This is a genomic window from Novosphingobium olei, from assembly GCF_012927405.1.
Taxonomy (GTDB): Bacteria; Pseudomonadota; Alphaproteobacteria; order Sphingomonadales; family Sphingomonadaceae; genus Novosphingobium; species Novosphingobium olei.
The window spans coordinates 1-57671 of record NZ_JABBGM010000014.1 but is presented as its reverse complement, the minus strand read 5'-3'; the positions used below and the strand labels follow the sequence as shown (position 1 = coordinate 57671).

The window sequence follows — 57671 nt, the reverse complement described above, 5'->3', positions numbered from 1 at the left end:
TTGAGGGCGCGCGCGATTTCGAGCTCGAGGAGATGGGTGGTCGCCCCGGAAATCGTATCGGTGCGCAAGAGTGTGTCCGAGATGATATCGTAGCGTTCGACCGCGATCGTCTCGACACCGAGGTCCAGCGTTCCAGCTGCCCTTGCGGCATCGACCCGCGCTTCGACCAGCCCCAGGAATTCGTCAAAGATCGCGTTCTGCAAGGCGATCGGCAGCGCCAGGATGCGGTTGAGCCAGCGCTGGATCGGGGCAAGGTCATCGGCGAGCGATCCATCCGGGTTCTCGATGGCAAGACCGGTCAGTTCCTGGAACCGACCCAGTGACACGGCGTCCAGCTTGCCCTGGAACAGCAGGCCGAACCAGCGATGCAGCGCCTCCTTTGCGTAGGAGCTTTCGAGGTTGTCTGCCGGATCGAACAGGTTCTGACCGCCGGTCTGACGCTGGCCGCGCGTCAGTGCGCCAAGACTGTCGAGACGCCGGGCGATGGTCGAGATGAAACGTCGCTCGCCGCGGACATCGGTCGTGACCGGGCGGAACAAGGGGGCCGATGCCTGATTGGTGCGATTGGTTCGCCCCAACCCCTGGATCGCTGCGTCGGCACGCCAGCCCGGTTCGAGCAGGATGTGCACGCGCCGCGCCTGGTTCTTCGCGGCAAGATCGGCGTGATAACTGCGGCCCGTGCCCCCGGCATCGGAAAAGACCAGGATACGCTTGTCGCCTTCCATGAAAGCCTTCGTCTCGACAAGGTTGGCGCGCGGACTGCGCGACTGGAGCTTTTGCCGCCCGTCTGCGCCGACAATCAGTCGCCTGCTGCGCCCGGTCACTTCGGCGACAGCATCAACGCCGAACCGCTCGATGAGGGCATCGAGCGCCGGCGCGATCGGCGGAAGGGCACAAAGTTGCTCGATCATCCGATCGCGCGCCGCGACCGCTGCCCGGCACAACACGGGGTTGCCCTGTTCATCGATCATCGGCTCGGATCGAGGATTGCCGTTCTCGTCGGTGAACACCGCCATCAGTCGGACCGGGAAGCTCTTCTCAAGATACAGCACAACCGCTTCGCGCGGTGACAGGTCGATCTCGAGCGCCTCGCGCTCGGCATCGGACAGGTCGGCGAGCCGCCGATCGAGCATGGCCTCGGAGGTCGAGACGAGCTGGACGACGACGGCATGGTCTGCACCGAGCGCCGCCTCGATCGCGGGAAGCAGACTGGGCAGCTTCAGGGAGAGGAGCAATTGCGCGAAGAACCGCTGCTTGGTCCCCTCAAAGATCGAGAGCGCGGCGGACTTGGCCCCGCTGTTCAGCGTACCCCCACCGTCGCTGTCGACGATGCGTGTCGCTTCGAGGGCTTCGCGCAGGTTCGCATGGATCACCGCCCAGGCATCAGCGTAGACGTCGTAGATAGCGACCTGATCGGGCGTCAGCGCATGTTCGAGGATCTCATACTCGACGCCTGCGAAGGAAAGGGCGCGCGCGGTGTAGAGACCCAGTGCCTTCAGGTCGCGCGCGACAAGTTCCATGGCCGCGATTCCGCCCTCGCGGATGTCGGCGACGAATGCCTCGCGGTTGGCGAACGCGGTTTCTGGTCCCCACAGACCGAGCCTTGTCGCGTAGGCGAGGTTGTTGACGTCCGAAGCGCCGGTAGCCGAGGCATAGAGCACACGGGCACGCGGCAGGAGATTTTGCAGGCGAACCCCGGCCACGCCCTGTTCCGATCCCTTGACCTTGCCTCGCGAGCCTTCGCCACCCGCCGCGTTGGCCATGGCGTGCGCTTCATCGAAGACCAGCACGCCGGAGAAATGTTCACCCGCCCACGCGAGAATCTGATCAAGTCGCGTCGCATCGTTCCGGCCTGATCGCAGCGTCGGATAGGTGACGAAGAGAATGCCATCGCCCATCGCCACCGGGGCGCCCAGTTTCCAGGTGCCCAGAGGCTGGATGTCGATGGGAAGGCCCCCCAATGCGGTCCAGTCTCGCCGCGCATCCTCGAGCAGTGCCTCGTTCTTCGACACCCAGATGTGCCTGCGCTCGCCCCGCAGCCAGCGGTCGAGGATGACGCTGGCAACCTGCCTCCCCTTCCCCGCACCGGTGCCATCGCCCAGAAAGTAGCCCATGCGGTAGGCCGAACCCTCGGCATCGGATACGAGTGCGCAGCCCTTGTCCTCGGGGCGAAACTTGCCCGGCAGATCGCGCGTATGGGCGCTGGCAGCATAGATCAGGGTTTCGGCCTGTGCTTCGGAAAGCCCTCCATTTTCGATCAGCCCTGCCGGCAGCTGCGGAACCTCGGTCGGAATCGGGGCGGTGATCGAGCCCATCGCCACCGATTCCACCAGAGGCGTCGGATGCTCGACCGCGCCGTCGATCCGGATACGGCTCGGCCTGTAGGGTAGATAATGACCAACCTGCTCCGCGATCGGGGCGGGTTCATTCAAGGCTTCGAATGCGCAGGGCGCTGCCCCCGCCTTCCCGGCGGTGCGGGCCGGTGGTGGGGCAATCGCCGTCCGACCGGCTTTGGGCAAGATCGGCAATTGCAGCGGCGTTCGCGTCGGCATCGTCGGGTCCGGCCCCGCGCTCTCGCGCGGCGCAATCGCCTCGACCAGTTCGGCGAGACGGGCAAGATCGCCGGTCCTGGCGATGACGGGCCTGCCCTTCCCCGCGACCTTGTCGATCACGACAAGGCGCGTTGAAATCGAGGTGCCATGCCGGACAAAGGCGCGATCAACCCCAAGGTCGGCCCGCAATGTCGCGTCCATTCCCAGGCTCGGCATGGAACGGTGAAGGTCGAACCATTCAGGAAGGATCGCGACCAGACGCCCGCCGGAGGCCAGTCGCTTCCATGCAGAGCGAACATGGCGCGCTGCGGTCTGGCCATCGTGCCCGCGCTCGATCCCGTGTGAATAGGGCGGATTCATCAGCACGACCGACGGCAGCAGCGCGGGATCGAGGAGATCATCGATCAGTTCGCCATCGTGCCCGCTGATCGTGGCATCAAGGAAGGCGCTCCCAAGGCACTCGCGCCGAAGCGGCGAGATTTCGTTGAGCACAAGGCGCGCACCCGCCTTTGCGGCCCAGACCGCCAACATGCCCGTGCCCGCCGAAGGTTCGAGCACGCAGTCCGTCTGCTTCAGCCCCGCAGCCCTCGTGGCAAGCCAGGCGAGGCGTGGCGGTGTTGCAAACTGCTGGAGCTCGATCTGCTCCTCACTGCGCACCGTCTGGTTCGGCACCAGGCCCGCGGCGATCTCAAGCTGGCCTTCGACGACCATCGGGAGCGACGCGACATCAAGGCGGGGATTGTCCCGCAGCCACAGCACCTGCCCCAGTTCGAGCGCGACATGGGCATCGCGCACCGACCAGCGCCCTTCGGCATCGCTGCCGCCAAACGCCGTCGCCATGATCGCATTGAGGACACCGCTATCAACCCGCTGGATCGCGGTGAGACGTGCGGCAACCGCGCGGGCGGCAACCAGCACCAGCGGTTCGGCACGAACATCGAAAGCAAGCGCAAGACTGGAACCGGACATGGGACCTCCTGACGAGGCCCCTGAACCTGCGAGGCCTCAGCCTCCCCTTCCCCCCTCCCCTCCCGAAGGCTTGGACGCATCATCGGTTGCTGCCGCCATCAGGACATCGTTCCAGTCCTGGCCGCCAATCGGCGGGCAATGGGTGAATATCGTCCTTCTGCTCCTGCCATGCGCAGCGCGTGCCCGAGTTTCCGCAAGCCGTCCGCCCTTATCGGCATCGGTGAACAGGTGAAGTTCGGTGACGCTGTCGGGGATCGCAACCTTGCCGAAACGTTCGTTGCCGAGCGTGGCCCAGCACGGAATGCCGAATATCTGAGTGGCGGACAGAGCCGTCTCGATGCCTTCCGCCAGTCCCAGCTTGCCATCGAAGGACCAGCCCAATCGCACGGCACCTGTACCAAGTCTGCCCAACGCCCGTTTTGGTCCGTCAACTGATGCAACTGTCGCAGTTGCCGGGTCGATGAAGGTGCGGTGGACAGCGATAATCCCGGCGTCGCTCCGCACCGCGACAAGCATCGCCGGCAGGAACTGGACCGAGCCCTTGGGGCCCAGCGGGGTACGGGGGTGAAAGCGGATCTCCGGAGTGGGCGTGGCAATGCCACGAAGTTGGAGATACTGGTCCGCAGTCGATCCTGACAGTGGATAGGCTTCCTGCCATAAGCGAACGGCATTGCGGCTCGGCGTAATTGTTGGCTCGACAGGTGGTCCATGCACTCGGGACGGGCCGTCGAACAGTTGTGTAATGCGGATACCCTGATCCGAGAGCGCGCGTAGGATTGCCTGATTGGTGCAACCTGCAAAGCAATGGAACAGTAGTGCTCGCGTGCCAAGTGTGACGCTGAGCGATGGCGTCCGATCATCGTGGGCTGGACATCGGCACATGCCTTGAGTGCCGTGCCACTTCCCTTGGAAGCGACGGACGATTGCTTGACCGATCTGCGTGAGATGGAAATTTGAAGGTTTTGGCATGCTTCCTCGCTTGCTCAGTATCCCCCGATGCTGTGACGGTGCTGCAGGTCTGTACTTTTACAGGGCCCCTCGCCCTGTCTCCTTCTCTCTTTAAAAATCTATGCAAACAGCGCCGCTGCTTGCAGCGGAGGATTCTCAGATTCTAAGGATTCAGATTCTGCTCTACGAAAGTCACGCAAATCCAATGACCTGTGATGTCTATCCTGACCAAGTGGGGGATTTTCCCTGACTAAACGGGGGCTCGACCCTGACCGTTCGGGGGGCATAACCTGACCCATCGGGGAAACCCTGACCTTGTGGGGGGGGGGCGTTGCCGCAGCGATGTTGGCGATGGCCCCCAACTGTCAGATGAATCCTCTATAGCGAAAAAGCGTTGCCTCCGCCCATTTCCAGGTAGGGTCATTGCGACTCGGCGGATTTCCTTCCCTAGTTTGCAAATCGCAAGGCGTTTGATCCTGACCTCTTGGGGGAAGTGACCATAACGCACCCTCTATCCTGACCTGACTTGACGAAAGGGGTCAGGTCAGGCAGCACCATCACGCACGATACTCTCACAGAATCGCAGTTTGGCATGGAAAATGAGCCTGACCCAATAGGGCCGTCTGGCGAGGTGGCAGCGGCGGAAGAAAAGCCGGGTCGCGCTATGCGGGTGGCTGCCGCTTTAAAGGCCAAGGGTGGTGAGGAATTCGCTAAGCCCGGAAGCATCATCGAGGTAAAGTTCGTCAAAGGTGAATCGCTCAGTCTGACCGCATCGCGACTCTTAGCGCTGATGATCCTCACTGCTGGTGGGGATGCTTGGGAAGACCGACCACATAGGATGCGAAAGGCGGATATCCGACGGGGTCATAAGGGCAACGAGCGGATCACCGACATGCTCCAAGAGCTTCACAGAACTCTGTTTGCCATCGATGATCGGTCTTGGCGCGGTAAAAAGGCTACGACGCTCTTTTCGTTGATCTCCCGCTCGCGGGAAGAAACAGAAGAAGACGGTGGAGAAGCTGGGTGGATTGAATGGGAGTTCACACCTGACGCACGGCGATTGATACAGGCATCTGAGACTTATGCAGTTCTCAACCGACAAGCCGTTCTTGGCTTTCGTTCGAATTACGCGCTTAAGCTCTACGAGCTCGGAGCGTTGCGGCTCCATCGCCGGCAAGCGACATGGCGGGGTGATATGGCAGCCTTACGTGCAGCGCTCGGCATCCCACCCGAGGTCTACACGGATTTTGCGCAGCTGCGTCGCAAGGTGCTAGAGAAGGCTAAGGCTGAAATTGATCAGCTCGCCCACTTCCGTGTGGAATGGAAGGAGACGCGCCAAGGCCGAGCAGTGACTGAAATCGAATTTCGGTTCGAGCCAAAGGGCGCGCCAGAGGTCCTTGATACGGTAGACGAATTGGATCGTCATTCGGCAGGGCGGAAGGAACGACGTGCCGGAACTGTCGAGACTGTCGTTGCAGATTCTGTCATCTCTACACCGCCGAGCAACAGGCTGGCTGACGCGCGGTTGTCGGAAGGGACTTTCCCAAGCGGGTCCCTTCGATATGGGCACGACGACCTTTTGGCCATTGGGCGCCAATACGGGGGCGGTTGGGATGTCGACATGATCGCAAACGGCTTTCGGGAGCACTTGGGAGCTCGTCTCGGTAAGCTTCGGGGCGCAAAGCTCACCGCAGCCTGGAAGGGTTTCTGCGAAGGCTGGTTCAACCGACGGGGGCGTCCATGACGTGAAAATTGCACGCGTGCAATTTAAGTCCCCCACCGAGTCAGGATAGGGCGCGTAATGGCGCCCGAAGAACCAAAATTGAGCTCTCACTTTCGAAAATTGCGATTTTATTTTTCCAAAAGCGCAAGTTGGTGTACCTCCCGCTGAATTGCGAAAGGTGGGCCTGTGTCAAACGGACTTGAGATTGAGGAAGCTGCTCGGGCGATATCCGTGGCGGCACTCGCAAATCGTGCGTCTTCAGTTCTGGAGAGGTTGCGGGATTCCGCCCGAAATGCACGTGCAAATGAGCGCCGCGAGCCCACTTTCACGATCGGCAAAGCTGCGGAGCTGGTAGGACGGACACCGGCAGCAATTCGTGACGCCGAGAAGGACGGACGGTTACCGGAACCGGCGCGAACCGATAACAATCGGCGTGAGCGTTACACACTGGCGCAGCTGAACGACATGAGGGGTGTTTTCGGAACCAGGCCGTATCGTGCGCCTGAGGACCCGTGCTGCGTCGTAGCTGTTCAGAATTTCAAAGGCGGAGTGGGTAAATCCACCATCGCTGTTCATTTGGCGCAGTACCTTGCGATAAGAGGATATCGTGTGGCGCTCGTTGATTGCGATAGCCAAGCGTCTGCCACGACGCTCTTTGGCTATGTCCCCGACCTCGATCTTGACGAAGATGACACGCTCTACCCGTTTTTGCGGGAAGGGGAGCGATCTTCCCTGGACTACGCTTTACGCAAGACGCACTTTGACGGTCTTGAGCTGATTCCTGCAAACTTGAGGCTCTTCAACTCGGAATACGAGCTAGCCGCGCGGATGGCTCGGGGGAACGATACGCTCCTTGATCGTCTCAAGGAGGGGATCGAGAGCATTGCAGATCGCTTCGATGTGATTGTGATGGACCCTCCACCTGCCCTTGGAGCAATTTCGCTTTCAGTTCTGCGGGCAGCAAACGCGCTGGTTGTTCCTGTGCCGCCCACCGTTATGGACTTTTCTTCGACAGCCGCATTTCTATCGATGCTGGATGAGACAATCGAACAGCTTGCTGAGCGAGGCCTCGCTCCAGAACTCGAGTTTTTGCGTTTCGTGGGGTCGAAGGTCGATGAGAACAAGTCCATGCAGAAGGAGCTTCTGCAATTGATGCGGACGCTTTTCGGGCACGCAATGGTTTGGACACCGCTCAAGGATTCAGCAGAAATCGACAATGCAACCGCTCGTCTGATGACCGTGTATGAACTTGATGGTCCAGCCACTAGCTCGGCTGTCCGCAACCGTTGCCTTGGTTATCTTGACGGGGTGAATTCGGAGATTGAGGTCGACATTCGATCAATGTGGCCCAGCCATCAGGCGCGACTGCGCAAGGCAGCTTTGGCATGAAAAGGCAGAACTGCACGCGTGAAGTTCGCGGACACATCACGAAATTGCACGCGTGCAATTCTGCAATGGGGAGGCTCGCATGAGCAGAAAGAACAGCGAGTTTGCGGCCGATTTGGTCGCCGGCATTGACCTTTCCAATGAAGCGGTTCCGCTTCGCCGCTCCAGCATTGCTTCGAATGTCTTGACGGGGCGTTCTAACCGACTGGCAGACCTTGCTGCAGGAGCCATCGTCACCCGGACGCACGAGTTGGTCGATCCTGCCCGTTGCAAGATGTGGGCGGGCCATAATCGCGATTACGCGCTACTGAACGAAGAACGCTGTGCCGATTTGATTGACAGCATCAAGGCGCAGGGGCGCCAGGAAATTCCTGCAATTGTCCGGCGGGTCTCTGGTGACCCCCAGTTCGATTTCGAAGTTATATGTGGTGCGCGCCGGCATTGGACGATTAGCTGGTTGCGGGCGCATAACTACCCTGACTTCAAGTTTCTGGTCGATGTCCGCGAAATCGGGGACGAGGAGGCCTTCCGACTCGCTGACATAGAGAACCGCGCCAGGGACGACCTGACGGATTTGGAGCGAGCGAGGGATTATCTGCGTGCGCTCGATCTGTACTATGAAGGTCGTCAAAAGACGATGGCTGAGCGGCTAAAGGTATCCGAGAGCTGGCTAACCAGATACCTTGATTTGGCTCGGATCCCATCTGAACTGATGATCGCATTTCGGGAGCCCCAGGATTTGGGCATCCGCAATGGCATTGCGCTGAAGGCATTGCTGAAGCCCGAAGAGCGAAAAGCGAGAGCGTTCCAAGAAGCGAAGCGCCTGCACGCCGAGCAGGAATTGAATGGCTCGGCAATTCCAGTGCTTGACGTGATAAAAGCCCTCACACTCGCAGCAGATGCCCCCAAGAAGTCAGGATCCCCCAAGAAGTCAGGAAAGCCACTGACGGTCGCCAATGAAGGAGGGAGGCCGGTGCTTCGCATAGAGGGTGCCGACCGCAAGGGAGTCCGGATCACTCTGTTGAACAGGGGAGGAGCCTCGCGCGCGGACGTTGAGAACGCGCTGAAGGCAGTACTTGATGAACATTGGGGTTAAGGCCGCAATGAGCACGTGATGCCACGGTAAACCGATTGGGCGTTCGTTGGCCTGATGTGATGATGGGAGCCGCAATGGCTTGATGGAGCCGAGCGATCGGCCTTTGAAGGGGTTCTTCGCGGGCCAAAGATCGGTCTGCATGGAATTTTGCCCTCAGAAGCCCCCTGAGCGCACTGGCTGCCTCTCCGCACCTCACCCCTATCGAGGGTGTCTTTCGGCGCTCTGAGGGGCGTTTCCGGCGACGTCAATTTTCCGTCAGTAAATCAATATCTTCCGAATTTGGACCTTCCGACCTCACGCCAAGCCGCGCCAAGCGCGCATTGAGCGCCGCCATCTCGGCGTCAAAAGCGGCAAGGACGGGTGTAAGAGCAAGGGAGGGGGGCGCAAGGATCGTCGGGCGGCCGAGCGACGGAGCGATCAGCCCCAGCGTCAGCGCGACGTCGCGCGCAAGGTAGCTACGCCAGGTGGCGCGGCCCGAGGTCTCGACCAGCACGCCGAGACGGGTGGCCCGCTCGAGCAGCTTGCCCACGCCCGAAATGGTGAGCCCAAGTAAAGGGGCGAGCGTGCGCGCGGCAAGGCAAGGCTGGGTCAGGGTGAGCCGGCCGAGATCGGCAAGCAGGCCGGGCCGCCGTTCGCGCGCGATCGCGGCGGCGGTGCGCCGGGCGTGATCCTCGAGCCGGTCAAGCCGAACGAGGCCATCCTCGGCGACGCGGCGCAGTTGTTTCAACAGGCGTTTGAGCAGCGCGGGGCGCGGGCCAATCGCAAACCGCTGCCCGGGATCGCCGAGCACGAGGCAGGGCAGGGGGCGGGCGGTGAGCCCCATGCGCGCGAGCACAATCGGGAAGGCGAGCCAGGGCGCGATGGTCTTGTCGCTGCGGACCCAGGTGTCGAGCAGCGCCAGCGCGCGGACGAGGGCAGGGGCCTCGGCCCAACCTTGGGGCGGATCGAAGGTGAAGGGCAGGTCCTCGCGCCAGTGGCGACCGTGGGGTTCGGCGAGGCGTGCCTCCCACGGGGCTAAGGCGGCAAAAGGATCGGCTGCCGTTTCAAGGCGGGGCCGTCCGGCCAGCTGGAGACCGCATGCGTGAGCAATACTATCGATTTCGTCGACCGCGAAGGCCTGCAGCCGCAGCGCGGCGGCGTAGCCCGCCCAGCTGGCCCGCAGGCGCCACGCCGGGGCCCAGGAACTCGCGCAAATCCGCGCATCGAGCCGCGCAACGGCGGCGGACGCCTCGGCCAGCGCCCCCGCCAGATCGGGGCTCCATGCGAGCGCGCAGAGGGGCAGGGGAGGGGGGCTCATGAGACAATTGTAGACCAGAGAAACCATTACCGTCCACGTACTTAATGCCATAGTGGTGATAATGGCTGCTTATCGTGTCTCTATACATCAAAGAGGGGGTGAGTTATCCTTGCCCCGATGCCGAAAAAGCCCGCCTCGATCGCGATTGTCCGCCTGAGTACCGCGCCCGAGGACCTGGTCGCGGACGTGCGCCGCATGGTCGGTGCGGGTGTTCGCATCGACGAGGCCTTGCTCGACGCGGCGATGCGCGGGTGGTCGGCCAATACGCGCCGCGCCTTCCGCTCCGACCTCGGCCTGTGGGGGCAGTGGTGCCAGGCGCGCCGTGTCCAGCCCGGTTCGGCCACCCCCGCCGTCGTGGCCGCGTGGATCCGCGCGCTCGCCGGGATTGACGCATCGGACCAGAAAATCCGCGCGATGGCGACGATCGAGCGCTACGTTGTCCATGTGGGCTGGGCCTACCGCATGGCGGGGCGGACCGATCCGACCGCCGACCCGCTGGTGAAGTTCGAGCGCAAGGCGGCGCGCAACCACCTGGGCGTGCGCCAGCGGCAGGCGCGCGCGATCCGCTTCAAGGGCGACATCGCCGATCTCGACAGCCCCGCCTCGGGGGTGTGCCTCGCGCACCTGCTCAAGGTATGCCGGCCGGATGCGCTGGGCTTGCGCGATGCGGCGCTGTTGCGGATTGCCTATGATACCGCGGCGCGGCGCTCCGAGTTGGTGGCGATCGAGGTCGCGCATGTCGAGGGACCCGACGCGGAAGGGGCGGGCGTGCTGCACATCCCGTCGAGCAAAACCGACCGCAAGCAGGCGGGCGCCGAGGCCTATCTCAGCCCGGCGACGATGACGGCCATCGCGCGCTGGCGCAAAGCGGCCGACATTACCCGTGGGCCGTTGCTGCGGCGGGTCATCACGCATTTTGACGGGTCGATCGACCGCATTGGGGGCGATCGGCTGCATCCCAACAGCATCACCCCGATTATCCAGCGGCTGATCCGACGGGCGTGGGAGAAGGGCCTGCTTGGGGCGATGGGCGAAGCCGAACTGGAGCGGTGGTTGAAGGCGGTGTCCTCGCATTCCATCCGCGTCGGCGTGGCGCAGGACAACTTCGCGGCGGGCGAGGGGCTGCCCGCGATCATGCAGGCCTATCGCTGGCGTGATGCGCGCACCGTGCTGCGCTATGGCGCGAAGCTCGCCGCCAAAAGCGGCGCCAGCGCACGATTGGCGAAACGGTTTGCGGAGGAGAGTTAGGGTCCGTTGGCATGGGCGAGAGATGAAGCAATTGCGCCTTCACCTCGGCCAAGGCATTCGGCCTGATGGGCGGTCTTGTCCTGCTGCTCAAAGAAATGGCACGTTCGCTGGTCGGCGGCTGATCGCGTGCGATCGGCTGCCCGAGATTTTCAGTCCCAGATAGATTCCTCTTCCCAGCTTGGCAGGAAACCGCCCTGCGCCGCGCTGGCGAACGGCATGGCCGGGAAGGCAAGCCAGTGCTCTTTCATTCGCCTGCACCATGAGGTGCCCGGGTTGATCCGCTTGATGAGATGGCTTGCGGCCGCCGCGGTGCCATAGACACGACTTCGCTGGGCGAAGTTCGCGCCAATATGGACGACCTGCGCCGCTTCCCATTGTTTAGGAACCTTGGGCTGATTGACGATGCCAGCGTTCCAGAGGCGGGCATGGTGCGCGCAGATGTTGCGGACGAAGGCAAGCGCTCTGATCCAGCTTACCAGCGTGTCGGGCAGCAAGCCGTATCGCTTGGCGATCGCAGCACGGTCATTGGGGTGCGCCATCTCAAGCAGCCAGGAGAGCGTTCCGAAGTCCCATGCCTCTACCGCCATCCAGATTGGTATCGGGGAGCTGTAGGTCGCCAGAAACTCCCGCACCCAATCCTCTTTGGACCGGGTGATGGACTGGTCGGCCTTGGTTAGCCAGCTCGAGTGGCGCGTGCTGCCCTGCATGGGCTGGTTTGCGCGCTGCGCGTCGAGGTGGGCCGGATCACGGTGCGCCCATGCGTTGCGCTTGCCCAGCGCGTGCGCGAGATCCACGCGCAGCGCGACCTCGATCCTTTCCAGGGCGTCGAGGAAAAGGAGCCGCAACTGCTTGTCGAACAGATAGAGATCGACCGCATGACGAAACTCTGCGCCGGCTTCAAACTGCTCGATGCGCAAGGTCTTCGGAGGATTGTTCGGATCAAGCACGCGCCGCTGGAGCGGCTGCCAGTACAGAGTGAGACGACCGTACCCTATACGCTGCAAATGCTCGATAGCCTTGGGCGCATCAGTGACTGCCAGGCCGCGTTGCATGAGAAGCGCAAGCTGGTCGGCAAAACTGCGGTGAGCTTTGGTGTAGGGCGGCAACATGGCCCAGATATGAAGAAGGCCGCCCCTTGATGCCAGAGGCAACAGCGGGGACGGCCATGTTGCGAACGATATACGCCGCGAAAGCTAACATTTCAAGAACAAGTTGAAATGGCTGCCAGCCTCAGAAGCCCATATAACGCCGCCCACCCGCTTGCGGGAGAGTTGACGCGCAAAATCCCGCCCCAAGCCTTGCACGCTACATGTGGGCAGTCCCGGGCCTTGGTCGGGCCGGGACCATTCCTAACGGTCAGCCGGCCACCTCCAGTGCTGCTGCGTGTTCTGCGCCGATGTGGCTCAGCATCCAGTCCGCTTCGTCCTGCGCTTTGCGCCCGGCCCTAAAGATGCGTCGCTTGTCATTTCGCAACGCCTGCAGCCAGCTCGACGGCATGGTCTTAGCGATCATGCAATTTGATTCCGGACACGCCGGGAAAGCCATGTTGCTACCACTATGCCAAAAAGCTTTGATGATCGTTTGTAAACATCAACGTTCTTTGATGTAGGCAGAAGCCCGTTTCGCGATCATCAAATGGTGTCGCTGTCGATAGACGATCATCAAAAACGGCAGTTGAGCCGCGCTCACATGTCGAATATCGCCAGACGGAGATGCCATTGCCTGTTGCCGATTACGAAGAACGATTTCTACCCGCCACACTCGACTTGGGCGCGCTGTTCCCGCTGGTCGGGCCAGAAAATGCCGCGATCGCGCGCCTGGCGAAGCGGTTCGCGTAAGAAGGGTAGTCGGTGCGAACGGGGCACGACGAAGGAATTGCGCCACCCGGCGGCGTTTTGCATAAGGGTCACATGAAAAAGAATATCGCTCTTGCGAGGCTCAGACCTTTTGAGCACCGCTTGCGCGAGCGCGGTATCATCGCGTTGTACCTGTTCGGCTCGACCGCGCGCGATGAAGCCGGGGATGCGTCTGATCTCGATTTGCTGTTCGAATACGATCAGAGCCGACCGTTCAGTCTCTTCGACCAGGCGGGTGCCATGCTGGAACTGTCCGACGAACTCGGCGCAAGGGTCGACCTGGTGTCGAGGATCGGGTTGCGTCCCCCCGTTCGGGCGCGCGTCGAGGGCGAGATGGTGCGCGTCTTCTGATAGCTGACCTGGGCGATACCGTGGATGATTTGGTGCTGTTCATCCAACGCGTCGAGTAGTCGGTGCGGGACCGCAGCCTCGGCGAGTTGGTCGTGAACGGCGAGGTTTATGGCGCGCTCGCCAGCCTTACTCTAGCATGCTTAGCCGGACTTGCGTGGCCGCCCGCCTTTGGCGCCATTAGCGCGCGCTGCTGCGGCCTTGGCAACCGAACGCGCTTGTCCAGCGCGGCGCGCCATGTAGGTACTCGTGCCGAAAAGACCCGCGAGAAGACCCGGGATCGAAAGGTCTACATCGAGCCCCTCCCAGTGGAGGCCATAGCCATTGCCCAGCACTTCGAAGGCGGCGAGTTCGTCGTCGCTTGCCTCCTCCAGTCCTTGGGCGAGATGCGGTGGGAAGGTGAAGGAGCAGCCATTGGTCAGGGAGACAACCATCCGACCTCGGCGGCGATCGTAGCGCGCGCTGGCAGCCCTGGGTTCAATCTGCGCAGCGATGCGCCCGCGCTCTTCGGCAGCGGCTAGTTGTGCTTCGCTCAGGTCAGCCGTGCGAGGTTCAACCATGGATCTCACTCCAACGCGCGAGCAGACCCTTCTGCTCTTCCATTACAACCTGCATGGCGCGGCGGACATCGCCGCGCTTCATGCCTTCAATGGTCACGATCTCCGGCCTGCCGTCGGCTCCCAACAGGTTGATCTTGGCGTGTCCGTCGCCGAAAACGTGGACATGGGCCGGCGCATGGTCATCGACGAAGATGATAAAGCGCAAGCCATGCGCGCGGTGGACAGTGACCATCAGGCAATATAACCCATCATGATAGGTTATGCAACGTACACAGCTCTGCGTTCGTAAGAGGCTTGGAAAGGCGCTAGCGTCGCTTCGGGAGTAACTCTCGTTTCAACCTGCGGCATCCAACGCGCCACCTCAAATGAGTGGCATAAGTAATGCGCCGACGGAACACTCACTGGGGATGCACATCGTGATGGAACGTGGACCAGCGTGGCCTTGTCGCCAATCAACACTCGTGCAACTTCTGCGAGTGTGACGAACCGAATACGTGCACTAGCTGCGAAATGAGGTTCAGCGCGCGGTTGGCAGACTGCGTTCATGAAGGAAATGCCGGTGTATTGCTGGCCATCAGAGACAGTGAGCTCGACGAAGCGGTGATTTCATGTGTGTTGCAGGAGATTGATCATGACAAAAACGCAGAGCGTTCTGACTGCGGTGCTGCTCGAGACGGCCGAGGATCTGAACGGTGCCGATCTGATCAGCGACGGCACTTTCGAGAAGATCACGTTGCGTCACCTCGGACCGGAGAATCCGCCGACCGCAGTGCCTTTCGATGCGGAGGAATTCCACAGCGTCCGGGATAGGGCGGATTGGAGCTAGGCCGCACCCGCAAGGTATCTGGACCTGACGACCGGCTGTTTTCGCAACTGGAGCGAGACACCAGGCAGGCAAGGGGGCCGCTTGGCGGTTCGGGCTAGACATGGCTAGATTTCCCTAGACGCCTCATCCTGCTCTCAGTCGGCAGCATCCAAACGTGTCTTGCCGGGCAGATTTTTTAGATCGGCCACAAGATCGGCCATAAATTGCTGTCAGCGTGAGGCTGGTGCTCTCGGAAAACCCGAAAATTAGCGGCGAATGCCCGTTTGGAAAGCGATCCGAAGATCGGCCAAACACGTGGCGTATCATGCGCCGATCGAGCACTGCCCGAGAATGGGCGCCGTTATAGTGGTCGAGCGGGCGTGGGCTTGTCGCCAAACAACGAACGTGCGACGCTTGGCAGTGCGATGAACCGATCCCGTACCCTGGCTGCGAAGGGTGCGAAGCCATGCTCAGAATATTCCCGGTTGGCGCAGGTTTGGCGCTTGGACTGCTGGCATTCCACGCCAATGCCCGCGAAGTCAGCCTCGAGACCTTCCCGATCGCGGTGAACCCCGATTTCGTGATACGTGGGGGTCGATCGCCGAACGTTCGCGAACCCACTCAAGTCGTAATAACGCCGAGCATCCGGGCTTCCGGAAACGAACCAATAGGCCTGGCTGGCGCGCCACCGATCGCCCCTCACAATCTGTGCCAAACAACACTAATGTCCCCGCAACCGGGCCTGTCGACCCTAGCCCAAATACGCCGGACAGTGCTCTATCCCGTCATCGCGCTGGCGGCCTGCGCAGAAGGCGTGCCGCCAGCGCTTCTCGACGCGCTGATCGCGCGCGAAAGCCGCTACAACCCGGCGGCGATCAGCCCCAAGGGCGCGATCGGGCTGACTCAGTTATTGCCCGCCACGGCATCTGCTCTCGGCACGGGCAATCCCTGGTCCACCTATGCAAACCTCAAGGGCGGCGCGCGCTACCTGCGCCAACAGCTCGATGCGTTTGGCCGCTACGATCTTGCCCTGGCGGCGTACAATGCAGGTCCCGGCAATGTCCGGCGCCACAAGGGCGTACCGCCTTTTGCGGAAACGCGCGGCTATGTCGATGATGTGCTGGCCACTCTGCTGCGGGGCCGACCTTTGGCGATGCCTATGCCCAAAAGTTCGGGCAGGGCGGGGGGCAGGTCGGTTTTCCTCGCCGTCTATCCTGCGTCAGTACCGCTCCCGCGCATGACCGCGCCGTGAGCGTGCATGCCGGTCAGAGCGAGGCGGACCGCGCTTCCTCGATCCGCGCATGGTGGATCGCGAGCGCCTGACAGATGCGATCGGCGACGGAAGCACACAGGGCAGGGCGCATCGGTTCGAACGCACAGTCGAGCGCATCGCCGTGTCGGCGCACCGCGCCTTCCAGTGCCCGGCAGACATTGGCCAGATTGAGACAGAGCACGTCAAAATAGAAATCGGGATCGCGGAAAACCTCGACCGCGATTGCGACACGCACGGTGTCGATTTGCAGGTGACGGACGAGCGCCTCGACTTCGGAGGACACCAGTAGCGCGGCCTCGAGCCTCGCCAGAAAGCCCTGCCGCCTCCGGATCACGCCGGCTTCGACGAGGCGCCGTGTGCTCAGGCCCTGCCGGCTGATTTCTGCGGCAATCACGGCGCAAAGGCCCTCGGAGAGACCGATCCGGCCGGTCGCGTCCGTGGAATCGCTGTCGTTGCTGGCGCGCATGGCCGTCCCCCTTGTTGCCCCGTCGACCCTGAGCGAACCGGGACGACGGCCCAAACGTGCCCGCGCGGCATCCGTCCGGCAATTTCCGGAAAAGGGGTATTGGCGCTGGCGCCACCGTCGCCCCCACGCGCTGGTCGCCGCCGAGCGATGATCCGCCGAGTCGCGCCCGGACCGGTCCACGCTGGATCGATCCGCGCGCACCATGGTGCGGGATTCGGACCAGTCTGGTCGTCCTTGTGAACCGGGCGGGGGCCGCAGCGCTCCGCCCCGGTTACGGGGCCGACCCGGCATGGAGCGAGCCGGGATCCAACGCTCATGCTGCGCAGCATTTTGCCGCTTGGCGCGACCGTCATCCCTGTCGTTCGGCGCATGACTGCGGCCTTCTGGGGATGCGGATCAACCGCGATCACGTCCGAGGGGTTTCGCCCATGACCATTCTGAAAAAGCTGCGCGGCCGCGTGCCGCACTCTGCCCAAAGCCTGGCGCTCGCTTGCGGCATTGCCGCGGCGGCCAGCGTGCTCGGCGCCGATGCGGCGTTTGCCGGCACCGACGCCACGTTCAACACCGCGTTGACCAAGTTCACCAATTTCCTGCAAGGCTCGGGCGGGAAGATAATCACCGTGCTCAGCCTGGCCGGCGGTATCGTCGGCCTTGCCTCGGGGCGCTTCAGCCTCGGCCAGGTCGCCATCCCCGTCGGCGTGGGCGTCGGCGCCGGCACCGGCATCCCGATCGTCACATCGACCGTCACAGCCACGATCTGAGACGGCAACCAACGGGCCGCGCCCTCCATCCCCCTGCGGCCCGTCAACTGACGGTGGGCAACCATGGACCGCTTCACGATCCCGAGGCATCTCGACGATCCCGAGCTGATCGGATTTTGGACGCTCGACGAGTTCCTCGTCATGTTCATTCCGTTCTTCTGGGGCGTCCTGACGCAGCACGTTGTCATTGGCCTGGTAGGTGCGGTCGGAACGTGGTTCGGTTATCGCAAGGCAAGAGCCGGAAGATCGATGTCGTGGATTCTCCACGCGGGCTACTGGCATCTCCCGGGCGCGTTTTTCGGTCTCAGGGTCTGCCCACCGTCCCACTTGCGCGTGATGGCGGGCTGAGATGGACAGCGAACTCGCCCATCTCTCCGCGCAGCGTGTGCTGCGCCAGCGCAATGCCCTCGCGCTCGCCACGCTGACGCTTGCTGTCCTTGCGCTGGGCAGCGTGTCACTGGCTTTCACCCGCGACCGCGAAGTGATCCTCGAGCCGGTCGCGCGCTCGCCGCTCGTCGTCAGCAGCGCCGGCGTTTCGAAGGAATATCTCGAAATGGTCACCCGCGATGTCGCACAGCTCGTGCTCAACCGCTCTCCGGAAACGCTCGACTACTGGATGAACGGCATCCTCGCGCTCACCGACGAGGAGGCGCGTGGCCCCTTGAAGCGCGACCTGATGAAGGTCGTGAGCGAGCAGCAGGGTTCGCAGATCACCCAGTTCTTCACGATCGACTGGCTGCGCACCGATCCCGAGGCGTTGACCAGCGAAGTCGGCGGCGTGCTGCATACCGTGGCGGGCTCCAAGGACGTCAGCGCCGAGCATCGCGTGTTCCGCTTCACCTGGCGCTACAATGGCCTGTCGCTGCGCCTCGCCGGCTTCGGCATGGTCGAGAAGGCCGCGCCCGAGACAGAAGCGAGCGCATCATGATCGGCGCCGCGCTCACGATCGGCGCAGGCTCGGTGCTGGCCGTCCCCACCCGCTGCCATGCGCAGCGTTGGGCGGGCATCGGTCTTCTCGGCGCCGTGCTGCTGGCCGTGCCGCGCCCGGCCTTGGCCGACCAGTCCCTGCTCGTTGCCGACAATGGTCTCGTCCAGTGTGAGGCTTCGCTCCGGGATCTCACGCGCATTTCTCTGAAGGACGACCAGTTCGCGTCCGTTTCCAAGATCGCCACCGGCATTCCGGCCGAGGACTTCACGGTCGTCAACGAACCGGTGCGCGGCGACATCTACCTGTCGGTGCCCGATGGCTTCGCGAAGCGGACGATCTCGTTCTTCGGGACGACCCGGCGGGGCTATGTCTACAAGTTCGCCTGTACGCTCGTCGGCGACGAGGCGCGGCAGGTGTTCATCGCCAATGCGGACATCGAACATCCGGCTGCTGCTGCCGAGGCGGTACCGGCGAACCTCTCCCAACAGGACGCCGCCACGCGGCTCGTGCGCGCCATGGCCGAACAACTGCCGGTCGACGGCTTCGACGTCGCCTGGAAGCCGTTGGTGCCGGTCACGGCGGGAACGCTGCGCGTCCAGGCGCTCGGCGAATACCGCGGCGTCACGCTCGTCGGCAAAGTCGTGCGTCTCGAGAACCGCGGGACCAAGGCCGTCACGCTGCGCGAGGATGCGGTGGCGCCCGTCGCTGCGATCGCAGTCAGCATCGCCAAGCCCGAGCTCGCGCCGGGACAAGTGACCACGGCTTATATCGTCGAGGCTGCGGGAAGTCCGGGAGGTCGACCATGATCCGCAATCCCTTCCGGCGCGGCGAGGCGCCGTCCGAGGCATCCGAAGCCGACGCACAGGATCTGCATCGCAATGTGGCGGCGGAGCGGCGACAGAAGCTGCTGTTCTACGGCGTGGGCGGCGCGCTCGCGGTGGGGGCGATGGCGTGGATCCTCCAGCCCTCGACCGATCCGACTGGCGCTGGCGACAAGGCTGGCAAGGACGGCGAGGTCAAGGTTTCGACCGACGACATGGTCAACCGTAACATGTCCGAGCGCGAATGGATGGCGCTCTCCGAAGGACAGATGGAGCAGTACGGCAACCAGATCAAAGGTCTGGAAGGCAACTCGCAGCGGATCGAACAGCTCGAGCAGCAGATCCAGTCGCTACAGGGCGAGAAGTCGGCGATGGCCGAGGACGGCACGCGCGTGCTGTCGGCTTACGAGGCCGAGAACCAGCAGTTGCGCGCGCAAGTCGCCAGCGCGCAGCAGACGCCCCGTCCCGTCGCCAGCGGACCGACCGCGCTTTATGGGGCGGGATCGCCTGGCACTTATCAGCCGGTGGGAAGTGCGGCGGGGCAAGGTCAGGCCGGCGGCGGGGCGATGATCGACGCTGGAGCGGCGCCCGGCCGCGAGATCAAGCTGGTCGCTTTCACCGGCGCCAGCGCTGGCACGGCCGAGCGGATCGTGCCCGGCAAGACGACGAGTTTCACCGACAGCGCCAACTACCTGCCACCCAACTCGATCGCGCGGGCGCGCGTGGTGGTCGGCGTCGATGCGACGACCAGCGTGCGCAGCCAGGGTGACCCGCTGCCGGTGGTCTTGCGGATCACCGGGCCGGCGCGTTCGGTCTACGCCGAAGGCCGGCTGCTGCGGACGCAGATCGAGGGCTGCATGGTCAACGGCGCGGCGAGCGGGGATCTCTCGTCCGAGAAAGTCTACGTTCGCCTCCAGCGCATGACCTGTCCGCAGCCCGGCGGCCGGTTCGCGGTGAGCGAGGTCAAGGGCTTCATAGCCTTTGGCGGCAAGACCGGGGTGCGCGGACGCGTAGTGAGCCGCGAGGGCGGGTTGGTCGGCCAGGCGTTCCTGGCAGGGCTCGCCGGCGGGTTCGGCCGCGGCTTCTCGTTCAACACCGAATCCGCGCTCAACGGCTCGAACGTCAGCGTCAATGGCGAGCGGCAGAAGCTCTCGCTCGGCGAGATCGCGCAAGGCGGGGTGGGCTCGGGCGTCGCGGGCTCGGCCGACCAGGTCTCCAAGTATCTGATCGAGCGGGCCGAGCAGTACCAGCCCGTGATCGAGATGCCGACCGGCATCGATGTGGAAATCGTCTTTCTTGACGGGGTGTTCATCCGAAACTGAAGGGGTCTTGCGCCATGGACAAACGGTTCGCTCTGACAGTCATGATCGCGTTGGGCGTTGCGGGCGGCAGCGCGATGGCGGCGGCCCTGGCGGCAACGCCATCGGCTGAGGAGCGCGTGGGCCAAGTGCTCAAGGCCCGCCTGCCACGCACGGCGCCGACCCATATCGACTGCGCAGTTGTTGCAGGGCTCTGCGAAGTCCAGGCGGGGGCCAATCTCTTCTACACCGACACCAGCGGGCGCTACCTCGTGGTCGGGCGCATCTACGACATGGAAACGCGCCAGGACCTAACCGCGGCACGACTGCTCGCGATCAACCCCGATCTGCTGGCAGGCACCGGTGCCAGGGCCAGCCAGCTAGCCGACGAGGCCGATGCAGCGCCCGCACCCTCGGCGATGCCTGTGCTACAGCGAGCGTCGGTTCCCGCCCCTAGTGGCAAGGTGTCGCTCACCGCGCTTCCGGCAACAGGTGCGATCGAGTGGGGCAGGGGGCGCGACCGCCTGACCGTCTTCAGCGACTTTCATTGCGGGTATTGCAAGCTGCTCCACCAGCAGTTGCAGATGATGGACGTGCGCGTGACCGAGCGGCCGATTTCGCTGCTCGGCACGCGGATGATTTCTGAGGCGGTGATCTGTGCACCCGACAAGCGCGCGGCACTCGAGCGCGCCTACGAGGGTGCAGCACTGCCCGCGTCGCGCTGCGACATCAGCGGGCTCGATGCCAACGAGCGCTTCGCGCGCGAACACGGGTTCGACGGCACGCCGGTGATCGTGCGCGGCGATGGCGCAGTGCTCCATGGTTACCGCTCCAAGGAGGTGCTGGCGACATGGCTCGCAGGAGGGAAGGTGTCGTGAGCGCAGGCCCACTTCGATCGATCCCCCTTCGATCGATGCCGCTCCGGCCGATCCCGGTCCGCAGAGCAGCGCGCATCGTCGTCCCCCTGGTGGGCGCGGCGCTGCTCTCGGGGTGCGCCATCTTGCATGACAATGTGAAAGGCAGCTTCGCCTGCAAGGCGCCCGAGGGGACCTGTGCCCCGTCATCGGTGATCGATGATGCCGCGATCGCGGCGATCCGCGAAGAACCCGCTGGGGCCGCCGATCCGTCAGACGTGCCGGGGACTGACTCCCGACGCGGCGCCACGGCGAACCATGGTTCCTGGCATCCGCGCCCGCCGATGGCAGCGGCGGAGAGCGGCACCAACACATTGCCCGGCGCTTTGCGACCGGGGACGCGGGTGCTGAGGGTCGTCTTCCCCGCATACGTCGATGGCGAGGGGCAGCTTCACGAAACCGCAGGCGTCCAGCTGACGCTCGATGATGGCCTGCCGGGTGCGCCTACGCCATCGGTCGCGGAGCAGACCGCCGGTGGACAGGCAAGCGCAGATCCTCGCAGGTCTGGCGGTCCCCCGGTCCTGCTCGAGCTTGCGGAACAGGCCCCCGACCTGTCGGCGGCTGCGCCGTCGCCGACGCCCACCGCGGTCCCTGTCCTGCACGCCGAAGCGACCACCACAGCACCGGGCACGGCCAAGCCACCGGCGCCGTCCCCGATCGATGCGATCAAGGCGGACGTCGCTTCGGCTTTGGCGGCACCGCCGCGCAAGGCCGCCAACTTCCCGGCCACGAGCGAATAGGGAGACTCGCCATGCTCGCACGCCTCATCGAACTGGTGACCGGAGATGCTGAGAGGCCCGAGCACAGTTTCACCACAGGAGAAGTGCCGATGCTGGCGAACCTTCTCGGCTATCGCGCCTACAACGCAGCGAATGCGTTGTTCTACCAGACCCGCTCGCGTGGATTCATTCTCGAACTGGCGCCGCTGATCGGCGCCGACGAGCGCACCGCCGACATCATCGACACGGTGTTTTCGGACGTGCTGTTGCCCGGCACGCAGTTCCAGATCGTCAATTATGCCTCCCCGCGCATCGCCGAAAAGATCCAGGAATGGGTGCTGCCGCGCGTGATCGCGGGCGGCGTGTTCGAGCGCCTCGCCGGCTATCGCCTAGACCTGCTCAAATCGGGCGCGTGGACGTCGCTTGCGAGCGACGGTCCCTTTCTGCTGCGCCGCTTCCGTGTGCTGCTGGCGGTGGGCGCGCCCGATTGTTCCGGGATCGCCGTCGAGGATCTCCTGACGATGCGCGATGGAATCGTGGCCGCGTTCGATTCGATCGCGATCCCGAGCCGCGTGCTGGAGCCGGTCGATCTCATCCGCTTCATCGACGACGTGCTGTGCCCCTCGACCGGGGCGGGCGACGATGCCGCGCATTACAGTCCGCTCGATCCCATCAATGCGCAATGCGTGCGCCGCGATCTCGTCACCCGCGTCGAACGCGATCGCATCGTGCTCCACGCGCCCTCGCTGCGCGCGACCGGCGCCACGGTCGGCGATGTCCCCGAGTTCGCCGACTACACCCCCGATCGGTTCGACGTGCGCACGCTATCGGTGCGCCATTTTCCCGAACGCTGGGCGCCGTGGGATACGCAGAAGATCATCGGCGATGTGTTCAATGCCAAACTCTGCCTGCCATGCCCGGTGCTCCAGACGATCTGCGGGATCGTGCCGGCGACCGAGACGTCGGAGACGCGCGCCGGGTTCAAGTTCGCGCGCACGACGCAACTGGCAGACGGCAAGGCCGCGCGGCTCGTGCCCACCCTGAAGCGCCAGTCGCAGGAATGGGAACACGTTCAGGACGAGGTCCGCCACGGCCGGAAGCTGACGCGTGTCTATTATGCCGTGACGATGATCTCGCCCGAGGCCCACGGCGAACGCAACGCGCGCACGATCAAGGCGATCTACAAGGCCGCGGGCTGGGACCTGATCGACGAGACCTACCTGCAGGTCATGGGGCTGCTCGCCTCGTTTCCGCTGATGCTCGCCGACGGGCTGTCGTGCGATCTTCAGCGGATGAAGCGGCTGCGCACGGTGCTCTCGGCGAACGTCGCTTCGATGGCGCCGCTCCAGGGTGAATACACAGGCGGGCACATCCCGCACCTGCTGTTCGTCGGGCGGCGCGGCCAGGCGCAGTTCTGGTCGCCGTTCCAGAACGCGGCGGGCAACCACAATGTCGCGATCGCGGGCAAGTCGGGCTCGGGCAAATCGGTGCTGCTGCAGGACCTGACCGCGAGCCTTGCCGGCGTCGGCGCGCGCACCATCGTCATCGACGACGGCCGCTCGTTCGAGCACATGGCCAAGGCGCTGGGCGGCACGTTCACCGAGTTCCGGCTCTCGTCGGGGCTCTCGCTCAATCCCTTCCGGATGATCGACCCGCTCCTCGCGCAGGAGGACGAGGACTATCGCGTCGATTGCCTCGCGATGCTCAAGGCGATCGTTGCGCAGATGGCGCGATACGAGACCCGGCTCAACGATACCGAGCGCGGGCTGATCGATGCCGCGGTCAATGCGGTGTGGGAGAGTGCGCGCGACGCGGGCACGATCGATGGCGTGATCGCAGCGCTCAAGGCGTCGGGCAACCTTTTTGCCGAGGATCTGGCGACCGCGCTGCTGCCCTATGCCAGCAGCGGCACGTTCGGGCGCTTCTTTACCGGCGCAAACACGCTCGATCTGTCGGCCGACCTGACCGTGTTCGAGCTGTCCGATCTTGCCGCGCGCGAGGAACTGCGCAGCGTGGTCCTGACCTCGATCATGTTCGTTGCCTCGCAGACCATGCGCAAGCTCGACCGCGGCATCCCCAAGGCGCTGATCGTCGATGAAGCCTGGCAGATGCTCAAGGGCGGGGCGATGGCCGATTTCATCGAGACCTACTCGCGCACCTGCCGCAAGTATGGCGCGGCGCTCATCACCGCGACGCAGTCGATCAACGATTACTACAAGTCCGAGGGCTCGCGCGCCGCGCTCGAGAACAGCGACTGGTTCCTCGTGCTCCAGCAGAAGGCCGAAACGATCGCTGATTTCCGCAAATCGGCGCGCTTCGAGATGGACAACCACACCGATGCGCTGCTGCGCTCGTTGAAGCGACACGGCACCGAGTATTCCGATCTGCTGATCCGTGGCCCCGAAACGCAGACGGTGTGCCGTCTCGTGCTCGATCGCTTCTCGGCGACGCTCTATTCCTCGAGCCCGGCGACCTTCGCCGAGATCGAGCAGGCGCTCCACCAGGGAAGCGCGATGGCCGATGCGATCGAGGCGGTGGCTTTCCGAACCAGTGCGCCAGTGACGCAGGCGCGGCGCGCATGACCGGCGCCGGACCTCCTTCCGATCGGGCGGGGCGCTGGGCCGCCAATGGCCTGCGCGTGGCGGGCTGGCTTGCGGTCAACGCGCTGGCCGCGCTGGGCGTGATCGCGAGCCTCGCTGTGGTGCTGGGCAATTTCACTCTCTCGGGCACGCTGCTTCAGCTCGCCAACCTTGCCGCGCACTTCGCGGTGGCATCGCCGCAGCGCCAGACGCAGTTCGCGCATCTGCTGCTGGCGCTTTGGGCGACCGGATTTGTCGGAGTCGGCTTCTTCCGCCGCGCAAGCCTGCTGGACGGCCTCGAATGCGAAAGGGCCAACCAATGAGCCACGCTTCCCCCGACGGTGCGGCACCCGTGCCGCCACCCCCGACATCCGCGCCGTCTGCGCGTCGGTATCGCCGGAGCGGGCCACCGGTACTGGCCCTCATGCTCGTTGTGGCCGGGCTCGCCTGGGGCGCATGGACCACGCGCGCGATCCTCGATCTGCGGCGCGCGCCCGCACCGTTCGTCAAGGTCCAGCTGGGCGGGCTGGTCGCGGACTATGTGCGGGCGCAGGCGCGCTCGGCGACGCCGCCCGATCAGATGGGTGCACAAACGCAAGCCTTCATGAAGCTGCTCGATGCCGCGCTCGCACGCGAAGCGCATGCCGGACGCGTCGTGCTGGTGAGCGAGGCGGTGGCGGGCGGGTCGGTTCCCGACATCACCGAGAGCGTGCGGCGTGAGGTCTATGGACGGATGCCGCCGCCGCGCACTGGCGCTGAGGGTGGTACCGAAGCGCGCATGCGCGCCTGGCTTGCGCAGAACGGAGGCTCCGATGGCGCAGGCCATTGACCCTGCCGCGCCGACGGTAGTGCGATCGCGGTGGGTCCGCCATGCGGGCGGCCTCGCGCTGCTGGCAGGCGCCGGACTGGGCCTCGCTGCGATCGCGCAGTGGCGCGATCATCACGTGCTGATGATCAATGTCTCGCAGTCGCTGCCCGACTGGGCGTTTCTGGTGCGCGAAGGGAGTTTTCCGCGGCGCGGTGACTATGTCGTGTTTGCGCCCGGCCACGCGCTGCTGGTGCGGCGGCATTTTGGCGAACGACCGCAGCCGTTCGTCAAGATCGCCTATGGCGTGCCGGGCGATCGCGTCACGCGCGAGGGCGCCACGGTCGCGGTCAACGGCGCGCCGGTGGCACGGCTCAAGCCGGTAACGCGCCAGGGCGAGCCGTTGCATCCGGGCCCCCTGGGGCAGATCCCCGAGGGCTGCGTTTTTGCGGCCAGTCCCCACAAGGACGGTTTCGACAGCCGCTATGCCGAGATCGGCTTTGTCTGCCGCGACCGACTGATCGGCACCGCGGAGGCGATCCTGTGAGGGCCGTGTCGCGCACCATGGTTGCAGGCGGCTGCGCCATGACGCTTCTGCTGCTGGTCGGTGCCAGCGCACCGGCCGCATCGAGCGCGGCGAGGCACGATCTGGGGCGCTTCGGAGAAACCTGGCCGGTGATCGAACCCGATCTCCTCGCCACGATCGCGGATCGCCTGGAACGGGCACGTGCCAGCGGCGAACTCGACCGCCTCAACCGCCAATTTGCGGCGCGCGCCACGGCGAGGGTCATGAATCCAGTGCCGGTCGCAGGGCTCACCTCGGCGAGTGAAGATCGCAGCTGGCGCTACGATCCCTCGATCGCGCTCGATAGCGACGTGCGCGATGCCAACGGGACGCTGATTGCGGCCCGCGGCACCCGGGTCAATCCGCTCGACCTCGTGCAATTGCCGCGCACGTTGGTCTTCGTCGATGGCGACAGGCCTGAGGAAATGGCCTGGGCGCTTCGCCAGGGTGACGACGCCCATGCGTTGATCATCCTCGTGGCGGGTTCGCCGTTCGAACGGATGCGCGCGCTTCACCGCCGCATCTGGTTCGACCAGGGCGGCGTGCTCACCGCCCGTTTTGGGATTGCGCATACCCCGGCCTGGGTGCGTCAGCAGGGCAAGGTGCTGCTGGTCGGCGAAGTCGCATTGCCGCGTGTCGAGAACGCCACATGAGCGCCTGGCCTGCACGCCTTGCCCGACGGATCGCCGCACTGGTCCCGGCTCCGCTCGCCGCGCCCGAGAGCAGGGCGCTCTGGCGCCAGCGTCGAGGCGTGCTGGTGGCGCTCCTGCTCCTCGCCGGTGTTTCGCTGGCCTGGCAGGGACTTGCGATCACGTTCGGCATCTTTGCGAGTGCACTGTTCACGGGTCTGCTGACCTACCTCGGCGTGCTGGTCCCGCTGTGGCTCTATGCCAAGTGGCGTGCGGACGAGGAGTGGCTGGAAGAACAGCTCGGGCGTTCAGAAGAGATCGGGCTTGTCGATGGGCCCCAGTTACCGGAGCAGGACGATGCCTAGGCGGCTCGCGCTCTTCCTCGCGCTGATCGGCCTTATTTTCGCGGGCCCGGCCACCGCGCAAGTGCCCTCGCGCTGTACCGGCAGCTTCATCAATCCCGTCACCGACGTGTGCTGGGGCTGCCTGTTTCCATTGTCGGTCGGGTCGATGAAGATCTGGGGATCTTCGCGGGCTGACACCGACAACCCGGATTTTCCGCTTTGTGCCTGTGGTTCGCCCATCCCGCGGATCGGCGTGGCGATGGGCTTCTGGGAGCCGGTGCGGCTGATCGATGTGACGACCAAGCCATTCTGTTTTCCGAACCTTGGCGGGATCAAGCTCAATCCCGGTTTCGCTGTCGGCAACGGCTATGTGAGCCAGGGCTCGCAGATCGGCGGGCGCGGGCAGAACACCGCCAAGTACCACGTCCACTACTATGTCTATCCGCTGCTCACCTGGCTCGAGCTCCTCACCGATTTTCTGTGCTTTGAAAAGTCGAGCTTCGACATCGCCTATGTCACCGAACTCGATCCGACCTGGCAGGACGATGCGCTGACGACGATCCTCAACCCCGAGGCGGCGCTGTTTTCGAGCCCGATCGCGCAAGCGGCCTGCGCGGCCGATTGCGTCGCGGCGACCACGCGCCTGCCGCTCGACCAGCTGTTCTGGTGCGCGGGCTGCAACGGCTCGATGTATCCGATGAACGGCAACATCGGCGCCAATGTCGGGATGGAGCAGTCGGGCCGGCTCGCGGCCGAGCACATGCTCTACAAGATGCACCGCGAAGCCCTGGCCTGGGGCACGATGGGCTCGAAGGGCCTGTGCGGCAAGTACCTGATGCCGGTGCTCAAGAAGCAGCAGTACCGGCTGCAGATGGTCAATCCCGCGCCGATGGTCTCGGGTCGCGAGGCCTGTTCGCCGGTGGGTGCGAGCACGATCCTGCCCCATTCGGGCAGGGTCTATCCCGTGGTCGGCGAGGACATGGGCTTCCTTGTCTGGCGCAAGCGCAACTGCTGCGTGATGTGATGAGAGACGCGCGCATGAACCGGCATCTCATCGTCGCGCTTGGCCTGCTCACGATTGGTGGCGTGACTGCGGGTCTTGCGCAAACGGCCCCGGGCGGGATCGATCTCGACCGGATCGAGGCGCAGCGCAAAGCGGCGGAAGACAGCGCCGAGGTCCTGGTTGCAGGCGCACTCGCGCGATCGACCACCGAGCAGGATAGAGCCAGCGCGGTCGCTGCCGGAGCCGATGCCAACCTGCGCCAGGCAAGGCTGCCGCAATCAACCGGCCCCAACGGCCCCATCGACTTCGACGCGATGCTCGCCGGGGCGCAGGGCAACCTGGTTGCTCCGCGCAGCGGGCCGATGCTGGTTGGCTTTGCCAGTCTGTCGATGCCCGAAGCCTCGCTCAAGCGCATGATCGGCGATGTCAGCCAAGCTGGCGGCGTGATCGTATTTCGCGGCTTTCCTGCGGGCAATCCGATGCGCTTTGCAGGCGCGATGCGCCGACTTGTTGCGCCAGGCCAGGCCGCGAGCGTCCTGATCGATCCGCGCCTGTTCCGGGCGTTCGCGATCGATGCCGTACCGACCTACGTTGCGGTCGCCAGCGACTACGTGCCCTGCGACAGCCTGACCTGCACCTCGGCGGTGCCGCCGCTCGACCGCCTGTCGGGCAATGTCACCACGCGTTTCGCGCTCGAGACCATCGCTGCGGCTGCTGGTCCCGGTGCGCCGGTTGCACACGCGGCCCTCGCGCGTCTGGAGCAGGCCCCATGATTCGCTGGTTGCCCAGCGGACGCATCGTCGCCGGCGTGGTCTCGCTCGCGCTTACCGCGACGATGGGCCCTGCACTGGCGCAAACGACCACGAATGCGACGGCCAGGGCCGATGGCGAGGCGCTCGGCCGGCAGGTCCAGGCCCAGGCCGGCGCCAACGTCGAAAGCGAGGCGGCCGCGCGCGAGGTGCCCGGCTTTGGCGGCACCGATTTTCCGCAAGGGACGCTGGTCGACAATCCCGATGCGCTGGCCAGTGAGGGGGCGATCGCGGCCCGGAATTCGAGCGCCTACCGGGTCGTCACCGACCCCCACCGCCCCAGCTACGATCCCACAACGATCGATATCACACGGGCGAAAGCAATCGAGGCCTCGCCCGACAGCTATGTGGGTGCTGGCGAGGGGATCGATGGCGCCAAGGGCAAGTGCCAGCCCTTGCCCGGCAGCGGGACAAGCAGCGTCACCTATTACGAGAGCTGCAACCTCGGCGCCGAGGTCACCACGTCGAGCGCCAGTTGCGATGTTGCGCTCGTCCCAACCACGCAGACGCGTGTCGTCTACGAATACACTTGCGACGACTGGCCGAGCGACGGCTGCGCGCCGTTCGATCAGCCGCTAGGCCAGAGCCAGTGCCGGATCGTCACGCACGCCACGAAACAGATCTGCCTGCAGGGCGATCCGAACCATTGCGCCGAACCCGAAACCGTCACCACCGAGACGCTCGCCTGCACCACGCCGGTCACAGGGCTGCCCGTGCCCGCGCCGCACACCGTGACCGAAGTCGTGACGACCCGCGATGAAACCGCGTGCGCTGCCCTGACCGCTGACGGCACCTGCACGCTCGAAGCCGAAACCTGCATCGACAGTGATCCCCAGACCCGCGTGATCGATGGCGTGTCGATCACGCAGAGCTGCTGGAAGTGGTCGCGCGACTATAGCTGCGGCAGCATCGAGCAGGCCAATGACTGCGCCGCGCTGAAGGCCAAAGCGGGGTGCAGCTTCGATCACGAGGAATGTCTCGACGATCCGCGGGTCGGCGACTGCCAGGTCAAGGACGAAGTCTACCGCTGCACCGCCGATGCGGGCACGCAGAGCGGTGCGGCATCGCTCTGCGGCTCCGATCTCTACTGCCTCAATGGCGAATGCAGCACGATCGAGCGCGAAGCCTCCGCCGAGTTCCGTGATGCGCTCGTCGCGGTCCACGCCATGGGCGACGTGCGCGACCAGTTCGATCCTGCGGATATCTCGCTGTTCAAGGGCGAGAAGACTGGATGCCACCGCCCGATCTTTGGCCTCGTCAACTGCTGCGCGGGGAAAACGTCGGGGCTGCTGACGCCGTCGGCGGGCGCGGCCGCGATCGCGGGAGGCCCTGCGGCCATCGCGGCGCTGGCAACGCCCTTCCTCACCCAGTTCCTGTGTTCCTCGGAGGAGAAGCTCCTCGACGTCAAGGATCGCATGGGCCTGTGCCACTATGTCGGCACCTACTGCTCGCAGAAGGTGTTCTTCGTCTGCACGACCAAACGCAAGTCCTACTGCTGTTTCCCGAGCAAGCTTTCGCGGATCTTGCAGGAACAGGGTCGCGCGCAGCTGGGCAAGGGCTGGGGGAGTGCCAAGCACCCCGACTGTTCGGGTTTCAGCGCGACCGAGTTCCAGCGGCTCGATTTGTCCAAGATGGATTTCAGCGAAGTCTACGCCGAGTTCACCGAGGCGGCGAAGCTGCCCGACGAGGTCGCCGCGAGCGCCGCGATCCAGGACCGCATCCGCCAATACTACCAGCTCCACGGGGGAACGCCCCCGCCTAGCCCATAATGAGACCGGCCATGAGGAGACAGCTCATGCACAAAGCGCATCGCCACAGCCTTCGCCTTGTTCTTGCCGGCCTCGTGCTCGCGCATTGCACGGCAGCGCCCGCCGCGCTGGCCCAGTCCGAGGCACGCGACGCAGAGCCGCAAGACACCGAAACGCAGGTCACGCCGATCCCGCAAGGCGATGCCTTCTATTGCGCCGAGCGCCGGCTTGGCACCTGGTTCTACTGCGACGTGCCCAGGTCCGACACGACGGCAACCGCGCCCGATCCGGTTCCGGCAGTCGCCCGAATGGAGGCGATTGCCCGCCAGCTCGATGAACTGAAAGCCCGGGCCATTCTCGAGCCGACCAGTGCCAACGTGACCGCCTATGTGAAATTCCAGCGCGAGCAGCTGAACCGCGCCTCGCTGTTCGCCGATGTCTGGAGCCGCGCGGTCTGGCAGAACCCCGATCTCGACTATACCCTGCAGCGCCCGATCAACACGCTCGGCAAGAAGACCTGGCTCGAGGGACGCAAGAGCGATCGCGCCGCGACAATGGCGAGCCTCGCTGCCCGCTATGGGGTCTACTACTTCTATTCCTCGTCCTGCGGCGCCTGCGATGTCTTCGCGCCGATCCTGAAAAGCTTGTCCGACCAGTATGCACTCTCGGTGCTGCCGGTCTCGATGGATGGCGGCCGCTCGAGCGCCTTTCCGGATTTCGTGGTCAACACCGGCCAGTACGAGAAGATGGGCCTGACGGGGAACCAGGTGCCGGCGCTGGTCCTGTTCGACACGCTGACGCACCGTCCGGTGCCGATCGGCTACGGGGTGATGTCTGCCGACGAGGTCATGCAGCGGATCTTCACGCTGACCCGCGTCGAACCGGGGAGCGACTACTGATGACCCGTGCGCTCACCCGCGCCGTGCGCGCGCTAATGCTGCTGCTCGTGCTCAATCTGGCCATGCCGGCGCGGGCCGGGGTCAACGCCGAGCTCAACAGCTTCTTCAATCAGATGGGCGGTGCCGCCAACGTCACCGGTCCCTCAGCCTACCAGGGTCAGTCGGCGGGCTACTACACCGGCGGCAGCCTGTGGACGCGCTTCCCACAGGAAACGATCAATCCGATCAACCTGCAACTGCCCAACGTAAAAGCGGGCTGCGGCGGCATCGATCTGTTCGGGGGCAGCTTCTCGTTCATCAATTCGGATGAGCTGATCGCGCTGCTGAAAGCCACGGCAAGCAACGCGCTGGGCTTTGCTTTCATGCTCGCAATCAAGTCGATCAGCCCGCAGATTGCCTCGACGCTCGAGGACCTTTCGCAGAAGGTCCAGCAGCTCAATCAGTTCAACATGAACTCGTGCGAGATGGCGCAGAACCTCGTTGCCGGGCTCTGGGGCAAGCAGGCCGGACGCGAGGCCGAGATCTGCAAGTACATCGGCAACAGCCAGGGGATCTTCTCCGACTGGGCCAAGTCGCGGCACGAATGCAACGAAGGGGGCGAGCGCAGCTCGACGCTCGCCGGCAACAGCGATCCCACGATCCCGGCTGATTCCTACAACTACACCTGGGACATGCTCAAAAAGAGCTATCCCTCGTTCGACCAGGATTTTCGGGAATACCTGATGACGCTGGTCGGCACCGTCATCTACATCAAGGCCGACAGCGATGCCGGCAACCCTTCCTACCGCTACCTGGGGCAGGGGGACCGCGCGATCCTGACCGCGCTGCTCGATGGCGGCAGTGGCGCCAAAGTCCTGCGCTGCGACAGCGCCGACAAATGCCTCAATCCCAGCCTCGGGACGTTATCGATCGGTTCGGCGCAGGCGCTCAAACCCCGCATCCGCGCGCTGATTGAGAGCATGAACGCCAAGGTCCGCTCGAATGCCGCGCTCAACCCGCAGGAGATCGGGTTGTTGGGGGCGACCAGCATCCCGCTCTACAAGATCGTCACCGTCAATGCCGCGGCGCAGCTGGGCGGCATGTCGCCCTCGGACATGGACAACCTCGCCGAGATTGTCGGAGTCGACATGCTCGAGACGCTCGTGCGCCAGTTCTACAACCTCGTGAACCAGGGCCAGGCGAGCTTCCACAACGCCGATGCCGAGACGCTGGGGCAATGGCGCGAACAGCTGCGGGCCGTGTCGCTGGCGATGGACAGCGAGAGCAACGGGCTCAACGCGCGGCTGACGCGTATGCAGATGGTGCTCGATCGCACCGTGTTCCTCGAGCGCACACTCAGGAATTCGCTCTCGCCGCAGGTCTCTGCTGCGCTCGACTTTTCGCGTGGCCTCTCCACGCAAGGGCTCCAGTAGAGGGAGGCGCGCCATGCTCGAGATCTTCACCATTGGCGGCGGCGAGAGCATGGTCAACGTGCTCAATGCGGTTGCAGCCTGGTGCGGGGGCGGTGGCTTTCGTTCGCTGATCCAGGTCGTGATGGTGATGGGGCTGGCCTATGCGCTGATCGTCGTTGCCTTTACGCTTAACTGGCGGGTCTGGTTCAACTGGTTCCTATCGGCGACCGTCATCTACATGTGCATGATCGTGCCGACAACGAGCGTGAAGGTCACTGACCGCATCAATCCGAGCCTCGCGCCAGCCACGGTCGACAACGTGCCGATCGGCCTTGCAGCGCTCGCCTCGCTGTCGAGCCAGATCGGCGACTGGCTGACGCGGCGCGCCGAAACCGTTTTCGTCATGCCCAATCAGCTGCGGCTCTCGACCAACGGCATGCTCTATGGCGCACGACTTTACGACAAGACGCGCCAGTTTGCCTTCCGCGACCCGCGCGTGCGCGCCAATGTCGAGGAGTATTTCCGGCAGTGCCTGTTCTACGACATCCTGCTGGGCTTCAAGACCACCGACGGGATCGCGAACTCGACCAACCTGCTCGTCGACATGGGGCCGGGTTCGCCCGCGCGTGCCATGAAATGGCTCAAGGGGCCTGCCGATGGCGGCGGTAGCGAGATCCGCACTTGCGCGGCCGCCTACACTGCCCTGCGCAATGTCGATATTCCGGCGGCGACCGACAATGCGCTGACCAAATTGGCGCCGACGGTCTTTCCGAACCTCGCGGCGGCCGCGGCCAAGGCCAAGCTCGTCGCCGACCTGCCGGTGGTGTCTCGCGCCTTCCACGGTTCAGCCCAAAACGGGAACGTGATCTTCCAGCAGCGCTCGCTGGTCGATGCTTTCCTTGAGGCACGCGCCAATCTCGATGCGTCGGACGGGGATACGTTCGCGATGCTTCGGGCCGATGCGCAGGCGCGCAACACTTACACTTCGATCGCGCAGCAGGCGATGACCTGGGTGCCGCTGCTCAATATCGTGCTGACGGTCGTGTTCTACGCGATGTTCCCGGTGATCTTTCCGCTGTTCCTGATGCCGCAGACGGGCCCGTCTGCCTTGCGCGGCTACGTCACTGGGTTCTTCTACCTCGCAGCGTGGGGACCGCTTTACGTCGTGCTGCACATGTTTGTGATGGACCGGACGATCGCGGCGATGAATGCAGCCTCGCCCGGCGGCATGACTATGGCGGGCATGGAGGGGATCGACGCGGTCAGTGCCGATACCGCGACGATCGCAGGGTTCCTGATGATGTCGGTGCCGTTCCTTGCCGCCGGCATGGCACGCGGCGCGATGGCGGTCGCCACCAACGCGACTTCGATGTTGGCGCCTGCACAGAACGCGGCCGAGCAGGCCGCGACCGAGCGCACCACCGGCAACTATGCCTATGGCAATGTGAGCTACCAGAACTTGACGTCGAACACCGTGCAGCGCGACCAGTGGAATACCGCGCCCAATTTTACAGGCGGCTTCGGCTATGCGAGCTACGTCAACGACAACGGCACCACCAGCGCCTGGACCGCCGACGGCACGCGCGTCGAGAATGTCGCGCGCGGGATCAGTTCCTATGGTTTCAAGCCGACGGTCAGCGAGGGCTTCGTCGGCGAACTGCGCAAGTCGGCCTCGGATTACCATAGCCGGGCAAACCAGTTGCGCGAAGCGGCCAGCGAGAGCTGGCGGCAGGGCGAGCGGTTGAGCCACGGAACGTCGAGCGGGACCCGCTCAGCGGGAGGCAGTGAGTCCTCGAGCGGCAGCCAGCAGGGCACCTCGATTTCTGAATACGACCGCCGTTCGCGTGCGGAAGGCAGCCAGAATTCGAACAGCCGGACGATCAGCGACACGACTTCCGCCAGCGAGGGGGCTCGCGATAATTACTCTGCGGGGACAGCGACGAATTGGAGCTTGAGTGGCACTTTGAGCGGGGGCCGCCGAGGAAGTGGGGGCATACAAGGTGGTGGTATACCTGCAGCCATAACCGGCAGTGCCGGGATCAATGCGCAAGATGGCGTATCCTTTGAAAAGGGTACCAACCAATCGCGCAGCGATGGCTCTTCGCAAAACCAGACCGAGCACTATCGCGAGGATCATGCCGGAGGTCGCGATGTTTCCAGCAGCGAGGGCACCTATGCGCGGAGCGGCGATTTCAGCCGGAGCGAGACCTTCGCGGAGGCCCGCGATTCATCGGAGCGCTACTTCGAGCACGCCCGCGCGCTTGAGCACCAGGCGTCGCGCATGGATGAGGTCGGCAGGCGGCTCGAGGACATTGCTTCCTACAGTGAAACGCACGGCTACCAGCTGAGCGAGGACATGTCACAATACGTGGCCAGCCGCTATTACGAACTGGCCAACGGCCCCTATCGCGGACTCGGCGCCCCCTCACTGCTCGATACCGGTCCCACGCCATCGCAGCGCGCCGCGCGCGACTTGGTGGTAGGCAAGATTCTCGAGGACTACGTCCGCAGCGAGGTCGAGACCGTGCAGTCGCACCTCGTCGATCCGACCGTCGCCATGGGCGCGATCGATGGTCCTGCCCGGCTGACCATGGAGCGCCCGCGTGCTTTGGTTACGGGGAGGCCGCCGATCTCGTCTGCACACTCAACCCATCTCGCCGATCATGGTGTAGCGAGGGAATTGCAGAAGGGAACGTTCGAACTCGATCGTGCCCAACGCGATCGACAGAACGAACACGATCAGGCAATTCGTGGCGTGCAAGACCTGCATGACGAACACACCCAGCGCACCGGCGCCGAGTGGTTTGAGGGCCGGAAGAACTAGCCGCCCGGCTACCAGCTCAGGAAAACGGTCAAAAATATCGCCGCAGCCGCGAGGAACAGTAGTAGCCGAAACCAGCTTGGCCGGGTTGGATGCTCAGACTGCTGCAGCATCTCCGCATCATCGAGCGATTTGCGGAGATAGACGTCAAAGTCGCTAACGCTGTTGTCGCCGCTAAGCTCGGCTTCCCACATTGGAGCGTGTCTGCGCATGGACTATCTTCCTCTGACGGGAAGATATCATGCCTCTCAACGCCTTGGGAGAGAAATTCACCGGTGCCCCCACTCAGAGGCGGTCAAACACCGATCCCATACGCGGGGAGAACAGGCGCTCGTAGGTCTTGAGCAGGTGCGTGTCGGTCATGGCCGCGACATAGTCGCAGATGACCCGCACATCGCCATGCGCGGCCCCGAATTTGCGCAGTTCCTCGCGCGGCAGGAGCCGTGCGGGATCGGCCTGCATCGCCTCGAACACGGCGACGACCATGCCCTGGCCCTTGAATTCGAGGTGCTGGACCGCGGGCGAGGTGATGACCTCGTCGACCACGAATGTCTGGAGCACATCGAGGAACTGGCGCTCGCCGTCGCGGACCCGTACGCGGTAGCGCAGCAGCGGCTCCGCAAAAGCATCGAGTTCGACATATTCGACTGCGGTCAAGAAATGGTGCACCAGCCGGCCGATGAAGCGCTTGCGCGAAGCGGCCCCGCCGAACAGCCCATCGGGCATGTGCGAAAACACGTCGTTCGCGCTCTCGCCCGGATACTTGGCTTCGAGCGCATCGAGGAAGGTCGGGCACTTGTCCTGCACCGCGGCGGCAAAGCCTTCCCGCGTGACCAGATCGAGCGCGATCGCGTCCTCAAGGTCGTGGACGCCGTAGGCGATGTCATCCGCCGCATCCATGATCGAGCAGTCGAGCGACTTGTGCAGCGCCTTGCCGTGTTTGCCCACCTGCGGCGTGAATGCCTGAAAGGCATCGTGATCGCTGGCTGACAGCGGTTCGAGGATCCAGTCGACCACGTCCTGCTCGCTGTCGTGGTAACACTTGGGCGGCTTGCACGCGCGCCCGTCTAGCGCCTTGATCGTGCTGGGGCCTGCGAGCAGGGCAGGGGTGAGTTCAGGGTTCGCCACGCGGGTATAGGCGACCGGGTACTTGAGCACGCCGAGCATCGTGCGGCGGGTCAGGTTAGCGCCGGCACCGGCGGAGAAGGTTTCGAGCCGGCCGAGAATACGCAAGGTCTGGCCATTGCCTTCGAAGCCGCCCGCGTCGCGCATGCAGTAGTTGAGGGCGATTTCGCCGCCGTGTCCGAAGGGCGGGTGCCCGAAATCATGCGTGCAGCCGATCGAATGGATTGTGCCGCGATCGGGCAGGATGGAACTGGCGGGATGGTCGGGGAACGACTTTTCGAGCTGGCGCGCGATACCGCCGGCGATCTGCGCGACCTCGAGCGAATGGGTGAGGCGAGTGCGGTAGAAATCGCTGTCGCCCAGGTTGAGGATCTGAGTCTTGCCCTGGAGGCGGCGGAATGAGGCGGAGTGAATAACGCGCGAATAGTCGACGTCGCCATCGTCGCGCGCGTCCTCGCTTTGCGCGCTCCAACCTTCGCGGCGTGCAAGCCAGTTTCTAATTCCTCCTTCAGCTCACTTACCTTAGGTAGCCGCGCGAACTTGCTTGCAAGAGGAGAGACACTCGAGATCTGTTGATGCGTCACCACGGTTGCCAAGGTCCCAGTAGTGCCTAAATTTGTGGACGCCTCCGATCCTAGTTTTGAGGGCGGCAGGCCACAACGTGAAAGCCAATCCAGTGACAAGTTCAAGCGTGATGCGGCAGCCCACATCGTCGAGAGCTTTTAGACTAACAAGGCTGCGTTCTCGCCGGTCAGACCAACGCGCGCATTCCTTGGCCCGCCGGGATTACTGTAGCGATGACCGCGCGGTCGATGCGTCGCTGCGCTGCGGACCAGGATTCCTTTCGTTGCCCACGCGCAGAACGATTTCTGCACCGCCCTCGCGCTCCTACGGGCGCAGGTGGGACAGCGATCATTAGTTCCCTACGCTTGTTCAAATGCGACTTGTCCGTCCAAGCAAGTGCAGCGGGCAATTCTTCGATGATTTAGTCGCTGTGGTAGGCTGGCACGCCGGACGGCTGACGCCGAGACCCTTCTATCAGTCCAGCATAGACTGCATCAAAGCCAGTCTCCTCAACCAGCGCCGTAGCCACAGCGTGATCCTGTTCCCGATCTGCAACCTCTGGAAGCCTATGTGCTCGTGGGTTTCGGGATGGCACGATGGGTCGTGCAATTGCGCTGATGGTTCAAAGCACGGCGGGTCGGGCTTCCCCAATCCACATGGTCCAACCCGGACGCGATTCACCCACATTCTGCCTCTGTGCGACGATCGTGCATTTGCCGGAATAAGGCGTGCGTGCACGCACTTTCCACTTTTCCGTACAGGGTGCATACCGGACGGCTAACGCAGAGTGCTGCAGTCGAGCGTCTACGAGCGGGTGGTTTGAGAGAGTCCATGATTTACTATGTCGATGTCAGCGGTGAAACCTGGCAGGAAGTTGCCGCCTTTCTGATGGATGTTGCCGAATGCCGGGCGCACCATTCGCATTATGTTCTCTTGAAGGTTCGCACGGGAGTGAAAGAAGAAGTGAGCAGATTGATTGCTCAACTTGCGGCAGAGGACTGCTTTGAGATTGTGACCGACGATCAGAGCGCGGCCGAGGAGGTAACCTGGCTAAAGCTTGCGGACGTTCGAAGCCAGATGTCCACCAGCTAGCGCAAGCAAGGAGCGCGCGGGGCTTGTGAGGCAAAGCGATTGTTGCCTCGCACGGGAAATTCTGAGCAACACTCGAACATCAAAAGCCGACTTTAATGAGTTGGGACAGTGTAGGAGACCGGACATGCCCAGAGGGCCTACTCGGGAGGATCGACCAGCGGATATGATTAGCTGTGCTGTCGTGGTCGCCAGGATCGCCACAGGCGAGGAATATGAGGGGCCTGCCGCCCCCATTAGCCAAGCCAACCGGCGCGCTGCTTTCAAGCGCGCGGAAGCGCTGTCGCCTGAACGACGATCGGAGATTGCCAGAATCGCTGGTGCAGCGTCTCGAGAGCGACGATTGCGGCGAACGGATGCAAATTGAGACCGCTTCGGTTTGCATGAGGTAACGCAGTGGCAAATCTGCCTTTCGAAAAGCGTGTCGCGATACTGAGCCGGCTTTGCCATGGAGCGCGCACAATTGACTTAATAAACGAGTTCGACACGAGCTTCAGACCAGTGAGCCGTGTATTGGCTGTGGCCGGAGAGACCGCCCTGGCACTTCATCAGCGCCTGATGACTGGCCTGGCTCCAAACGGCATTGTGTGCTCGGCGATCTGGTCGTTCTCGAGCTTCGGCGCTGCTTTGCCATGGGGAAGCAATACCGATGGTAGTAAGGACGTTTGGACCTGGACAGCCTTGGAAAGGCAGACCGGGCTGATCATTGCCTTCCTGGTAGGACCCTACGATGGCGAGACAGCGACGCGGCTGGGGGGGACGATCGCCCGGTCCCTGCGGTCAGCCGAGAGGGAGGATCGGGCGGATCTGTGTCTGGCCTTCGAGCCCACTCGGCCATGGGACCCGGCACAAACCCCTGCAATCTCGGCGTCCCTGCACCAAGGTCTCGAAAGCCCGGTGACCGCTCTGCAAGAAGTAGGGGCACTCGCCCAGGAAATGGGAGGGCAGGGGTTCAAGGTGGAGAGGAAGCCATTCGGGGTGCGACTAGAAAAGCACATCCACGCTTTGGCGGTGTACTTCTTCTTTCATAATTTCATCCGAATGAACCCCACATATGGCCTTACGCCGGCGATGGCGGCGGGCATAACAGACCGGGCTTATTCCTTCGCTGATCTCGTCGCTGCCGGCGATGCCCGACAAGTGGGGAAAGTCGTCGACAGGCTTGTCGCTCCGTCGCAGGGCCTTCGCTGGCGCACACGAAGCATGGGACTGGCCCGGCGTCAGGTGGGCTGTGTCAACAGGGCCTATGAGAACACACAAGCTAGCGCGCTCTTCAGGATGATGGCAAAAAAACGGCCTCTTGCAGTGTGTGCACACCGATGGGGGGCGGCCATCGCGATTGGAGTGATTTCCGCTAAGAAATGACCCGGGCGCATGCGCTCGTAGTTCTGGCCAGTCGCTCGATCTGGCGCAGGCCGTTCCCGAGCACGCCGCCTTGGAGGACATGGCCGCGCGCACGGTGGACCTGCTGCCGGTAGCGCGGCGCCACTGGTACCATCGTGACCAGTGGGGCAACTGGTCGATCAAGGCGGTGCCGCCGACCGTCGCGGCCGACCTTGGCTATGACGGGCTGGAAGTGAGGACGGCGGGCGGGCGCAGGAAGCGCCCTTCAAAGCGAACTCCCCGGACTGTGACCCCGATCACCGCTGGGTGCTGGAAGAGGGCCTGAAAGCCTACAGCGAGCGCGACAAGCGGGCGATGGTGGGGGTGATGCGCCGGTTTTGCGGAAATGGCGCCGATTTGACAGCGCGGAGTTGAACGCGGGCACGTCCCTTGCCGCTTCGTGCCAACGGGACTACATTCGGTCCGTATTCAGTCCGGACAGGCCAGCCCATGAACCTTGAAACCCGCATCAAGCCGATCAGCTATCTGAAAGCGCACAGCGCCGAGGTGATCCGCGAGCTGGGCGAAGGCGCCGCGCCGCTGGTCATCACCCAGAACGGAGAGGCCAAGGCCGTGCTACAGGATGTGGGCAGCTATCAGGCGACGCAGGAGGCGCTGGCGCTGCTCAAGCTGCTGGCGCTGGGGCAGGGGGACATCGCCGCCGGGCGCGTTGTGCCGGTGGCAGGTCTGGCGGACCGTATCCGCGGCCGCTGAACGGCAGTGGCATTGAACGATGGGGCATTGAGCGATGGCGAAGCAGCGCCGCGCCGTGGTGATTGCGCAGGGCGCCGAAGATGACCTTGCCGGGATCTATCGCCGCCGCATTGCCCAGCGCGGGGCAGGGGGCAGCGACGGGGCCGACGCGCTGCTGGACGAGATCGTCCGCGCGATCGAAAGCCTGGGCGAATATCCGTTGCGCGGTGCGGTTCCGGTCGAGCTGGAAGCGCTGGGAATCCAGCTGTACCGCCAGCTTTCGCCATGGCCGTGGCGGATCATCTACCTGCCCGAAGAGACCCGCGTGACGGTGCTGGTGATCGCGGATGCGCGGCGCGATTTCCGCACGCTGCTGGAAGAGCGGCTGCTGCGTTGAGCATGGCGGTATAGCAAGTTTATTCCGGTTTACAGAAAAGCGATAAATCTGCATAAGGTTGCTATGGACAGACGCAGAAATCCCTTTGCGCCAGGTGCAGGCACGCCGCCTCCCGAGCTTGCCGGGCGGGCTTCGCTGATCGAGGATGCGGCGGTGGCGCTTGACCGCATCCGCAGCGGAGGGCGGCGCGCAGCCTGATCTTCTACGGCTTGCGCGGGGTGGGCAAGACGGTGCTGCTGACCACCATCCGCAACCATGCCGAAGCCGAAGGGCTGGTTGTCGTGGCGATGGAGGCGCCCGAGAACCGGTCGCTGCCGGCGATGCTGGTGCCGGCCCTGCGCGCGGCGCTGCTCAAGATGGACCGGATCAAGCAGGTGGGCACCAAGATCCGCTGCGCGCTTTCCGCGCTGGCGGGCTTCGTCAAGCCGCGCGTCAGCTATGAAGGGTTCGAGGTGGCGCTCGATTTCGAGGTGGAGCCGGGCCTTGCCGACAGCGGCGATCTGGAATCCGACCTCGCCGACCTGATCCGCGCGGCGGGCGAAGCGGCACAGGAGCATGGCACCGCCTTCGTGCTGGCCATCGACGAGCTGCAATATGTGCCCGAGGAGGAGCTGGCCGCGCTGATCAGCGCGCTTCACCGCGCAAATCAGCTGCAATTGCCGATCACGCTGGTGGGGGCAGGGCTGCCGCAGCTGCTGGGCCAGATGGGCCGGGCCAAATCCTATGCCGAGCGCCTGTTCGCCTTTGTGCCGCTGGGGCCGCTCGACCGGGCTGGCAGCGACGATGCGATCCGCGTGCCGTTGCAGGCCGAGGGCGCCGACATCACCGAAGGCGCGCTGGCGGCGATCTTTGCCGCAACGCAGGGTTACCCCTACTTCCTGCAGGAATGGGGCAAGCACAGCTGGGACCTGGCGGACGAAAGCCCGATCGACGAGAGCGATGTGGATAACGCAGGCGTGGCTGCGCTGGCCGAACTGGATGCGAGCTTCTTCCGCGTGCGCTTCGACCGGCTGAGCCCGGCGGAAAAGCGCTACATGCGCGCGATGGCCGGACTGGGGGGCAAAGCGGGGGAAGGGCCGCACCGTTCGGGCGACATCGCCGAGGCGCTGGGGGTGAAGGTCAACACCGTGGCGCCCACGCGCAACAGCCTGATCCGCAAAGGCATGCTCTACAGTCCCGCGCATGGCGACACAGCCTTCACCGTGCCGCTGTTCGGCGCGTTCATGCGCCGCGCGATGAAGGCCTGATCCGCGCCGCCACGATCCGGGCCTCGATGATCCAGCACGGTCGCCTGCCATGCCACATCGGTTCGCGCTCATGGATGCCATAAGCGCGCCTCATAATGAGAAGTGCATCTAGCCGGTTTTCATAAACTCAATCGTATAAGTAGAGATTTTCGCTAGTTCCCTTCGCGTTCGCAGCATGGGGCGTGGGCCCTGCTCGCGAACGTGTGAAAATACCGATCGTAGTTGGGGGGAACATGAACCGAATTCGCAAACTGGTGCTGGGTGGAACCAGCCTTGCCGGCCTGCTGGCCGCAACCGCCGCCGCCGCGCAGAGTGCGCCCCAGGCCGATCCGCAGGCGCCCGGAGCCGAGGCGACCAGCGATGCCATCATCGTGACCGGCACGCGCGTTTCCGGCCTGACCCAGGCGGACAGCCCCACGCCGATCAAGGTTCTGGACGATACGGCGCTGTCGCGCGTGGGCCAGCCCAACCTCAACCAGGTGCTGACCCAGCTGGTCCCTTCGTTCAGCGCGCAGGCCTTTGGCGGCGATACCGCGAACCTGACGCTTTCGGCCCGCCTGCGCGGCCTTTCGCCCAACCACACGCTGGTGCTGGTCAACGGCAAGCGCCGCCACGGCACGGCCAACCTTTCGGTCGTCGGCGGGCCCTACCAGGGTTCGGCTGCGGCCGACCTTGACCTGATCTCGCCCATTTCGATCAAGCGCATCGAAGTGCTGGAACAGGGCGCGGCCGCGCAATACGGTTCGGACGCGATCGCCGGCGTGATCAACATCATCCTGAAGGACGATGCCGAAGGCGGCGAATTGCAGGCCACTGCCGGGCAGAACTACAACACCGGCGGCGAGACGCTGGGCGGGTCGGCCAACCTTGGCTTCAAGGTCGGCAAGGCCGGTTTCCTCAACCTGTCGCTTTTCCACCGTTACCACAATTTCACCCAGGTGGGTGGGCTCGACCGGCGCGTGACCGATGCTTCGGGCACCATCCTTTCCAGCCTGAGTGCCGCGAAGCAGGCGCTGTACAAGAACATTGCGGGCTTCCCCTACGTCAACCCGATCATGGGCGATGCCCATTCCAATCTTACCAACCTGCAGTACAATTTCGGCTATGACCTGGGTGACGGGGTCAGCGCCTACAGCTTCGGCAGCTGGTCGAAGCGGATCGCCAGCGCGAAGGAAAACCTGCGCGTGCCCGATCGCATCATCGCATCGTCGGTGTTGGGCGTGGCGGGCACGCTGGGCGCTGCGGACGCCATCCTGTTCGATGCGGACGGTTTCGTGCCGCGGATCGGCCTGCGCGAGGATGACTTTTCGGTCACCACCGGCGTGCGCGGCGATCTGGGCGGCTTCACGTTCGATCTTTCGGGCACGTGGGGGCAGGACAAGAACCTGATCTACACGCTCGATTCGGCCAACCGTTCGCTGTTCATCGACACGCACTTCACCCCGACGGACTTCTACGACGGGCTGTTCCGCAACACCGAATGGACGCTGAACGCCGATTTCACCAAGCAGATCGACGCAGGGCTTGCCCAACTGGTGACGGTTGCCTTCGGTGCCGAGCATCGCAAGAACATCTACGAGATCGGCGCGGGCGATGCCGGGTCGATCTACAAGGAAGGCGGGCAGTCCTATCCCGGCTTCCGCCCGTCGGACGCCGGCAGCCACCGCCGCAACAACACCTCGCTCTATCTCGACGTGGCGCTCGAACCGGTGGAGCACCTCTCGCTCGATGGCGCGGTGCGGTACGAGCACTACTCGGACTTCGGCTCGAAGGTGACGTGGAAGACCACCGGCCGCTATGACTTCAACGATGCGGTGGCCCTGCGCGGCACCGTTTCGACCGGGTTCCGCGCGCCGACCCTGGCCGAAGGCTACTATTCGGCGACGAACGTGTCGCCCACGTCGGCCTTCGTCCAGCTTCCCGCCAACTCGGCCGCGGCCAAGCTGATCGGGTTCCAGAACCTGAAGCCTGAAACATCGACCAGCTACAGCGCGGGGCTTGTGCTGCGGCCCGCATCGCGCCTGACGGTGACGCTCGATGCCTTCCAGGTGAACATCAAGAACCGCATCCTGGGCACCGGCTCGATCTATGGCTCGGGCGGGGCGGTCAACTTCCCGATCGTGACGCAGGCGATTGCCGCCAACGGCAACGTGCTCGATCCCACGGTGACGCTGACCGGCATCAACATCTTCACCAACGGCGCCGATACCCGCACCCGCGGCATCGACCTGGTGGCAAGCTACCTTAGCCAGTTCGACTGGGGCAAGATCAACTGGACCCTGTCGGGCACCTGGAACGAAACCAAGATCACCAAGGTGCGCGCCGCGCCCGCCAGCCTGACCGCGGCGGGGGCATCCTCGCCCATCGCGCTGTTCGACGAAACGGCGCTGTCGAACCTGCAGACGGCATCGCCCCGGGTGAAGGTGGTGACGGCCGCCGATGTCCAGGCAGGGGCGTTCGGCGCAACGCTGCGCGGCACGCTGTATGGCGTGACCAGCAACCGCGCTTCGCCCGACGGCGGCACGTACTATACCCAGCGCGTGCCGGCGGCGTTCATCGTCGATCTGGAAGCGCGCGCCAGCATCGGCAACACGGTGACGATCGCGTTCGGGGCCAACAACCTGTTCGACAAGCGGCCGCCTTCGGTGCCGCTGGTACCCGGCACGACCACGCCGGTGACGGGCGGCGTGGTGATCGACGCGCCGATCACGCTGTCGCCCTATGGCATCAACGGCGGCTACTACTACAGCCGCATCAGCGTGAAGTTCTGAAGCTCCCTCGGGGCGGCGCTCCCTCGTGCCGCCCCACCCTTGTTTCCGGCTGATCGACAGGCTGATTGGCAGGCAGGGCGCGCAGGGAACCCCATGCTCGCCCGGGCCCGTGCTTCATCGCTATGCTTCGGGGCGTGCCGTCAGGTCGAGCGGCACGCAGCCGGCCTTGACGATTGCGGCGAAGCCTGCGGAAATCGCCTTTCCATCGACCAGGTCCACTTTCCACGGCAGCGGGCTTTCGTCGAAGGCTTCGGCAAGTTCGGCCATGAGCGACAGGGGCAGGGGGCTTTCGCCTTCCAGCGCAAGGTCAAGGTCGGACCACGGCTTGGGCGCGGGCTTGCCTGCCCCGGCGGCGCGGCTGCCGAACACGCTGACGGTAACGCCGGGCGGCAGGTGCGCGGCAAGGATCGCGCGCACTTGCGCCAGTTCCTGCGCGCTCAGGGCCAGCGACTGGCTCATGCGCGCGATTGCAGGCGCGCCAGCAGACCCTGCGCTTCGGCCAGGAAATCCGGGATCGCGGCGGTCACCTGCAGCGCCTTCGCCTCGTCATACGTGTGCGAGGTGATGTTGCGCATTTCGCGGAAGGCGCGCCAGTCGGCCCACTGGCCGGGGACGAGGCCCTGCTCCACCCCGCTGCGGATCAGTTCGGGAAAGGTCATGCGGTCGATCGCCTCGGGATTGGCGGCGGCTTCTTCCAACGCGCGGCGCAGCAGCTTGTGCGCCAGATCGTAGGTGAATTCGAACCGCTGGATCAGCCCGTCGCGGATCTGGGTGTCGCTTTCGTCGGCACGATAGCGGGCAAGCCCTTCGGACAGGCGCGCGACCCTGCCTGCAAGAGCTGAGAAATCGAGCGGCATGGCGGACGTGTGCCACGCCGGTGAGGTGCGGGAAAGGGGGGAGGGCGAGGGGGTGAAGTGGCGAGGGCGGAAGGGGAAACGACGATACGATCCGTGCCACCGGTTCTGACGCCGGTCCCCCGTACGGCTGCAGACACGTCGCTCGTCGTTTAGGCGGTACAGGCAAAGGCCGAGATGCATCCGTTATTTGCAGGCATGACAACCCCGCCGCAAAACCCGCCTCTTCCGTTTCGCAGGACTGTCTCTCCCGCGCCGCGTAGAACAGAATACGCGCACCTGCTGTCAACGGGGGTGTCGTGTTCCATTTTGTGCCTTGAAGCGTATGCCCAGACTTATGATCACGCAGTGGCGCGAGGAATAGCCGTAATGGCTGGAATATATCTACTGAACGTGGGGGAGAGGGGGTTTTGGGTGTCCGTTGAATATTAAAGGTCGCCATCGACTTGGTAACCGTCGAAACGGTAGGTGCGGTGACCAGCTGATTTCCCGCCGGACCATCGATATGGCGGCGCTGCTCGCCGTTCATGTAGTCACCCTTGCCGAACACTTGCAGGTTGGAGCTGATCATCTACCCGGCCTGGACAGCGGCGCTCCCGCCCTCAACGCTTGTCGCAGATGCCGCTGCCATTGTTTAGCGGTGCATTTTGCATTGCAGGTGCGGGTTCGTCAGTGGCTGCCTTCGGCGATGATCACGGTTGCGCTCGTTGTTTTGCTATCGCGGAATTTGTCGTGGTGATTGCCTTCCGACTGGAAGCGATTATCTCCGGCGTTGGCTTCAATACGAACCCCGCGAAAGGTCATGGCATTGCAAAAGGATTGCAGATTTGCCTGCGCGGAAGAAGACTGGCCAGCGATAGCCGTTGCAACAACGACCAGACGAACATGTGTCTTGGCGACCACGTGTCTTCCCCCACGTAGATTCTCTCCACCAAAAATCGCCGCATTCTTTGGTGTTCCGCGAGGTAAAGTCGGAGCTGTTCCCATTGCTGAAGGCATGATCGATCGGCAATACCAGACCCCTGTAAGATCTTCAGCCGCTGGCACAGTCCGCAGTTGGGCAGACTCCCACTCGCGAGCTCGTATCGGGAGCTTCTCACAGACTGGCGGGTGGGAAAAGAGGATTGAAAAGCATCGACCGATAAAGCCAATGCTCCGCGGCGTGACAGCCACAACGGTCTACCGTTTTGTTGCTGAGGCGAAGACAACAAGGGTCCGTGCGCAATTCCTTTTCCGGGTATAGGGCGAGAAACGCCTGAGCCGGCATTCTAAGCTCCAGCAAGTTCAGCGACCTGTGCTCGCGCTAGAGGTAAGCAGTTGTCCGATGATATTCCGAGAGGTTCGGGGCAAGCACCTTCGATTTGCTACACGTACTTTGATCTAAACCGTCAGGCTGTTGCGATGATCACGAAAACCGGAAACATAGCAAATAAGGGGGACCAATCGTTGCGAACGCGCCTTACTGAAGACCATGTCCGTCAACTTGGTCGACTGGGGGCGGCCCATCTTGCGGCCGAACGTGTGAGAACCAGCGTTCTTGGTCCAGACCTGCGCTGGGGTCCGGGTTGGAGCATGATGCTGGCGCTCTATGATGCCCATTCTCGCGACAGACCCTATTCGCTAAAGCAGCTCTACGACGCTGCCGGAGTGAACAACGCAACTGCAGCGCGCTGGCTTGGCATCCTTGTTCAACGAGGACTGATGCTGCGCACTCCTGACGCCGTCGATGGTAGAAAACACTGGGCAATCCTGACGGAGCTGGGTGTTGCTGCTATGGAAGATTGTTTGCTTGTTGAAAGCGATCTGTTCAACACGGCTCTGGCTGGGCCCGGTTTGAGCGTTTCACAAAACGGCCCCGACACCGTGCGCCCAAAGTCCGTCAGGCGTCGGGACTGAAAATCCCGGGTAACTGCCGCGCTAGTCCAAGTAACGAAGACGTCGTGTCGACCAGCCCTCCCATGCCGCTCGCTCCGCTAGGACGAGCGCACGGAAGCGCCAGTCATCGTCTATGCAGGGTTCCTGTCGCCTGCGGGCAAAGAGGCATTGGCGCACAAGAGTGCCCCAGTGTTGCGCATGCGGAGCGCCAGAAACAACGGCCTTTTGCAGTTGTCTGCCCCCTCTTACGCCCTGGATAACCTGAATCGATGACCCGCATTGTCCCGAATTCAAGCCATTCTCACGAACGGACAGCAATCGCCGCCCACTAGTATCCGCATTGCCCGTGGCGAGCGAAGCTCGAGATTAATCCGGGACGAAGAGGCGTTCCGGTTTGCACCCTCGGTATTCACTCGCTATCTTGCTTGCTGGGTATCGATGACGATGCCGTGGCTTTCCTACCGCCTTGTAGCCGCCGCCCGTCTGAATCCAGCCCAGCGCGGACGGGTCACCCTTCCCCCGGGACTGCCCGTCCGTGCCACAAGCAAGGTTCGCGCATTATCCGTCCGGTAACGCCGAGGCGATCGATACTGAACTTTCGGATTTCAGCCACGCGGCGGATGCCGATGCCGTCGAGCGAATTTCCGTGACGGTCCTTGCGAGCGCGATGACTGTGATCGGGTGCAAGTGACAGGACCCCAGTTGATCGGTTAAAATCCTTGAAATAGCCACGCAGCGTGCTGCCATCGGGCTTTTCGATTTCGAGCAGCGAGCCGTGATAGACCGAAAACAGGAACTGATGTCCAGGCTCGATGAAGGGCCATGCCACCTCATTCTTCCTTGCAACGCAAGTTTGCTGAGGCGGCGCAGGCCACCCTCGCTTGTCAGCAATCTGATGCCGATAGACTGGAATGGAGAAAAACTCGGGTGCGCCTTTGGCGCTCATCTTCCGGTAGAGGTCGAGGCGAACGATGCTGCCTCGCTCAGCAACACCCCCGCGCACTCGGACACCTACCCGACCGCTGCGTCGAATGCGGACCTTGCGGATCGTCAAGCCGGAGGGAGCCTGGGGCCACCGGTCCTTTGGTTTGCCAGCTGCAATCCACGATCCGATTGCTGCGATGATCGCGCAGTTGCGAACGGGATCCTTTATTCGCGCCAGGTCGCCAGCATCGAGTTCTTCGATTGGTCGCCGCTCGTAGATGACAGGGCCTGTTGCCTCCTGAACCAACCTGCGGACAGTCGCTTCGTGCCCTTCGCCGCGCGCACGTCTTTGTTCTCCTTGCGCAACGAAAACGGCGTCCCACTGCTCGGCGGCGCTGTGAAGACATGAGCTTGTAATCGGGCCACAAGGGAAGGTCTCGTCGCATTGGGCAACGGCCATACCCAGAGCGATAAGCGCTTGACGTCTTGCGTCATCGGGCCGAGCGAGCCGGGCAGCGAGCTTGTCGAACCCGCCAATTAACGGCAAGCCCAGCACGGCGGGCGATGCATAGGCAATGACTTCGGGAGCATGGACACTCTCGGGGTTGCTGTCTGCTCCGATGAGTTGTGCGGCACGCCTAAACCGCACAGCGAGTGCTCTGCGATCCTGCGTCATCGCGCGTCTGGCGGCAACGTCGCTCTCGCCGCTTGCGAACAGAAAGCGCCGCTTTGTAGCCTCGCCAAGGCACTCGCTCGAGGCGATGGCTTCCTTGAACCGCTCCACAGTTGCAGGTGGTCCATTTCGTTCGAGCCATTCGAGGGGCGTTTGCGTTGCTATCGACCGTCCGACTGCTCGTGATCTGAGCATCAGGTTCGCAGGTCGGGCATCCTGAAACCTCGACCAGGGGAGAATCAGGTCAATGGAAAAATCCGCCTCATCGGTCAGCGCACCGCGGTCGATGTATTGCCCCGACATAGGGCAACGCCAATCCTGCCTCTTGGCAAGGCGGTAGCGCATGAGCGTAACGTCCGATACCTCATCGAGCCCCAGCGTCGCTGCGGCCAGCGCACGCTCTGCTTCAAATTTCCTGGCGCGAAGATCGTTGCGTCGTCTCGCTGCCAAGCGGCCGATGCGTGCAACGCCGACTGCAGCATCGATTGAAATGCATACCTGCGTTGCAGATCCCCATCGTTTGCGCACCGCAAACAGTTGCTTGAGCCCTTCTGTCAGCACTTTGCGCACGCGGACATCGCCGATTCCCGTTAGGGTCCGTTCAATCAGATTCTGGAATGAGGCGCGGTCGGTGACGGCGATGTCTGGTGCTCTGCCTTGTTCAATATAGCCGAGCGCCGCAGTTGCTTCGTCAAAGGAATGCCCTAATGCCATGACCTCGGTCAGACGGCGCAGAGCTTTTGCAGAATAGCGCGCAGTCCTCCGATAATCCCGAAAAATTCCGGAGGCGAAACCTGATGACAGCGCCATTATGTCTCGGTCGCAAATGCCAAGCGACGCTAGTTTTTGGTGCAATGCTTTCTCGCTGTCGGCAGCGGCTACGGCATCAGCAACAGCGTCGATGCGCGGTTTATCTTCTGAGAGGCTGGTCCAGGCGTTCTCACCCAGCGTTGCGCGCAAGACTTGCGTGCCAAGTGTTGCACATGGTTCTGCCTTTCCAAGGCGGCGCGCGTCCGGGTTGAGGGGTGTCGTGCAAGTCCCCTGCGTTTGTGCACGCAGCACCGTCGGGGAAATCTGGGCCTTGCATCCGAGCTCGCGGTGGAGGCGAGCGAGATCGAATGCCTCAGTACGCTTGGTCGAATCTTCGCAAGCAAGGCGCCACCGGGCTATCGAGACGACCCTGAAAGCCTCAAATGCGGGGGAGGCAATTGACGTCCGATACTCGCCCGGCTCGAAGGGGCAGGGCAGCAGGGAAGGTGGCTTCGCACCCCATTGATCGGCAGACAGCAAAATCAGGTAGGCTTCTTCCAGTTCGGCTGTTGCGGCCGCGCTAGAGTACCGCCGCTGTGCGGTGAAGATTTGCCTGATTTCATCAACTATTGCGTCGCGCTCGCAGGAGGTGTCGAGGGGTTGGCCGCCCTGATGGAGGAGCCGCAGGCCATGAATGCGCTCGCCATGGGTTCGGCCGGCAGGATTTGTTTCTGTTGCCGCAGGCACCGACTCACCTGGGCCATGGTCCTTGCGCCGCGTTGGCCATGGAGCATGGCCGCGCCGTTTTGCAATGTGTGCAAGCACCGTTGCCAGCTCCTCCACGCTCAACACGCGATCGAGCGCTGCAGAGCGCAGGGTCCAACCATCTGAGGCAGTTGAGCGCAGCGCGCTGCTCGAGCTCTTCTGGATCAGTCCATGGGCCACCAGCAGTTGGCGCAAGGCCTTCATCCGACGGGCCCGACGGCGCGTTGTCCGTCGCCTTGCGTTCAGCTGCTGGCGAAGTGACGCGGTCGATTCAAGGTCCTTGGCGCGTTCGGGCACGCGAAAGAGCCAAGTGCCGTAGCCTAGAACCTGATGTCTGCCCGCTTGACGATCGGATCGCACCGCAGCCCAGCCACATTGCCCAGACGCCAAATGGATCGAATAGACTGTCTGTACTGCCACGCTATCCCAACTTGAATTCCCGGCTTGACGAAAGCCTGCCTTCCGGCGAGACGCATTAGCGCAAAGCGGCAGGAAAGCCACGGTAACAGCGTCCCACTGTGAAGGATCATCCGCAAGGAAATTCCTGATTGGGATCTTACACTGGCGATAGCCTGTTGCTTTGCGTTTAGGGTTTTTCGGGAACGGACACAGATAAACCGATCGCGAAATGGACCACACTAAGCTCTTAGCGAATGTAGATTTTCGTGGGGTCGAGCTAGTTAGGCGCTGAACGAAACACGCCGTCTCTATCTTTGCTGGGTTGCAGCTAACTTCCCAGCAGTTGCCGTCAGAGCACGATACGGACCCAATAGATCCGCGTACGGTGCGGTACGGCCGCGTGAAGCACTTTCCTCCTCGGCAATCAGGCGGCCGGTGAGAGGCTTAACATCACAGCCCGCTACGTTGCTTGCCAGAGTGAAAGCGTGGAGATACCTCAGGCCGCTGAAATCAGTATGCAGCCATCACGCTGCTCGAAGTCGAATCGAATGGCCCGTCAACGACGATTCTCCATCACTTGGTCGACGCGCACCTTCGATGTTGAAGCGGCCGGTAAGCGTGGTCAATTCTTGAGCTTCTTCAGCCAAACTTTGTGCTGCGGCATTTGTCTGTTCGGCCATCGCCGCGTTGTGCTGCGTCAGCTTGTCCATTTCATGGGCAGTCTGATTAACTTGCTCGATCGAACGCGCTTGGGTGATTGAGCCTTGCGCAATCACGTCAATCTGCGCTCGGATCTCAACAATTTTGGTCAGGACTGTCTGAAGCAAGGTGCCGGTGCCTCCGACCAGCTTCACGCCTTCAGCCACCCGCTCGCTCGAATTGGCAATCAAGGAGCGGATGCTGCTGGCGGCCTCAGCGCTACGCTGAGCCAACGCGCGCACTTCGGTCGCGACCACTGCAAAGCCCTTGCCAGCCTCACCGGCACGCGCTGCTTCCACGCCGGCGTTGAGCGCCAAGAGGTTTGTCTAAAACGCAATGCCATCGATGAGTCCGATTATCTGACCAATCTCCTGTGAGGAACTCTCTATGGCGTGCATTGTCTCAGTGGCCTCGAACACAACGGCCTCACCGGCACTTGCGTCCTGGTAGCAGTCTCGACAGCGAGCTTTACTGCAGCTGTTCCCACGGCGGCAGCGGCAACAAGCGCGCCGACCTCGTGCATGGCGGCCACTGTCTGCTCGACATGGGTTGCTTGGTGTGTGTTGCGCGCCGCTAGGTCATCCGCTGCGGCCCGGATCTGTGTTGATCCTGACGAGACGCGCGCCGAAGACTGCGCCACATCGCACAAGAGTTCAGCGAGGTGTCCAGCACTGCGATTGTAAGCTTCCCGCAGATTCTCATAGCGTGCAGCAAAAGGTGCGGAAATCCGGTGCGAGAGATCACCTCGAGACAATGCATCGAGGCCTGCCGAGATATGCGACACGACTTCGGACTGGGCCTGCTCGGCCGCCCGCCTTTCGCGGGTCGCCTGCTGGAAAGTTTGTACAGCTCGCTGGACCGCCGCCATCTCGTCTTCGCTGGTTCCGACATCGATTTCTTGGGAAAGGTTGCCGGCACTCATCAGATCGAGCTGGAGAGCAAGGCGCTGCAACGGGCGCACCACGATGCGTCTGAGCTGAACCAATATCCAGCCCAGAAAGCCGGCAAAGGCTAGCGAGACCACAGCGCTCGCGACGAGCGATGTCACGCCAAGATTGTCAGAGGAATGGTCCAGAGACGCTTGGCGCTTATCAAGAGCATTCGCCACTTTGTCCTGGCTCGCCTCCAAGGTATCGAATGCCTGCTCAAGCTCGCCGACCTTTTGTTCCGCTGTCGCTGGATCAACGCGCACGAGGTTTGCAACGGTTGTTGCGCTGCCGGTATAGGCATCAAGATCCCGCGCAACCGATGTGAGGCTGACCTTGATGTCCTCGTCGAGGTTCAGAGCGCGATTGGCGTTGAGATAACCGCGAATGTCTCGACTGTAGTCGGAAACCTCTGCAATGGCCGCGTCGCGTTCATTGGCATTCCCCTTCTGCGCGGCGTGAAGCGCGCGGTAGACAGAGCCGCGAATGGCATCGTGCAGCATGTCCGCCTGCATATGATTGTGCATGGCGACCGAGTTCAGTCGTTCGGCGTCATTGGATGCAACGAGGCGACGCTCCATGAATGTCGTGACACCTACCTGCACAAGGAAGGCAAGCGCCAGGGTCGCCCCGCCAGCTTTAAGTCGCTCGTTGAGCTTCATTGCCCCGCCAAAGTATCTTTGCTGCATCAGCAAAAGGTCGTGGAGGGCTCTTAGTCCGGCTGGGTTGTCACAAGATGTCGCGACGCGCTAAGAAGTTGTACCGATATAAAAAAGTTTGGGAAATAAAAACTTCCAAAAAAATAATCTACGCCATTTATCTTTGTTTACCACTCACTCAAAATACGCGAAAAGCTCATTCGGCTGGAAGCCAATTCGCCCTGCATTCTAATATGGCTTCGTTGTTGATTTTTGCATGGAGTTCAATCTCCAGGAGCATAATCTCCGCTTTGAAGTCAGCGATTTTCTGACTTCCCCTTTGTCTGTCTAGTCGGGGGGCGTCGATTGCGTTGCTTAACCAGCTTCCTGCACACGAACTCGCTAACGAGCAGCGCCAGCACCAGCGTTAGTGACACTGTGATGGCAGCTATGCCAACGGACATTACACTTCTCCGTTTAGCGAGGAGCACCCTCGCCTCTCGGTCACCGGCGAACGGGCAAGTGTCTACGGTAGCGTTTCATCATGCAAATGTCGAGGTTTGACGATTTACGTTCATCTTCCCAGTGTGTTGAACGACCTCGTTGGCCACAGCGATACCCAAGCTCATCAGGATCGCGAGCAGGGCAGGTACGCCCATTCACTCGTATCCATCTTGGAGGCCTCATGGCATGAAATATCGCGAACAATCACCGTGGCCGACAAGATGTGAGCACGTTCTATCCTTCGAAACCGCCCCTCGACATGGCTTCAGGAGATTTCACCAAATCTTCGGGCTCCGCCCTTGCGCGATGGCAAGCTGAAGCAAAGGAGAGAAGCTTTCCCGCCTTGCTGGATTATCTATTGCCGCAGGCGGTCCCTGATGCTTCTCCTCCAAGGCAGCGCGCGCTGCGAAGTGCCTGAATTCCGCTCACCCTTGGCTGCGCTTGATCACCAGATACCAACGGTAGTTAGACTAGAACGGCGCCAGCGGTCCTGTCGTATCGGCAACGGTCTTGAGGCGCGTGATAATTTCCTCAAGGGAGGCAAGAACTGCCGCTCGCATCATGTCGGGCCCAATCGAGCCCGCTTTCAGAAACGGCGCTCCGTCCGCAGCGGCGAGAGCAAGTGTTTCAAGGTCATGAAGCCAAGTTACAGGCTGATCAGCAAGTCGCGCACATTGTAAGGCCATCGAGCTCACGAGAACATTTAAAGTGTTGATTTGTATGGATAGGATACCTGCTTCAATGTCGCCTTGGCGGTTCGCAAGTTCCATCTGCCGAGTTTCCTTAAACGCTCTTGAGGTAGCCTCGTCCTAAAACCATGCATTGTCTTTAATCAATTGCTTTGTTGAACGTCGAGCAACGTTTCTAGCCGATCTGGTTCAGGATTAGCTTGCCGCTGCAGTGCGATGGTTCATCCGTGTGGCGGGTGCTAGCGCGCGCCATGGCGGACGCGCTCTAGACCGCCTCATATCAAGCCACACCTTCCCTTGCTTAGGCCGTCCGCGCGTGGCCATAAGTGTCTATCAACGACGCCCAACTTTTGGTCAGGCTGCAAGGTTTGCGGCTCGAGCCACGCCTAAGCCAAGTTTTGCGCATGCGCCTCGCGCCGCCAGCGTCTGAGTGGGGTGCTTCAGCTCGGATTCACGGGTGTCTTTCCTCTCCATCATCGCCGAAACGGAGGACTTGCGCTGCCCCGCAAAATAATCCCGTCGTTCGGTAACTAGTAAACAGCGAGGAAATGGCGCGTACCGTTGCTGCGCCAATACAGCAGGACGCGCTCTGTGGGTTCGCAATTTACAAATGGTAGAGCGTGTCGCGCCGTTCGGCGTAAATAGCTGGCATGCTCCCACTGCGATTAGCCCCAGTTGGTCTGCTAGATGCCCAATAAATCTGCGTCAGAAAGGCGTGAGAAAAATTGATTCAAACATTAATTCGAGCAGAATATCACGAAAGAAACCCCGGCAAGTGCGAGACTTGCCGGGGAGAGTAAGCACCGACAAAAGGGTAAGGGCGATGCCGGTGCGGTCTCGGGTCGCATGCGAGACGGCATGCAAGATAGCTTAAGAGAGCCGAGACGAGAATACGAAAAATAGAGTTCAAGAACTCGTCGACGCAAAAAATTCGATCGGACGCAAAAGTGTAACGAAACATTTCTGTTTCAACTCAGTTGCGCGATGTGTAGAAAAATGTAGGTCATTTAAATCGTATATAAATTTATCATACGAAATAAAAAATGTCTAAAACAATAGTATCGACCTTAGTATGATCAAAAATTAAATGGCCCGACTTACAAAACGCTCGCACAAGCGGTGAAGTGTCTCGATATCGAGGTGATTGACCGGTTTCATGCCCTAACCGCGTCAAGGGCTGCTGCACGTCTTCGGAGATCGCTTCAGCATCAAGGTGGTCTCGCCCCTGTTTGACTTGAGGAATGGCTCCGCGGCCTGAGGCTTCATCAGACCAACGTGATGCCCGATTAAGCGAGCTCGCGCGCGCGGTGGTGCGCGCTGCAGCGAGTTGCCATGCCCGCAAGGCAGACCGGTGTGCTTCCGAACTGCTTCATGAGCGGGAAACGGTTGTTCATCTGTGGGGCCATTTACGGAATGAGCGACAAGCGGGCGTGCCATTTGGCTATGGCCGGCTGCACATCGTGTTCCAGCGCGCAGGCGAACTCCGGGTTTACCGGCGTTATCATGAAGAAGGTCTTGGCGTGCGCAAGCGCCGGTACGGCGCAGGGCTGGCGGCACGCGATCTTGATCTTCGGGGAAGCCCGGCGCAATGCGCGCTGGAGCCTGAATTTCGCTTGGCTATGGGCGGAGGGGGCCGGTGCTCAATCTCGTCGGTGACATGGCGGGGGTTGGCTTCCCGCGTCTCCGAGACGTCGAACTGTAGGCGAAAGACTGCAGGATCCGTCGCCTGCATTCTTCAATCGGATGACGAGCTCTCGTCAGCAATACCCGAGCAATTTTTGCAATGGGTCAGCTTTGGCTGACCCCATTGCAAAGAAAGTGCCCGAAGGCATAACCACAACCGCCGTGACTCTAAACAGGGCTTGATGAAAGTCCCATGGCAGGTCGGTGGCCCACCGATCATAGGACGGCAGGCCATCTCTTTAACGAGGCATTTGACTATTCTGCTCAGATCAGGCCGCCGTCTTGGCGCGGCCGCGTTTTGGCGCAGGCTTACGGCCGAGGCCAATCTTCTTGGCGAGTTCGCGACGCTTATCGGCGTAAGCCGGGGCAACCATCGGATAGTCGGCGGGCAGATTCCAGCGTGCGCGATACTGTTCCGGAGTCATGTTGTAGCGCGTCGCAAGATGCCGCTTGAGCATCTTGAGCTTCTTGCCGTCTTCAAGGCAGACGATGTAATCGCTCTTCACAGAGGAGCGAACCGAAACAGCCGGTTCAGGCGTCGGCTCTGCCACCGGCTCGGTTGTGTTGACACCAGCAAGCGCTGAATAGACTTTCGAGATCAACGTCGGAAGATCCCCGACTGCAACGCTATTGTTGCTGACATGCGCTGCAACGATATCGGAAGTGAGCGTGATAAGCGTTTCACGCATATCGTTTTCCATTTCAGTCATACTTTTTTGACCCGCTAAATTATATAGTGGAGTGATACATAAGTTATTCCGGATATTTTGCAACCCAGCCGGCATTGCAGAGTGAGTGCAATCCGTGACCGGGCCGCTGACGGCAATTCTCATGCTGACGACCAAAACACTCTAACAGTCTGAAAAAACATCAAAAAAATATGGTGTTCTGCATAACCAGCGTCAAGCATAATTTTCTGACAAGCGATGTTAAGTGCCCTAGTGTCGCTGTTCGTAACGGCCTCCCGTTCTGAACAGCGCATCCTAGTGAAATAACTGGTCGACTTCGGAAATCGAATATCTCGCACGCGCCGCTCGGGCAACGGCGTCATCAGCAAAATACATCCAATTAAGTCAGCCTCGATCCTATTGCGGTCGGGAGAAGCAAAATGAAATAGGTTTGGCTTGCCTTATAAGGGCGATGGACGACCAGTTCTCGGTGACTGCGAACATGAGGGGAGGGGCACTGGCAATCGTCGTGGGCTCAAAGACACAATTGGTGTCATGCAGAAAAAGGACGCCTAGGCACTATTGTTCTGTGTTCGCAGAAAATTGCGCACAGTCATTGTTGCAATCTGATCATAGCGAGCTTCTTTTCATTATAACACGTAAATCAGATCGCTAGGTGTTCAGTCCCGGCATTTGGTGGATCGGATTGACGATGAAGCGTTCTGGCTCTGAGGTCCAGATTTTTGCGATGTATTCGTAGGGCGTGAGCCCGCTGAGTGTCTTGAGCCGGCGGG

Annotated in this window: 50 protein-coding genes and 1 pseudogene (1 of these 51 running past the window's edge); 33 read left to right on the top strand and 18 right to left on the bottom strand. The window is 62.6% G+C overall.

Features of this window, described 5'->3' with window-relative positions; genetic code table 11:
• A protein-coding gene (locus HHL27_RS19810) for a strawberry notch-like NTP hydrolase domain-containing protein (protein ID WP_169495126.1) crosses the window boundary here: on the bottom strand, positions 1-3521 show its 5' portion. 718 nt of this gene lie to the left of the window's left edge; only the first 3521 of its 4239 coding nucleotides appear in the window; the start codon lies at positions 3519-3521; its stop codon lies off the left edge, out of view.
• A 36-nt stretch (positions 3522-3557) separates the two neighbouring features.
• Positions 3558-4490 (bottom strand): DUF7146 domain-containing protein, encoded by a 933-nt coding sequence (locus tag HHL27_RS19805; protein WP_169495125.1) that lies wholly within the window; start codon positions 4488-4490, stop codon positions 3558-3560.
• Positions 4491-5133: 643 nt separating this feature from the next.
• Here HHL27_RS19805 and HHL27_RS19800 point away from each other — a divergent pair.
• The 3 genes from HHL27_RS19800 (at position 5134) to HHL27_RS19790 (ending at position 8674) form a co-directional block, all read left to right on the top strand.
• Positions 5134-6213: a RepB family plasmid replication initiator protein gene (locus HHL27_RS19800; RefSeq protein WP_169495164.1), complete on the top strand. Its 1080-nt coding sequence runs from the start codon at positions 5134-5136 to the stop codon at positions 6211-6213.
• 165 nt (positions 6214-6378) lie between these two features.
• The gene (locus HHL27_RS19795; RefSeq protein WP_169495124.1) at positions 6379-7581 is read left to right on the top strand and encodes an AAA family ATPase; all 1203 of its coding nucleotides are present in this window, start codon (positions 6379-6381) and stop codon (positions 7579-7581) included.
• A gap of 79 nt (positions 7582-7660) precedes the next feature.
• Complete coding sequence (locus tag HHL27_RS19790) at positions 7661-8674, top strand: ParB/RepB/Spo0J family partition protein (protein ID WP_169495123.1); 1014 nt, start codon at positions 7661-7663, stop codon at positions 8672-8674.
• Positions 8675-8918: 244 nt separating this feature from the next.
• On the opposite strand, the gene HHL27_RS19785 is transcribed toward HHL27_RS19790, so the two are convergent.
• Positions 8919-9971, bottom strand: a complete 1053-nt coding sequence (locus HHL27_RS19785; RefSeq protein ID WP_169495122.1) for a hypothetical protein — start codon at positions 9969-9971, stop codon at positions 8919-8921.
• Between the two features lie 117 nt (positions 9972-10088).
• Here HHL27_RS19785 and HHL27_RS19780 point away from each other — a divergent pair, with 117 nt between their 5' ends.
• Positions 10089-11219 (top strand): tyrosine-type recombinase/integrase, encoded by a 1131-nt coding sequence (locus HHL27_RS19780; RefSeq protein ID WP_169495121.1) that lies wholly within the window; start codon positions 10089-10091, stop codon positions 11217-11219.
• A gap of 149 nt (positions 11220-11368) precedes the next feature.
• On the opposite strand, the gene HHL27_RS19775 is transcribed toward HHL27_RS19780, so the two are convergent.
• Together HHL27_RS19775 and HHL27_RS19770 are read right to left on the bottom strand one after the other, a co-directional pair.
• Positions 11369-12328 carry an Abi family protein gene (locus tag HHL27_RS19775; RefSeq protein ID WP_169495120.1) on the bottom strand — a complete coding sequence of 320 codons (960 nt, stop codon included), beginning with the start codon at positions 12326-12328 and terminating at the stop codon, positions 11369-11371.
• Positions 12329-12575: 247 nt separating this feature from the next.
• A complete protein-coding gene (locus tag HHL27_RS19770) occupies positions 12576-12731 on the bottom strand; it encodes a hypothetical protein (RefSeq protein WP_206069734.1) in 156 nt (51 codons plus the stop codon).
• 446 nt (positions 12732-13177) lie between these two features.
• On the opposite strand from HHL27_RS19770, the gene HHL27_RS19765 reads away from it, so the two are divergent.
• Complete coding sequence (locus HHL27_RS19765) at positions 13178-13426, top strand: nucleotidyltransferase family protein (RefSeq protein ID WP_169495119.1); 249 nt, start codon at positions 13178-13180, stop codon at positions 13424-13426.
• A gap of 140 nt (positions 13427-13566) precedes the next feature.
• Here the strand turns inward: HHL27_RS19765 and HHL27_RS19760 are convergent, their stop codons facing one another.
• Together HHL27_RS19760 and HHL27_RS19755 are read right to left on the bottom strand one after the other, a co-directional pair.
• Positions 13567-13983 carry a DUF2442 domain-containing protein gene (locus tag HHL27_RS19760; RefSeq protein WP_169495118.1) on the bottom strand — a complete coding sequence of 139 codons (417 nt, stop codon included), beginning with the start codon at positions 13981-13983 and terminating at the stop codon, positions 13567-13569.
• Positions 13976-14215 carry a DUF4160 domain-containing protein gene (locus tag HHL27_RS19755; protein WP_169495117.1) on the bottom strand — a complete coding sequence of 80 codons (240 nt, stop codon included), beginning with the start codon at positions 14213-14215 and terminating at the stop codon, positions 13976-13978. The genes HHL27_RS19760 and HHL27_RS19755 overlap by 8 nt, the downstream gene beginning before the upstream one ends.
• A 399-nt stretch (positions 14216-14614) precedes the next feature.
• On the opposite strand from HHL27_RS19755, the gene HHL27_RS19750 reads away from it, so the two are divergent.
• Both HHL27_RS19750 and HHL27_RS19745 read left to right on the top strand, forming a co-directional pair.
• Positions 14615-14809 carry a hypothetical protein gene (locus HHL27_RS19750; RefSeq protein WP_240960091.1) on the top strand — a complete coding sequence of 65 codons (195 nt, stop codon included), beginning with the start codon at positions 14615-14617 and terminating at the stop codon, positions 14807-14809.
• 445 nt (positions 14810-15254) lie between these two features.
• Positions 15255-16040 (top strand): lytic transglycosylase domain-containing protein, encoded by a 786-nt coding sequence (locus HHL27_RS19745; protein ID WP_240960089.1) that lies wholly within the window; start codon positions 15255-15257, stop codon positions 16038-16040.
• 13 nt (positions 16041-16053) lie between these two features.
• Here the strand turns inward: HHL27_RS19745 and HHL27_RS19740 are convergent, their stop codons facing one another.
• On the bottom strand, positions 16054-16527 hold the full coding sequence (locus HHL27_RS19740; RefSeq protein ID WP_169495116.1) for a hypothetical protein: 474 nt from the start codon (positions 16525-16527) through the stop codon (positions 16054-16056).
• Between the two features lie 428 nt (positions 16528-16955).
• Between HHL27_RS19740 and HHL27_RS19735 the strand changes: the two genes are divergently transcribed.
• From HHL27_RS19735 to HHL27_RS19645, 19 genes are all read left to right on the top strand, one after another.
• Positions 16956-17288, top strand: a complete 333-nt coding sequence (locus HHL27_RS19735; RefSeq protein ID WP_240960088.1) for a TrbC/VirB2 family protein — start codon at positions 16956-16958, stop codon at positions 17286-17288.
• 63 nt (positions 17289-17351) lie between these two features.
• Positions 17352-17636 (top strand): type IV conjugative transfer system protein TraL, encoded by a 285-nt coding sequence (traL, locus tag HHL27_RS19730; RefSeq protein ID WP_169495115.1) that lies wholly within the window; start codon positions 17352-17354, stop codon positions 17634-17636.
• Between the two features lies 1 nt (position 17637).
• Positions 17638-18216, top strand: a complete 579-nt coding sequence (locus HHL27_RS19725) for a type IV conjugative transfer system protein TraE (RefSeq protein WP_169495114.1) — start codon at positions 17638-17640, stop codon at positions 18214-18216.
• Entirely contained in the window at positions 18213-19022 is an 810-nt protein-coding gene (locus HHL27_RS19720) for a type-F conjugative transfer system secretin TraK (RefSeq protein ID WP_169495113.1), read from the top strand. The genes HHL27_RS19725 and HHL27_RS19720 overlap by 4 nt, the downstream gene beginning before the upstream one ends.
• Positions 19019-20359 (top strand): TraB/TrbI/VirB10 family type IV secretion system protein, encoded by a 1341-nt coding sequence (locus HHL27_RS19715; RefSeq protein WP_169495112.1) that lies wholly within the window; start codon positions 19019-19021, stop codon positions 20357-20359. The genes HHL27_RS19720 and HHL27_RS19715 overlap by 4 nt, the downstream gene beginning before the upstream one ends.
• 14 nt (positions 20360-20373) lie before the next feature.
• Positions 20374-21213 carry a DsbC family protein gene (locus HHL27_RS19710; protein WP_240960085.1) on the top strand — a complete coding sequence of 280 codons (840 nt, stop codon included), beginning with the start codon at positions 20374-20376 and terminating at the stop codon, positions 21211-21213.
• Complete coding sequence (locus HHL27_RS19705) at positions 21210-21989, top strand: hypothetical protein (RefSeq protein ID WP_169495111.1); 780 nt, start codon at positions 21210-21212, stop codon at positions 21987-21989. The genes HHL27_RS19710 and HHL27_RS19705 overlap by 4 nt, the downstream gene beginning before the upstream one ends.
• An 11-nt stretch (positions 21990-22000) precedes the next feature.
• Positions 22001-24550 (top strand): type IV secretion system protein TraC, encoded by a 2550-nt coding sequence (traC, locus tag HHL27_RS19700; protein WP_169495110.1) that lies wholly within the window; start codon positions 22001-22003, stop codon positions 24548-24550.
• On the top strand, positions 24547-24870 hold the full coding sequence (locus HHL27_RS19695) for a hypothetical protein (protein WP_169495109.1): 324 nt from the start codon (positions 24547-24549) through the stop codon (positions 24868-24870). Before traC ends, HHL27_RS19695 begins: the two co-directional genes overlap by 4 nt.
• 101 nt (positions 24871-24971) lie before the next feature.
• Positions 24972-25376 (top strand): TrbI F-type domain-containing protein, encoded by a 405-nt coding sequence (locus tag HHL27_RS19690; RefSeq protein WP_169495108.1) that lies wholly within the window; start codon positions 24972-24974, stop codon positions 25374-25376.
• The gene (locus tag HHL27_RS19685) at positions 25360-25899 is read left to right on the top strand and encodes a S26 family signal peptidase (RefSeq protein WP_169495107.1); all 540 of its coding nucleotides are present in this window, start codon (positions 25360-25362) and stop codon (positions 25897-25899) included. The genes HHL27_RS19690 and HHL27_RS19685 overlap by 17 nt, the downstream gene beginning before the upstream one ends.
• Positions 25900-25937: 38 nt before the next feature.
• Positions 25938-26570 carry a type-F conjugative transfer system protein TraW gene (gene traW / locus HHL27_RS19680; protein WP_169495106.1) on the top strand — a complete coding sequence of 211 codons (633 nt, stop codon included), beginning with the start codon at positions 25938-25940 and terminating at the stop codon, positions 26568-26570.
• Positions 26567-26911 (top strand): hypothetical protein, encoded by a 345-nt coding sequence (locus HHL27_RS19675; RefSeq protein WP_169495105.1) that lies wholly within the window; start codon positions 26567-26569, stop codon positions 26909-26911. Before traW ends, HHL27_RS19675 begins: the two co-directional genes overlap by 4 nt.
• Positions 26904-27914 carry a conjugal transfer pilus assembly protein TraU gene (gene traU / locus HHL27_RS19670; RefSeq protein WP_169495104.1) on the top strand — a complete coding sequence of 337 codons (1011 nt, stop codon included), beginning with the start codon at positions 26904-26906 and terminating at the stop codon, positions 27912-27914. Before HHL27_RS19675 ends, traU begins: the two co-directional genes overlap by 8 nt.
• Before the next feature lie 14 nt (positions 27915-27928).
• Positions 27929-28666, top strand: a complete 738-nt coding sequence (gene trbC / locus HHL27_RS19665; RefSeq protein ID WP_169495103.1) for a type-F conjugative transfer system pilin assembly protein TrbC — start codon at positions 27929-27931, stop codon at positions 28664-28666.
• Entirely contained in the window at positions 28663-30471 is a 1809-nt protein-coding gene (locus HHL27_RS19660; RefSeq protein WP_240960084.1) for a conjugal transfer protein TraN, read from the top strand. Before trbC ends, HHL27_RS19660 begins: the two co-directional genes overlap by 4 nt.
• Positions 30472-30497: 26 nt before the next feature.
• On the top strand, positions 30498-31349 hold the full coding sequence (gene traF / locus HHL27_RS19655; protein ID WP_169495102.1) for a conjugal transfer protein TraF: 852 nt from the start codon (positions 30498-30500) through the stop codon (positions 31347-31349).
• The gene (locus tag HHL27_RS19650; RefSeq protein ID WP_169495101.1) at positions 31349-32761 is read left to right on the top strand and encodes a conjugal transfer protein TraH; all 1413 of its coding nucleotides are present in this window, start codon (positions 31349-31351) and stop codon (positions 32759-32761) included. The genes traF and HHL27_RS19650 overlap by 1 nt, the downstream gene beginning before the upstream one ends.
• A 13-nt stretch (positions 32762-32774) precedes the next feature.
• On the top strand, positions 32775-35564 hold the full coding sequence (locus HHL27_RS19645; RefSeq protein WP_169495100.1) for a conjugal transfer protein TraG N-terminal domain-containing protein: 2790 nt from the start codon (positions 32775-32777) through the stop codon (positions 35562-35564).
• Positions 35565-35846: 282 nt separating this feature from the next.
• Here HHL27_RS19645 and HHL27_RS19640 read toward each other — a convergent pair whose 3' ends face one another.
• Positions 35847-37187: an anti-phage deoxyguanosine triphosphatase gene (locus HHL27_RS19640; RefSeq protein WP_169495159.1), complete on the bottom strand. Its 1341-nt coding sequence runs from the start codon at positions 37185-37187 to the stop codon at positions 35847-35849.
• A gap of 894 nt (positions 37188-38081) precedes the next feature.
• Between HHL27_RS19640 and HHL27_RS19635 the strand changes: the two genes are divergently transcribed.
• From HHL27_RS19635 to HHL27_RS19610, 6 genes are all read left to right on the top strand, one after another.
• Positions 38082-38342: a hypothetical protein gene (locus HHL27_RS19635; RefSeq protein ID WP_169495099.1), complete on the top strand. Its 261-nt coding sequence runs from the start codon at positions 38082-38084 to the stop codon at positions 38340-38342.
• Between the two features lie 393 nt (positions 38343-38735).
• A complete protein-coding gene (locus tag HHL27_RS19630) occupies positions 38736-39704 on the top strand; it encodes a hypothetical protein (protein WP_169495098.1) in 969 nt (322 codons plus the stop codon).
• A 468-nt stretch (positions 39705-40172) separates the two neighbouring features.
• Entirely contained in the window at positions 40173-40436 is a 264-nt protein-coding gene (locus HHL27_RS19625; RefSeq protein ID WP_169495097.1) for a type II toxin-antitoxin system Phd/YefM family antitoxin, read from the top strand.
• A 34-nt stretch (positions 40437-40470) separates the two neighbouring features.
• Complete coding sequence (locus tag HHL27_RS19620) at positions 40471-40812, top strand: type II toxin-antitoxin system RelE/ParE family toxin (protein ID WP_169495096.1); 342 nt, start codon at positions 40471-40473, stop codon at positions 40810-40812.
• A gap of 218 nt (positions 40813-41030) precedes the next feature.
• Positions 41031-42059 carry an AAA family ATPase gene (locus tag HHL27_RS19615; protein WP_338114966.1) on the top strand — a complete coding sequence of 343 codons (1029 nt, stop codon included), beginning with the start codon at positions 41031-41033 and terminating at the stop codon, positions 42057-42059.
• A 233-nt stretch (positions 42060-42292) separates the two neighbouring features.
• The gene (locus tag HHL27_RS19610; protein WP_169495095.1) at positions 42293-44830 is read left to right on the top strand and encodes a TonB-dependent receptor plug domain-containing protein; all 2538 of its coding nucleotides are present in this window, start codon (positions 42293-42295) and stop codon (positions 44828-44830) included.
• 120 nt (positions 44831-44950) lie between these two features.
• On the opposite strand, the gene HHL27_RS19605 is transcribed toward HHL27_RS19610, so the two are convergent.
• The 3 genes from HHL27_RS19605 to HHL27_RS19595 form a co-directional block, all read right to left on the bottom strand.
• Positions 44951-45289 carry a nucleotidyltransferase domain-containing protein gene (locus HHL27_RS19605; RefSeq protein ID WP_169495094.1) on the bottom strand — a complete coding sequence of 113 codons (339 nt, stop codon included), beginning with the start codon at positions 45287-45289 and terminating at the stop codon, positions 44951-44953.
• A complete protein-coding gene (locus HHL27_RS19600; RefSeq protein WP_169495093.1) occupies positions 45286-45687 on the bottom strand; it encodes an HI0074 family nucleotidyltransferase substrate-binding subunit in 402 nt (133 codons plus the stop codon). Before HHL27_RS19600 ends, HHL27_RS19605 begins: the two co-directional genes overlap by 4 nt.
• A gap of 666 nt (positions 45688-46353) precedes the next feature.
• Positions 46354-46587 (bottom strand): hypothetical protein, encoded by a 234-nt coding sequence (locus HHL27_RS19595; RefSeq protein ID WP_169495092.1) that lies wholly within the window; start codon positions 46585-46587, stop codon positions 46354-46356.
• A 498-nt stretch (positions 46588-47085) separates the two neighbouring features.
• On the opposite strand from HHL27_RS19595, the gene HHL27_RS19590 reads away from it, so the two are divergent.
• The gene (locus tag HHL27_RS19590; protein WP_206069733.1) at positions 47086-47580 is read left to right on the top strand and encodes a MarR family winged helix-turn-helix transcriptional regulator; all 495 of its coding nucleotides are present in this window, start codon (positions 47086-47088) and stop codon (positions 47578-47580) included.
• Positions 47581-48067: 487 nt separating this feature from the next.
• On the opposite strand, the gene cas9 is transcribed toward HHL27_RS19590, so the two are convergent.
• The 6 genes and pseudogenes from cas9 to HHL27_RS19560 form a co-directional block, all read right to left on the bottom strand.
• A complete protein-coding gene (gene cas9, locus HHL27_RS19585; protein ID WP_338114965.1) occupies positions 48068-51091 on the bottom strand; it encodes a type II CRISPR RNA-guided endonuclease Cas9 in 3024 nt (1007 codons plus the stop codon).
• Positions 51092-51594: 503 nt separating this feature from the next.
• On the bottom strand, positions 51595-52086 hold the full coding sequence (locus tag HHL27_RS19580) for a methyl-accepting chemotaxis protein (RefSeq protein ID WP_169495089.1): 492 nt from the start codon (positions 52084-52086) through the stop codon (positions 51595-51597).
• Between the two features lie 68 nt (positions 52087-52154).
• A complete protein-coding gene (locus HHL27_RS19575; protein WP_169495088.1) occupies positions 52155-53357 on the bottom strand; it encodes a HAMP domain-containing protein in 1203 nt (400 codons plus the stop codon).
• 950 nt (positions 53358-54307) lie between these two features.
• On the bottom strand, positions 54308-54607 hold the full coding sequence (locus HHL27_RS19570; protein WP_169495087.1) for a hypothetical protein: 300 nt from the start codon (positions 54605-54607) through the stop codon (positions 54308-54310).
• 1871 nt (positions 54608-56478) lie between these two features.
• Positions 56479-56919 carry a Ros/MucR family transcriptional regulator gene (locus HHL27_RS19565; RefSeq protein WP_169495086.1) on the bottom strand — a complete coding sequence of 147 codons (441 nt, stop codon included), beginning with the start codon at positions 56917-56919 and terminating at the stop codon, positions 56479-56481.
• A 630-nt stretch (positions 56920-57549) separates the two neighbouring features.
• A pseudogene (locus HHL27_RS19560) lies at positions 57550-57671 on the bottom strand (IS481 family transposase); the annotation flags it as partial.

Excerpts from the sequence above, each read along its gene's own strand:
- HHL27_RS19785 (WP_169495122.1), bottom strand. The coding sequence starts at position 9,971 with ATGAGCCCCCCTCCCCTGCCCCTCTGCGCGCTCGCATGGAGCCCCGAT.
- HHL27_RS19625 (WP_169495097.1), top strand. The coding sequence starts at position 40,173 with ATGAACCTTGAAACCCGCATCAAGCCGATCAGCTATCTGAAAGCGCAC.
- HHL27_RS19675 (WP_169495105.1), top strand. The coding sequence starts at position 26,567 with ATGAGCGCCTGGCCTGCACGCCTTGCCCGACGGATCGCCGCACTGGTC.
- trbC (WP_169495103.1), top strand. The coding sequence starts at position 27,929 with ATGAACCGGCATCTCATCGTCGCGCTTGGCCTGCTCACGATTGGTGGC.
- HHL27_RS19805 (WP_169495125.1), bottom strand. The coding sequence starts at position 4,490 with ATGCCAAAACCTTCAAATTTCCATCTCACGCAGATCGGTCAAGCAATC.
- HHL27_RS19780 (WP_169495121.1), top strand. The coding sequence starts at position 10,089 with ATGCCGAAAAAGCCCGCCTCGATCGCGATTGTCCGCCTGAGTACCGCG.
- HHL27_RS19740 (WP_169495116.1), bottom strand. The coding sequence starts at position 16,527 with ATGCGCGCCAGCAACGACAGCGATTCCACGGACGCGACCGGCCGGATC.
- HHL27_RS19770 (WP_206069734.1), bottom strand. The coding sequence starts at position 12,731 with ATGATCGCTAAGACCATGCCGTCGAGCTGGCTGCAGGCGTTGCGAAAT.
- HHL27_RS19755 (WP_169495117.1), bottom strand. The coding sequence starts at position 14,215 with ATGGTCACTGTCCACCGCGCGCATGGCTTGCGCTTTATCATCTTCGTC.
- HHL27_RS19735 (WP_240960088.1), top strand. The coding sequence starts at position 16,956 with ATGACCATTCTGAAAAAGCTGCGCGGCCGCGTGCCGCACTCTGCCCAA.
- HHL27_RS19565 (WP_169495086.1), bottom strand. The coding sequence starts at position 56,919 with ATGACTGAAATGGAAAACGATATGCGTGAAACGCTTATCACGCTCACT.
- HHL27_RS19650 (WP_169495101.1), top strand. The coding sequence starts at position 31,349 with ATGACCCGTGCGCTCACCCGCGCCGTGCGCGCGCTAATGCTGCTGCTC.
- HHL27_RS19610 (WP_169495095.1), top strand. The coding sequence starts at position 42,293 with ATGAACCGAATTCGCAAACTGGTGCTGGGTGGAACCAGCCTTGCCGGC.
- HHL27_RS19570 (WP_169495087.1), bottom strand. The coding sequence starts at position 54,607 with ATGGAACTTGCGAACCGCCAAGGCGACATTGAAGCAGGTATCCTATCC.
- traW (WP_169495106.1), top strand. The coding sequence starts at position 25,938 with ATGACGCTTCTGCTGCTGGTCGGTGCCAGCGCACCGGCCGCATCGAGC.
- HHL27_RS19600 (WP_169495093.1), bottom strand. The coding sequence starts at position 45,687 with ATGCCGCTCGATTTCTCAGCTCTTGCAGGCAGGGTCGCGCGCCTGTCC.
- HHL27_RS19685 (WP_169495107.1), top strand. The coding sequence starts at position 25,360 with ATGGCGCAGGCCATTGACCCTGCCGCGCCGACGGTAGTGCGATCGCGG.
- traC (WP_169495110.1), top strand. The coding sequence starts at position 22,001 with ATGCTCGCACGCCTCATCGAACTGGTGACCGGAGATGCTGAGAGGCCC.
- HHL27_RS19710 (WP_240960085.1), top strand. The coding sequence starts at position 20,374 with ATGGACAAACGGTTCGCTCTGACAGTCATGATCGCGTTGGGCGTTGCG.
- HHL27_RS19775 (WP_169495120.1), bottom strand. The coding sequence starts at position 12,328 with ATGTTGCCGCCCTACACCAAAGCTCACCGCAGTTTTGCCGACCAGCTT.
- traL (WP_169495115.1), top strand. The coding sequence starts at position 17,352 with ATGGACCGCTTCACGATCCCGAGGCATCTCGACGATCCCGAGCTGATC.
- HHL27_RS19695 (WP_169495109.1), top strand. The coding sequence starts at position 24,547 with ATGACCGGCGCCGGACCTCCTTCCGATCGGGCGGGGCGCTGGGCCGCC.
- HHL27_RS19590 (WP_206069733.1), top strand. The coding sequence starts at position 47,086 with ATGATCACGAAAACCGGAAACATAGCAAATAAGGGGGACCAATCGTTG.
- HHL27_RS19725 (WP_169495114.1), top strand. The coding sequence starts at position 17,638 with ATGGACAGCGAACTCGCCCATCTCTCCGCGCAGCGTGTGCTGCGCCAG.
- traU (WP_169495104.1), top strand. The coding sequence starts at position 26,904 with ATGCCTAGGCGGCTCGCGCTCTTCCTCGCGCTGATCGGCCTTATTTTC.
- HHL27_RS19750 (WP_240960091.1), top strand. The coding sequence starts at position 14,615 with ATGACAAAAACGCAGAGCGTTCTGACTGCGGTGCTGCTCGAGACGGCC.
- HHL27_RS19620 (WP_169495096.1), top strand. The coding sequence starts at position 40,471 with ATGGCGAAGCAGCGCCGCGCCGTGGTGATTGCGCAGGGCGCCGAAGAT.
- HHL27_RS19790 (WP_169495123.1), top strand. The coding sequence starts at position 7,661 with ATGAGCAGAAAGAACAGCGAGTTTGCGGCCGATTTGGTCGCCGGCATT.
- HHL27_RS19660 (WP_240960084.1), top strand. The coding sequence starts at position 28,663 with ATGATTCGCTGGTTGCCCAGCGGACGCATCGTCGCCGGCGTGGTCTCG.
- HHL27_RS19800 (WP_169495164.1), top strand. The coding sequence starts at position 5,134 with ATGCGGGTGGCTGCCGCTTTAAAGGCCAAGGGTGGTGAGGAATTCGCT.
- HHL27_RS19575 (WP_169495088.1), bottom strand. The coding sequence starts at position 53,357 with ATGAAGCTCAACGAGCGACTTAAAGCTGGCGGGGCGACCCTGGCGCTT.
- traF (WP_169495102.1), top strand. The coding sequence starts at position 30,498 with ATGCACAAAGCGCATCGCCACAGCCTTCGCCTTGTTCTTGCCGGCCTC.
- HHL27_RS19645 (WP_169495100.1), top strand. The coding sequence starts at position 32,775 with ATGCTCGAGATCTTCACCATTGGCGGCGGCGAGAGCATGGTCAACGTG.
- HHL27_RS19760 (WP_169495118.1), bottom strand. The coding sequence starts at position 13,983 with ATGGTTGAACCTCGCACGGCTGACCTGAGCGAAGCACAACTAGCCGCT.
- HHL27_RS19720 (WP_169495113.1), top strand. The coding sequence starts at position 18,213 with ATGATCGGCGCCGCGCTCACGATCGGCGCAGGCTCGGTGCTGGCCGTC.
- HHL27_RS19635 (WP_169495099.1), top strand. The coding sequence starts at position 38,082 with ATGATTTACTATGTCGATGTCAGCGGTGAAACCTGGCAGGAAGTTGCC.
- HHL27_RS19745 (WP_240960089.1), top strand. The coding sequence starts at position 15,255 with ATGCTCAGAATATTCCCGGTTGGCGCAGGTTTGGCGCTTGGACTGCTG.
- HHL27_RS19690 (WP_169495108.1), top strand. The coding sequence starts at position 24,972 with ATGCTCGTTGTGGCCGGGCTCGCCTGGGGCGCATGGACCACGCGCGCG.
- HHL27_RS19605 (WP_169495094.1), bottom strand. The coding sequence starts at position 45,289 with ATGAGCCAGTCGCTGGCCCTGAGCGCGCAGGAACTGGCGCAAGTGCGC.
- HHL27_RS19715 (WP_169495112.1), top strand. The coding sequence starts at position 19,019 with ATGATCCGCAATCCCTTCCGGCGCGGCGAGGCGCCGTCCGAGGCATCC.